The organism is Neisseria animalis (genome assembly GCF_900636515.1).
GTDB lineage: Bacteria > Pseudomonadota > Gammaproteobacteria > Burkholderiales > Neisseriaceae > Neisseria > Neisseria animalis.
Map to the genome: position 1 here is coordinate 1094768 of NZ_LR134287.1, position 57671 is coordinate 1152438.

Genomic DNA, 57671 nt, shown 5'->3' on the forward strand with positions numbered 1-57671 from the left:
GGCTTTTGCGCTGCTCAGAATATCCGGCACAACGCCGTAATGTTCGTAAGCAAACAGTTTTCCGGTGTGCCCCATACCGGTTTGCACTTCATCGAAAATCAGCAGTGCGTTGTGCTCGTCGCACAGGCGGCGGGCAGTTTCCAGATATTCCTGCGCGGCGGGCAGAATGCCGCTCTCGCCTTGAATCGGCTCGATGATGATGGCGCAGGTTTTGCTGCTGACGGCGGCTTCCAGCGCGGCACTATCGTTAAACGGTACATGGGTAATGCCTTGCGGCAGGGGGGCGTAGTCTTGGCTGTATTTGGGTTGGCCGCCCACGGATACGGTAAACAGGGTGCGGCCGTGGAAGCTGTTGGTGCAGGCGATGATTTCGTTTTTTTCACCGCCGAAATGGTCGCGGCCGTATTTGCGCGCCAATTTCAGCGCGGCTTCATTGGCTTCCGCGCCGGAATTGCAGAAAAAGACTTTGTCGCCGAAGCTGTGGTCAACCAGCTTTTTTGCCAATTCCTGCGCGGGTGCGGTGGTGTAGATATTGGAAATGTGCCACAGTTTTTGCGCCTGTTTGGCCAGGGCTTCAATCAGCGCAGGGTGGCTGTGGCCGAGCGCGTTAACGGCAATCCCGCCCGACAAGTCGATATACTCGCGCCCGTCCGCCCCCCAAACGCGGCTGCCGAGCGCGCGCTCGGGAATCATGGGAGCGAAAGAGAAATTGGGCGTGAGGTAGTTTTGCATGGTCGGGATTCCTGAAAATATGGTAGGAAATAAGGATAGTGATTATGCGCCGATTGGTACCGGTTTACAATCGGTGGTCAGGGGCAGCGGTTTAGAGATAAACGATTTCTCCGCTCCGCCCTTTGCTTTCATTGCCTGCCCACCAAACAAATTGAGGCACAACATCTTCATAGCCTTTGCGTTCGCTGGCGGCTTCGCCGGGGTGGGATTTAATCCGCTGCGGGGAGTTGATTGCTCCGGGGATAAGCACGTTGGCACGAAGATTGGGGAAGCGTTCCCATTCGTCGGCAACGACTTTGCACAAGTAGTTTAATGCGGCTTTGGAAGCGCCGAATCCGCCCCAATAGGCTTTGGGGGTTTCGCCGTGTGTTTCGCCGACAAAGATAACGGAAGCGTCGTCTGCTTCTTTCAAAAGCGGGAATAAGGCACGGGTCAGCCCCATCGGTGCGACAGTATTGATGCGGTACAATTTTACCCAATCGGCAACCGATTGGAAATCCAGCGGCGACAAGGCATTGAAATAGCTGGCACAATGGACGATGCCGTCCAGTTTGCCGCCGGTGGCTTCGGCAATGGTCGCGGCAAATTGCTCAAATTCTTTATCTTCGGCGGTTAAGAGGTCGAAGCAGATGGCAAACGGCTCGGGATAACCGGAGGCAACGATGTCGTCATAAACTTTTTCCATACGTTTCTGGCGGCGGGAAACCAAAATCACGGTTGCGCCGGCAGCGGCATAGGCTTTGGCAACCTGTTCGCCCAAACCTTGGGAAGCACCGGTAACCATGATGATTTTGTTTGCTAATGAAGACATAGTTTTTTCCTTTGGTATGTGCCGTTTGCAGACGGCTTTTCGGGTTGTTTGTATCGGTTTGTATCGGTTTGTATTGATGGGGGTGCGTATCGGTTTGCTTTTATTCGGTTTTGCAGACGGCCTTGAGATCTGCACAGCATAAATCTGCAGCCGTTATGCCTGATTGTACCGCTGCTTCCAGCGTGGCGGGGTAGCGCGGGTGGAGGTAATCGCCGGCCGGATAAATGCGGTGGTGTTGCAGCCATCTGACATCAGGCAGGGGGCGGCCGGTAATCGCGGCGGTTGTGGCGCGTTTTTCGGTAATGACTTTACTCTCGACTGGCTCTCCGATATTCGGGCAGATACGCAGGAGGTCGGAATGTACTTTGTTGACCCACTCATCGGTCTTTAATGTACCCAAGTTGTCGGACAGGCTGATGACGGCGGCCACTTCATTGTCGGGCAGGCCGATTGCTCCCCGGGAAACAAACCATTGTGCCGTCCCGTTTGCCAAGCCGGTCATGGCGGCGGGAAGCGGAACAGGGCAGGCATAGCGCAGATAAACGGTGGTAATGGCGTGGTACGACATCTGTTGGTATGCTGTCTGTAAATTGTGCGGTACTTCGGCGGGAAGCAGGGCAGCGGCGTGGTATGGGGCAACCGCCAGTATGGCAGCGTCGAATGTTTCGCCGTTGACTTTGACTCTGCCGCAGGGCAAATTTTCCAACGGCGGTACGCGGGTTTCCAAGCGGATGTTTGCACCTTGCCTTTGCAAATAAGCTAAGGCTGGCCGGGCAACAATGCTGCCCAAATCCCGCTTGGGCATCAGGTAGTCGCTGCCGGCTTTGTCTGCCCAAACACCGTCTTGCAGTACGTTGCAGAGCGTGTTCAGGCCGGCTTGCTCCAGCGGTGTGTTGAGCGCGCCCCAAACCAGCGGTTGCCAAAATTCAGCAACCAGTTTGCGCGGTGTCCGGCGGGCGTTCAGCCACGCGGCAATATTGGTATTTGCGGATGGTTGGTGGTGGTATTTTTTCAGCGCGTTCATGTCGCGCAACAAACGGATTTTATGGTTGAAAGAGATGTTGCGGGCAAACAATATGCCGAAAAGAATATGAAAAGGAGCAGGTAAAGAGGCCGTCTGCAAACGCATACCGTCGTGAAGATACCATTGCAGCGGCAGGCGGTGGAATGCTTCTTGCTCGGATACGCCGATGCGGGAAAGCAGGGACAATACGCCGCGGTAAGCACCGAGACAGATATGCTGACCGTTATCCAAAAAGCTGAAACCGCTGTTTCCGCCGGCAGTACGGGCTCGTCCGCCTGCCTGTTTTCCTGCTTCAAACAGGGTAACATCGGCACGTTGTACGAGGCTGACTGCTGCGGAAAGTCCTGCCCAACCTGCGCCGATAACGGCAATTTTGGGGCGGGAAGAATGCGGTTTCATGTTTGTATTCCGATTTTCAGACGGCTTGTTTCGGGAAAGTAGGCTGTTCGGTGGGTATATCCGGATATTGGTGCGGTTAAGGTTTGAATCCGAACAGCCATGTTTTCAATGCGATACGTTTTTTACGCGGCGAAGGAATGGCTATTTTGTATTTCAAAACGTTTTCCGCACCGTCGCGTTCGATTTCGTTTAATAAGGCATAATAAATGGCCGCCATAACCAAGCCGGCTTTCTGCGCTTTTTTGTCCGCTTGGGGCAGCAGGGCGGCTGCATGGCGGTAGGTTTCACGGGTGCGGTTAATCTGAAATGCCATCAACGAAGCAAATTCTTTATTCGGTTCGGCACGCATGATAACGGCAGCCGGTACGCCGAATTGCTGCAAATCTTCCAGCGGCAGGTAAATCCGCCCGTTGCGGGCATCTTCGCCGACATCGCGGATAATATTGGTCAGTTGCAGCGCCAAACCCATTTTATCGGCGTAATCCAGCGTTTGCGGATCGGTAAATCCCAAAATCCGTGCAATCAGGCAGCCTACTACGCCTGCCACGCACCGGCAGTAACGCTTCAAACTGTCGAAATCCTGATAACGGGCTTGGTCCAAATCCATCTGCATACCGTCTATCAATTCCGCCAGTTCTTCATGGGGAAGGGAAAAAGCGGCGGCGGTGTGCTTTAAGGCTTGGTTGACCGGATGTTCGGGTATGTCGCTGCCAAAAACTTTGCTTAAATCGTTGCGCCACCAGTTGAGCGTGATTTGAGCGATATTCGGGTCGGAGCAGTCGTCAACCACATCGTCCAATTCGCGGCAGTATGCGTACAATACCGTCATTGCGTCCCGCTGCGCCGGCGGCAGGAAACGGAAGCCGGAAAGAAAGTTGGATTTGCTTTCGGCTGCTTTTTGGCGGCAGTAGTCTAGCGGTTGCACGGCATATCCTTAATTGTCGTTCCGGTTGATTGTAACGGTAAACCGAAAAGATAACAAATGGTATGGTTGCGGGAAAGTCTGCTTGGCTTTCGGAGCAAGGTTTTATGATTTTGCAGACGGCCTGATGCCGTCTGCAAAATCAGCGGTGCCGGATTTCCCAGCACTGGTGGATTTTTTTGTTGCGGAAGTCTTCGGGAACGGAATGTTTCGACACGTCTTTGACATTGAATTTTTCAACCACGCCCTCATCCAGCGTAAAGCTGCGCAGGTTGTTGGAGAAGTACAGCAGGCCGTCTGAAGCCAAGAGCTTCATCGCACCGTCGATCAGCTTCATTTGGTCGCGCTGGATATCGAGAATGTCCAGCATTTTTTTGCTGTTGGAAAAGCTCGGCGGATCCATCACCATCAGGTCGAACTTTTTGCCTTCGGCGGCGGCATTTTGCAGATATTGGAATACGTCGGCGCGCACGATCCGGTGTTTGTCGGAATCCATGCCGTTGAGCTCGAAATTGCGCCGCGCCCAGTCGAGGTAAGTGTTGGACAAATCAACGGTTTCGCTGTATGCCGCGCCGCCTGTGGCCGCATAAACGGTGAAGCTGCCGGTGTAGGAAAACAGGTTTAAAAAACGCTTGCCCGCTGAGGTTTCGCCGACTTTTTTGCGCGTGTTGCGGTGGTCGAGAAAGAGGCCGGTGTCGAGATATTTGTCGAGGTTGACCCAGAATTTGCGGCCGTTTTCGACAATGACGAAATCTTCGCCCGTCCTGCCGGTTTTTTCATACTGCTGCACGCCTTTCTGGCGTTCGCGCCGCTTGAAGTGGATTTGTTCGGGCGTGAAACCGGTAACGAAGCAGACGGCTTCCAATACCCCGCCCAGCCAGGCTTCATATGCTTCGGGCTGCATCAGCCAGCCGGTGTCGTATTCCTGCAGGTGGATTTGGTCGCCGTAGATGTCGACGGCAAAAGGAAATTGCGGAACATCGCGGTCGTAAAGCCGCCACGCTTCAATATCGTTGCGGCGCGCCCATTTCATCAAGTGTTTGATATTTTTGCCCAAACGGTTGGCAAAAGCGGTAATGTCCATAGAGGTTCCAGCCAAAAAATAGGAAAAGCACCTTTATACCGCAGGGCGGCAGGTTTCGGTGCGGAGGATTTGTACGGAGGAGTTCAGACGGCCTGAACGGCGGATTGGGTATTTTACCGTAATTAACGCCTCGATACTTGACCTTTGACAGGGGAGGCTATACTATCCGCAATCCGCTTTTTATTTTATGAAGCCATCGTCTTCAAACCTAATTAACCGCCCTTAGTGCGCGTTTCCCGTATTGCTTTCGTTTGCCCGAAAGAATCTTTGCAGGTTGTCGTCGATGTTTAACCACAAGCCGGAGTGCTTGCGACAACCGTGTAACTTTCAGACGGCCTTTGCGCCGTATCTTGCGTTACCTTCCATTGCTTCTGGCCGTCTGAAGAGCATCAGGCGGATTGTGTTGTTGTCTGATCAGGATAGCCATGTCTATTAAATTTGCTGATTTCAATCTCGATAAAAACATTTTATCCGCCCTGCGCAGCGCCGGTTACGAATCGCCGACACCCGTTCAGGCGCAAGCCGTGCCATTGGCTTTGCAAGGCCGCGACATTATGGCTTCGGCGCAAACCGGTTCGGGCAAAACCGCCGCGTTTCTGCTGCCGACCCTGCAACGTCTGACCCGCCGCAGCGAAAAACCGGGCAAAGGCCCGCGCGCGCTGGTGTTGGCTCCGACCCGCGAACTTGCCGCGCAAGTGGAAAAAAACGCGCTGACTTACGCGCAAAACATGAAATGGTTCCGCACCGTCAGCATCGTCGGCGGCGCATCTTTCGGCTACCAAACCCGCGCTTTGAGCAAACCGGTTGACCTGATTGTGGCCACACCGGGCCGTCTGATGGATTTGATGCAGAGCGGCAAAGTCGATTTCGGCCGCTTGGAAGTGCTGATTCTCGACGAAGCCGACCGCATGTTGGACATGGGTTTTATCGACGACATCGAAACCATCGTGGCGGCTACCCCGCAAGACCGCCAAACCCTGCTGTTTTCAGCTACTTGGGACGGTGCGGTCGGCAAGCTGGCACGCAAGCTGACCAAAAATCCCGAAGTAGTGGAAGTCGAGCGTGTAGACGAACAGGGTAAAATCGAAGAGCAGCTTTTGTATTGCGACGACATGCGCCATAAAAACCGCCTGCTGGACTATATCCTGCGCGATGCCAATATCGACCAATGCGTGATTTTCACCTCCACCAAGGCCATGACCGAAGTATTGGCCGACGAGTTGTATGAAAAAGGCTTTGCCGCCAATTGCCTGCACGGCGATATGCCGCAGGGCTGGCGCAACCGCACGCTGATGGATTTGCGTAAAGGACGCTGCAAGATTTTGGTGGCGACCGATGTGGCCGCACGCGGTATCGATGTGCCGGCCATTACCCACGTCGTCAATTATGATTTGCCCAAGCAGGCAGAAGACTATGTCCACCGTATCGGCCGTACCGGCCGCGCCGGCCGCACGGGTATCGCGCTGACCTTTGCCGAAGTGAACGAATACGTCAAAGTGCACAAAATCGAAAAATACATCGGACGCAAATTAAACGAAGTTACCGTCGAGGGCATGGAGCCGACCCGCAAACGCAAAGCGGCCGCTGCCAAGCCGAAAGACAAGGGCGGTTGGGGCGGTCGGAAGTTTGGCGGTAAAAAGCCGGACGGGAAAAAATTCGGCGGCAAACGCAGCGAAGGCGGTTTTGCCAAAGCAAAAGAAGGCGGCTTTAAGAAAGCCAACGGCGCAGGAAGCAAAGCGAAAAAAGGTGGTTGGAACAAAGCCAAGCACAGCTGAGTTTGGTTGGGTATAAACTGATTTTTACCGCAAATCAAACGTATTTTTCAAATATTATATGCTGATGGAATTTATCCGGTTTGTTCCCATTGAAATAATGGAATAGATTGGGAGGCTCCATCAGCTTTTTTGATGATAGGCATACCCTTTACATTTCTCCATTTGCTACCATATCCCACATATTATTAATCCATACAACATAATGCCGTCTGCAAATGCAAGTTATCCAATACCCCGATTCCCCCTTCAAACTTCACCAACCTTTTCCCCCTGCAGGCGACCAGCCCGCCGCCATTGCCGGACTGCTCGAAGGGCTTTCAGACGGCCTGGCCTACCAAACCCTGCTCGGCGTAACCGGCTCGGGCAAAACCTACACCATGGCCAACGTCATCGCGCAGAGCGGCCGACCGGCCATCATCATGGCGCACAACAAAACGCTGGCCGCCCAGCTTTATGCCGAAATGCGCGAATTTTTCCCCGAAAACGCGGTGGAATATTTCGTGTCTTACTATGATTATTACCAGCCCGAGGCTTATGTGCCCAGCCGCGATCTGTTTATCGAAAAAGATTCCGCGATTAACGAACACATCGAGCAGATGCGCCTTTCCACCACCAAAAACCTGATGACGCGCAACGATGTCGTCATCGTCGCCACCGTCTCCGCGATTTACGGTATCGGCGACCCCACCGAATACCAGCAAATGGTGCTGTCCGTCAAAGAGGGCGACACCATCGACCAGCGCGACATCATCAAAATCCTCGTTTCCATGCAATACGACCGCGGCGAAATGGACTTCAAACGCGGCTCCTTCCGCGTGCGCGGCGACGTGATCGACGTGTATCCCGCCGAAAGCTCCGACAACGCCCTGCGCATCAGCCTGTTTGACGACGAAATCGACCGCCTCGACCTCTTCGACCCGCTCACCGGCGCAGTAGTGCAAAGGGTGGGGCGTTTTACCGTCTTCCCGTCCAGCCACTACGTTACCCCGCGCGACACCGTATTGCGCGCCTGCGAATCCATCAAAGCCGAGCTGCGCGAGCGCATCGGATTTTTCGCCCGAGAAAACCGCCCCGTCGAGCAGCAGCGCATCGAACAGCGCACCCGCTTCGACCTCGAAATGCTCTACGAAATGGGCTTCTGCAAAGGCATCGAAAACTATTCCCGCCACTTTTCCGGCAAAAAAGAAGGCGAACCGCCGCCCACGCTGATGGACTACCTGCCCGACAACGCCATCATGTTTATCGACGAAAGCCACGTTACCGTCAGCCAAATCGGCGGCATGTACAAAGGCGATGCCTCGCGCAAACAAAACCTCGTCGATTACGGCTTCAGGCTGCCTTCCGCCCGCGACAACCGCCCGCTCAAATTCCACGAATTTGAAAAAATCATGCCGCAAACCGTATTCGTGTCCGCCACCCCCGCCAAATACGAAGAAGAACACGCCGGCCAAGTGGTCGAACAAGTCGTGCGCCCCACCGGCCTCGTCGACCCCGAAATCATCATCCGCCCCGTCGCCACCCAAGTGGACGATTTATTAAGCGAAATCAACGAACGCATCGCCAAAAACGAGCGCGTGCTCGTCACCACCCTCACCAAACGCATGGCCGAACAGCTTACCGACTATTACAGCGAACTCGGCATCAAAGTACGCTACCTGCACAGCGATATTGATACGGTGGAACGCGTTGAAATTATTCGGGATTTGCGTTTGGGGCTATTTGATGTTTTAGTGGGCATCAACCTGTTGCGCGAGGGTTTGGACATTCCCGAAGTGTCATTGGTGGCAATTTTGGATGCCGACAAAGAAGGCTTCCTGCGCTCCCACCGCAGCCTCATCCAAACCATAGGCCGTGCCGCACGGAACGTGCACGGTGTGGCGATTCTGTATGCCGACAAAATCACCGACTCCATGCGTGCCGCCATCGACGAAACCGAACGCCGCCGCGAAAAACAAATCACATTCAACAAAGAACACGGCATTGTTCCCCAACAAATCAAAAAACAAGTCAAAGACATCATCGACGGCGTGTACCACGAAGAAGACGGCACCGGCGGCAAAGGCCGTCTGAAAAAAGGCAAAGGCGTGAAAATCAGAGAAATCCACACCGAAGAAGACGCCGTCAAAGAAATCGCACGGCTGGAGAAACAAATGCAGCAGGCGGCTAGGGATTTGCAGTTTGAAGAGGCTGCGGTATTAAGGGATAAAATTCGGGGGATTAAGGAAGGGTTGTTGTTTGGGGCGGAGTGAGTTAAGGGACGTTTGAAATTTTAAAGCAATGGACAGGATAAATTATGACAGTGAATGATGAAGAAAAAAAATGGTTAAACAATCTATTTAATTTTATTAAGAAGCTATTTAATTTTATCAAAGAATATAAATCTAGTTTGTACTTTTCTTTGTTTTTCGGTATGTTAATACCATTTTCGTATCTACACTATATTGAAGCATCCTATACAATAATAGATTATTTTCATGCCATATATTCTACATTTGCTATTACATTGATTTTTGTAATTTATTTATTGGTTTTCATGTATTTACCACTATTCCTTTTACAAGAATATGCTAAATCTATTAGGGTAGAAATAGAATCGTTTGGTAATATTTATAATGAATCAACAAAGCGACATTGGATTATTAGAAAAGCCAGAACACTCAATAGGAGCGTATTATATAGTTTTGGGGGTTGGATTTTTATCATAATCTTACTTGTTTTTCTGCCGGAGGATTTCATAAATAGTGCGGACAGAGATTATGGGATTATTTTAATAATCATGCCACTATTGTTTACACCTGTATATTTTTTATTGCAAGTATATTCTAGACACCCATGGCTTACCGTATTGTTTGGGTTTTCTTCGCTGATAGGTTTTATTTTTACCAATAAAGAAAATAGTTGGGGCTTTACGCTGGGTGTTATTTTAGGCACAGCATCAATTATCTCATTTGTTTACGAACCTAGCGTTTTAGGTAAAAATTTTAAGCTACAGCGGTGGAAATATGACAATAGGCGTAAAGCGCATTCTGTGCGGCCAACTTTGGGTAACAAGTCTTTATTGACCATGCTTTCAAAATATAAAATAACAAAAAAAGCAGACGGAAGAATTTTAAATCGCAGAAAGAAGGGTACGTTTTTTCTTTCCGCGAAGTTATTGTTATTTATAAATTTTCTTCTGTTGCTGTTTTTTATATTTTTTCTGATTGATGGGTTGCCAAGTCAAATTTCTACAGAACCATCAAATGGATTTTTAACTAGTATAAGCCCTTACCTTTATCGCATGTTAATTCTTATCTCTTTTTGCGCAGCTGTATTCAATAATGAAAATTTTTTTGATTTTTCTAAGCCGGTTGAGGAATTATCCAAAGTCATTATTTCAATGAATATGGTATTGTTTGGGTTAATATTTTTTGTTTTTATGCTTAGTTATATTTGGATTCAGAGTTACCCTACGTTTATGTTTAACTCCATGCGGGCAATTGGCTTGGTAGAATGGCCGAGAGAAGCTAATTTATATGTAATTGATGAGCGTTATATTCAGCGTAATAAATTAGAAAACCGATTTTTGGTATATAGACAAAAATTTGTTTTGCCTGAATTCAACGGAGATAAAATGAAGGAGGATAATATCCAAAATAATTCTGAATCTAGGGAGTATTTGGAATCTAAAAAATTATTTAAAGAGAAAAAGCAAGCGTTCACTGATAATGAACATGTTCTATATGGATACATAGCTTGGAATTCTACAGAAGTAAAAATATTTTGCCCTACTAATGAAGCTATTCAAAAAAACTTAAGTAGCAAGTGTTTGAAGATTCCATCTGAATATATTAATAGTTTTTTATGAGCAATGTTAACAAGCAAGTGTAGCCTGCATGGAACATAAATTCCTTGTGTAGGGTGCATGCCAAAGCATGCACGTGTTGGCTGGGCTTTGCACTTATGCCGTCTGAAACGTTTTCAGACGGCATGTTTGTTTTGGTTTCAAAGGTTTGTCTATTTAATTTGTCATCTTCGGTTTGAGCGTGTGCCGTTCCATCAAACAACGCGTGCATGCTTTGGCATGCACCCTACGCATGGTTTGAGTAATCCGCCGTAGGCTGGGCTTCAGCCCAGCAATGCCTGTCTGGAAACATTGGTGGAAACTGCTGGGCTGAAGCCCAGCCTGCGGGCTGTTTGGTTGCTATGGTATATTGGTTTGAACATGCAAGGGTGTGCGGCAAACCACGCACGCGTTTTTCCAAATGCAAGGCCGTCTGAAAACCAGGATTTTTCAGACGGCCTTTGTCGGCGGGTGGTTCGGCCGGCTTTTAAGCCCGATAAAGTGAAACGATGGTTTGTGCCGCTCGGACACAGGTTTCTACGTCGGCCACCAACGCGATGCGAACATAGCAAGCGTAGCCTGCATGGAACATAAATTGCTTGTGTAGGGTGCATGCCAGAGCATGCACGCGTTGGCTGGGCTTTGCACTTATGCCGTCTGAAACGTTTTCAGACGGCATGTTTGTTTTGGTTTCAAAGGTTTGTCTATTTAATTTGTCATCTTCGGTTTTGAAGTGTGCGCTGTTCCATCAAGCGACGCACGTGTTTACCCAACTGTAAGGCCGTCTGCAAAATGTGATGTATCAAGGGGTGATTCTTGATTTGACCCACCCTATGCCGTTGGATTCATGGAGCAGATGGAGCAGCGTACATGGTTCAGATGTTAGTAGGGGCAATGTTTATGCCGTAGGTTGCGGATTTCTTTTTCCGGAAAGCGGCGCTGCTTCGCCTTTTAATTTTATCGGTGTCGGCAATTCCAGCTCTGTGTATTTGGACTCCTGTTTCTTTGATTCGGGCAAAACTTATACCGAAGGGGCTTTTGCAAAAATCTATAATTCAGCGGTGTTGAGTTTTACCGTGGTCGGAGCAGGTAGAGCAGACGGCAAACCTGTTGCAAATAGTACGCTCGGGTATCATGCAACCAATCCTGCGGCGGACTGGGGACGTTTGATTCAGGGCTACCGAAGATATGAAAGCGGTAATGTGATGGCCAACACAGATATTGGTTTGTGAAAGGAGATTTGAGATGAGTGTTGTGGTGATTTCGGGTGGAGAATGCCCAGCGGAAAAGCCTGACGGTAATGTGGTATGGCAAGCCCCTGATTCTGATTGTCTGTATAAATGGTCGGATAAAAATGGGAAGTGGTACTTGTATTACGGAAACGGGATTTTCTATGATGAAGATTATGAGTACAACGGGCTTACTTGGTAAGCCGTAAAATTCTGACTGATGTTAAAGCCGTCCGAACTTGGGTTTTCAGACGGCCTTTTTGTGGGTGGAGATGTGTTTGCCGGGGTTATACCGAACAGGCCAACTCGTAACTGGATTGGGACAGTTTCCCTTGGCGGTACAACCATTGGGCGGCTTCTTTCCATGAGTAAAGCGGGGTATGTCCGGCTATGCCGTACAAGGGCTTGGGAAAGCCGCCGCTGCCGCGCTTGTTTTGTGCGTAAAGGGATACTGCCTGACGGCTCAATCCGGCACGGCCGGCGATTTCGGCAAGGGTGCATACGCCTGATTCTTGAATCACCAAATCGTGAAACCCTGCTTTGTTGATGTCGGCAAGAGCCGAGTAAACGGCTGCTTTGGCGTTGGCTGCTTCGCGGTCGAACTCAAGGTAAACCAAATCGTTTTCACGGCAAAGCAGAGCGTCGCTGCAACCGGCTTGGTAAAAGGCGGTTTCGAGGGTATCGAAGTTATCGGCGGCGGCATCACGCACGGCAATGGTAAAGTGGTAGTTATTCATGACTGTTTCCTTTGCATTGGTCGGCTTTGCGGATAATCTGCTTGGCGTGGTTTTCGGGGTTTTGGGGTGTGCTCCATACGCTCATTTGGTGTTCGCTGTGTTTGTAGATACATTTCAGACGGCAAAAGGCGTGTGAAGATGAACCGCTTTTGACAAGCTGCCAGCCGTGTTGAAGGGCGTATTCTATGGCGGCTTGTATGTGTTTGTCGGGGTGTTTCATGGTTATGGCCTGATTGGGCTGCGTGAGTTTATTTTATGTTTTGTGTTGACGTTTGTCAACGATGTTTGCCTTTCGGGGCTTTTTGTTTGGAGGTTGTAATGGGTCTGAATCTTTTGAGCGGTCGTAAGAATGTTGTTAAGAAATCGCAAGGCAATACGCCGGTGCGTGTTGATGATGCGACAAGCCGTGTGGCGTCGATGATGAATGCGCCTGATTCGTCGGGCGGTGTGGTACGCCGTAAATCCGGCTGTGCAAGCTGTGGCGGCAAGCGTTAGTTGCTGAAAACGGTAAAACGCCGTGAAGCGGGAACTTTACGGCGTTTCTTTATTCAGTCTTTGACAAACATTGATTTGAGCGGGTGGGTAGAAAAGATGCCGGATAAATTGGAAACATCGGTGCGGGCTCGGCGTTTTTTGTGGTTTGTGGCATGGAGCTTGTTTTTGTTTGCTGCTGCTGCGTTGGTTAATGCAATCAAGTGGTGGTGAGTATGGAAAAATGGCAGGCGATGTTTGCGCCCAAGGGGATTGAAGATGCGCTGGCGCAAGTGCGCTATGAGTTGAGTTTGTCCCCTAAGGCGCGTGAGGCTTTGGAGGATTTTCTGTATGTGCTTTGGGCGGGTATTCTGCACGAGGCACGGGGAAAGCCGAATGACGAGCGTATCGAACATGACCATGCTGCCGATGCGCTGGCCGAATTGGCGGGTATGCTGTTTTCGCCGATGAACGATAAGGGCGTTGGGAACTTTAATATTCCCAAGCTGTAAGGTTGCCTGATTGCCGTTTGGCGGCAGGTGGTATTGGTTTTGAATGCTTTGAGGTGAAGCTGTCTGTTTTTGCAGACGGCCTTTTTTTATCCAACGCCCTTAAATGGGCATATCGGGGTACTGCGAAAGCTCTACCTGTGGGGGTTTTGTGATGAGTTTTACGATTGCGGACAATTTACCGGCGCATGTGAAAGAGCGTTTGCTGGCGTTGAAAAACGGCAGCGGCGATGAGGCTGATCGTGAAGACGATTTTGAAGAGACGGCTGAAGAGACGGGCAATCTGCCTGATGATACGGCCGGCATGGCCGAACCTGAATCTGAATATGAAGACGCAACCGTCCATGAGGAAGATGTTGAGCCGGACGATAAAACGGCTAATGACATTAATGCTTGGAAAGGCCGTCTGAAAAAGGAGCAGGAGGAAAAGGAGCGTTACCGCATTGCGGCGGAAAACGGTTCTTTTGCGGCGGCAAAGCTCTTGGAAATGCAGGAGCGTGAAAAGCAGCGTGAGGCGGAGCTTGAGGAGCTGCGCCGTGAGCGTGAGGCTTGGCAGAAGTCGAAAATGCAGACGCCGGAAGATGACGGCGATGTGTTTTCTGAAACGGAAATGGAAGCCTTGAGCCTTGAGATGGGCGGCGAATCGGCGCGTATTTTGGCGGAAAAGCTGAAAGGTTTGCGCCGCAATGTTCCTGCTTCGGACGATGTGGCACAGCTTCGTGCGGAAATTGCCCAAGCGAAGGAGGCGGAACGCCGCCGCGTTTGGTTTGAGGCGATGGGGCGCGATATTCCTGAAATTCAAGGCTTGCTGACGGGCAATCAGGCTTTTGTGGATTTTCTGCAATCGGAAACGGATTTCTCCGGCAATTCGGCATTCGACATGGTGCGGGCTGCAGGGGAGACGATGGACGCGGGCAAAATCCCGATGATTCGTGCGTTGATTGACAAGTTCAACCAACGGGGAGAAGTGAAAGAAAAACGTGTTGCAACGGCCAAACCTGCGGGCGGTGGTACGCCAATGCGTGAATCCGGCGGTAAAAAACGTGCGGGTAAAAAAGAGTGGGCGGAGCGCGAACGGTTGATGAGGTCGGCAAGTCCGGACGATTTCCGCGCGTTCCTGAATAAGTATGATTGGAGTTGAAAGGTGTAAAGATGGCTAAGTATCAGCGTGCGGCCGATTTGAAGGGTGCGGAGGGTTTTTATATCCCCGATTCTGTTACGTATATCACCATTAATGAAATGGTGGCCTGTTCGACGTTGCAGCATATGGTCAACCAAGAATGGAATCCTGAAAAATTGGGCTTGGATTGTGCGCCGGTGGCGCATTACAACATTTTGGAGCCGATAGACGATATGGTGTTTACGCGCCATCAGTTTAACGGCGAGCGCGTGGGTATTCCCAATCCGTTCCGCAACGGGCAGATTCAGATGTGCCATAGCTACGCGATTAAGGAGAAGTTCAGCCGTGATGAGGCAATCCGCCAATGCCGCTACTGGGAAGAGCAGAGATGGGGCTATGAAAAGGCGATTGCACATATGCTGCGTAATATGACGGAATCTTACGGATACCGCCAGATTGCGGCTTCTGCGGCGGAGTACAACCAAGGCAATGATGCGGGCAAGTTGAGCGGTAATCTGAAATTGGGCGATACGGTAAATCCGTTGGTGGTTTCGCTGCCGAACAGCGACAATGTGTCCGATTTCGAGGTTTCTGCCTTGGAAGTGGTCAGCCGTATGGTGTTGGCTGCTTCGGAAGCGGGTGTAATGTGCGGTTCCGACCAAATGCGTATGGCAGCTTCTCCGCGCTTTGTGGCGAAGTTGATGAATGAACAGGCGGCGCATGTTCAGGGTTGCTGTGTGGAAAAAAATCCTGCGGTAAGCGGCGTATTGCTGCCGGCCTATGGTTTGAATGTGCTGCGTTCGCATTTCTTCCCGACCAAACGTCTGGCCGACGGACGCACGGTTGAGTATGTGATTATGGTGGACCCGAACCTGATTGTTGCGCCGGCCGTGTTGGATTATTTGGAATGGGAAAAACTGCTGAATGATATTTATCTGATCGGTAATTACCGTTTCGATGTGAGCGTGCTGTCCGGCCGCGGCGTGGTGGTGGCGGCGGTAACGTTTGACAAGTAACGGCTGAAAGCGAAAAACCGCAAGGGCGGAATCCTTGCGGTTTTTCTATTGCAACCCTTAACAGGACTAAGGATTGAATGAGGTGAAGTATAACCTGCTAAATCTGTTGGGTAAAGTAACGATGAGTATTCAGGGAAAAATGAGCGGGGCGGCTGCTGACCACGCGGCTATGGTGTTGGTATGGGCGGCGGTGTTGTCTATGGTTGTTTTGGCTGTAACTTTCGGTGTGGCTTTGCTTTTATGGGTGTTGAATTGATTTTTTGGAGATAAATATGGCTGTTTATAATCTGTTTGCCGGTGGCGATGACCGCTATTTCGGCAAGTCTTGCGGTTCCGATGTGGATTTGCCGTTGTTTTCGCAACCTGACCAACGTGTTGACGGCGGTTATGGTTATCGTGAAAAAACGGAGTGGAAGGAGTTTTTACACCGTCTGCAAAAATATTATGGTGTGAAACCGTCTGAATTGGCGGTGGGCGACAAGTTGCGTTTGTATCTTTCGCCGAACCATGCGACGTTGAGCAGTTTGTTTGTGGATTTCCGCTCGGCGGCGGGCGGCTTTGAGTTTAAGCTGCAAACGGTTGAGGGTTTGGATTTGTCGGCGGATAAGTATGAATCGACTTACGACAATGCAACCGGCGAAGTGCTGACTTCGGTAAAAGGCAGCGGTACGCCCGAAGGTTTGGGCGGTGCAACGGCGGCTTATACGCAATTTGCTTTTGTGTTTACCGAACGCCCGCATACGGCGAAAGTTGATGCGGTGGAATTGGAAATTACGGCTTTGCCGCAAGACTTTTCCGGTAATTTGGATTTGCTGTTTGTGCGCCGCTTTGAGATGGACGGTATTCAGCTTTAAGGCTGTGTGAAAGGCAAAACGCCGCAATGGGTGGAATCATTGCGGCGTTTCTGTATTTGACCTTATCCAGATTAAGGAAAAATCATAAGTGGATTATAGCGCATTTTTAAAAATCATCAAGGAGTTGGTGATGAGACTTCCTGCATGGCGGCTGATTTGGCTTTCATTGGTGTTTTTGGTGTTTGCCGGTATTTGGAAAGCCGCCGATATTTTGAATGCACTGGCAGCGTGGAAATAGTCGAAACGCCGACAGGCGGGAACTTGTCGGCGTTTCTGTTTGCAACCCTTTCCATACAAGGGATTGAACGTGAATGAAGTATAGTCATTTAAAATAAGAATGATACAGCGTTGCTTTGCCTTGCCGTACTATGTGTACTGTCTGCGGCTTCGCTGCCTTGTCTCATTCTGTGTTATTCGACTATATAACCCAAAAACGAGATTAAAGGAGTTTGGAAATGATGGGTATGGTAGCTTACCGAAGCAAGATTAACGGCGTGGAATTTGATGTGCCGGAAGACGATATTACGGTAGATTTTTTGAATACGCCTGAAAAGTTGCAATTTATCGAGCCGTTGGATACGCCGCAACTTGCCGATACGGGTAAAACGGCTGCGGGTGTGCCGAAAGCCAAGGGTAAGACGGCAAAGGCAGGTGTTGAGGCTAAGGTGGAGATGGAATAATGAAGCTGGCCGATTTGATTGCAAGGATACGCTTGGACGTGAACGATATTGACAGGGAGCGTTGGGAAGACGTGCATATTGTCGATATGGTGAATGAGGCGTATTGCGAAGTGTTCAATCTGCGGCCTGATTTGTTTGAAAAGCGGGTAATTGCCAAGCTGGACGAGGGGGAAATGCAGCAGGTTTGCTGTTGCAGCCAAATCAAGTCGGTGGAGGCGTTGACGGACGCAAACGGTGTGAAGATTGCGGATTGGCGCGAAGTCGATGATAGCGCGACAAAGGCTTTCGGACGTTCGCGTTGCGGCGTATTGCCCGATTTGCCTACCGGCTACAAACTGGAGCATGAAAGCAACCGCTTTACGGTATCGCCGCCTGTGAGGCCGGGGCAGACGGTGTTTGTGAGCTTGGTTTGTTCGGTACGGCCTGAAAAGCTGGGGTTTGATGTGAATCAGGCTTTGGATCATTTCGGCTGTGCGTATTACGGGGCGTTGGTGGATTATGTGTTGTTCCGGCTTTTCGGTACGGAAACGGAATCGGCGGTTTCGGCGCAACGTTCGGCAGGGCATTACCGTATGTTTTACGACAGATTGAGCCTGCATGAGAAGAAGCGCAAGCAGTATCGGCAGGAGGCGGATAAGGCCGTCTGAACGGGCGGCTTTTTATGGGGCAGAGCATGGCAAAACAGAATCCTTTGATGGCGCAAACGTATCAGGCGTTTTTGAATGCGGGGTTGTCGCCGCAGCAGGCGCGGGCATTTACGGCGGAAGTGGGGCGCGAAAATGATTTCAATGCAACTTATATTTTCGGCAGGCATACCGATGCGAACAAGAAGCGCGGGACGATAACCAATCTGGGCTTTATTTCGTGGAACGGCAGCCGCAAACGGCAGCTTGAAAACCGTCTGGCCGGTAAGGGTTTGCTGAATGCGGACGGTACGATTAAGCGCGGGCAGGCGGCTTTGGACGAGATGGCGAAGTTTGCCGTGCATGAAATCAATACCAATCCTTCTTATAAGCGGACGAAAACGCAGTTTCTGCAAAATCCCAATGTGGATTACCACACGGCAAAAGAGGTATTGGGCAATAATTTTATCCGCTGGGATTATGCCGGCAATACGCTGGGCAAGGCGGTAGGCAAACATCATGCCAAGCGCGATCGGTATTACGCGCAACTGGGCGGCGTGATTCCGCAGGGCGGGGCGGATTATTCTGCCGGTAAGGATATGGCGCAGGCGGCAAATTTTATTCCGCCGGATATGCAGACGGCCAAGGCCGCGCCGGTATCGTTGGAAAGTCCGGCAGCTCCGGCAGATGATGTTCAGGCGGCTGCTCCCCATCATGAAACGGTATTCGAGCGGACGGCCAAGCGGGAAAAAAGCCATGCGGATATGCTGGAAAATATGCGTATCAAGCCTTTGGAATTTGACCGCCGGCCAAGTTTGCAGGAAGAGTACAGTACGCAATTGGCGGCGGCATTCGGAGAGTATCCCGATATGCACAGTAAAATTCCCGATGAACTGGATATGTTGATTCAGGGTATTTACGACGAGGTATAGGCCGTCTGTAAAGGCGGGGTGTTATCAGGCTGTCTGAATTTCAGACGGCCTTGTTTTTTATGGATTGAACATGGCGAAAATGACTCTTGAGCAGGCGCGTGCCTTTATTGACAATTATTACCAAAATCCCCCTGAAACGCCCGAGAGCGTGCTGTCCGGCTTCGGGCAGGTTTTCGAGCAGGAGCGGCAGAAATACGGGGTGGTTGACCAAGCACGGCTGCTGGAACACATGAGCAGCAATCTCGAGCGTGAATACGGCAAGGAAATGGCGGATATGGCGCGCAGCCGTTTTAAGGTTGACCCGGGGCGCAATCTGTTTGCCTATGCCAATGACGGCATGATTGCGGCGGGCAATGCAGTAACCGGCATGGCCAAGAGTGCGGTGGATTTTGTGGCACCGGGCAGCAGCTTTGCCAATTATTTTCAGGAAAAAATCGACCAAGGTAACGAATCGCGTTCCGATGCGGCGAAGCTGGCGGATTACCGCTTGCAGCAGGGCTTGGCAGACGACCAATCTACGGGGGATAAAATCGGGGCGATTGCCGGATATGCGGCAAGCGATCCGGTAAGTGCTTTGGGAACGGTAGCAGGTTACGGCTTGGGCGCGGCTGCTTTGGCGCGTTTGGGCGGTGTGGGCTTGTCGGCGGCGGCCAACGCCGCAATGGGCAGCGGTGCAGTACGCGGCCAAATTTATGATGATACGGTGTCGGCAGATGACAAGGAATTGATGAGCCTGAATCCGGAATACCGACAGTTGCGCCAAACCATGAGCGAAGCGGACGCGAAGTATGAAATCGGTACGCGCTTTTGGCAGCATTTGCCGGAGATTGCAGCGGGCGGCGGTGTGGGCTTTGTTGCGGGGCGTTCGGGCTTGGAAGGCGCACTGGCGAAAACCGGGGCGGCCAAGCCTTTGATGACGGGTTTGAAGGAAGTTGGCGGCGAAGCACTCGAAGAGGGCGTACAAACGGCGGCGGCCAACTATGGTTACAGCCGTATCGACCCGCGCCGCGAGCTGACGGAAGGTGTGGAATCGGCGGCTTTGATGGGGGCGGCCTATGGTGTGCCGTTGGGTGGTTTGGCGTTGGCGTCGCCGCAGATGTCGGCAACGGTTCGGGCTGCCGATGAGATGCGTAATGCGGATTTGCTGGCATTGGAGCAGGAATATACTGCCCGCCGACGTGGAGAAACCCGCGAGGATTACGACAAGCGTGTAGCGGAGACGGCGGATAAGTTCGGGCAGGCGGTGGCAGAAACCAACCGCAAATACGATGATTTTACCGGCCGGCTGATGGCTGATGTCCGTTTGGGCAAAGGGGTATGGAGCGGCGATTCGGAATACGAGCAGTTTGCACGCATGGTAACGGCGGGGCAGTTTGTGCCGTCTGATACGGTGGCGCAGGGTGTGCCGCAGCGCAACCGTGATGGCGGATTGCCGGAGCTTTGGCAGGCGGCCAAGGCAAAAATCCGTGATTTGGCAGGCAGGGTGTCGGCTGACAAGTCGTTGCGCGAACAGGTGGACTTGGTGCCGGTATCGCCGCAGGAAGCGGAGCTTGCCAAACAACACGGATTGGATATTGCCGGTTTTACGCATATGATTGACAGCAGTGCCATTAATCATGTGCTGAAGAACCACGGTAATGAGAAAACGGAACGAAACCGCGGCAACGTGGCGGTAACGGCAGATGATTTTGAGACGGTTGCTGATGTGATTGCCAACCCCGATACGATGGTTTTCGGCGGCAGTACGCGTTTGAAACGTGATGCGGTTTTTTATGTGAAGAAAATGGACGACGGTTCTACCGCCGTGATTGAAGAAGTAAGAACGGGTAAGCGCAAAATGGCTGTAACCAGTATGCGGAAGTACCCGCCGACGACACATGCTTCTTCAATCCTGAAGACCCTTAGTCTGAACGCCCGAGACGGTTTCGGCGGGAGTAAGGTCAGTATAGTACAAAAACCCTACAGCAACAATCCGCTGAAAGCCAACACCGCCCCTACCGACCTGCCGACCGACCGTATCGCACCGACCGCCCGCGAGCGGGCAGCGGCGGCAAGCACGCAGACGGGGCGTGTGGTGGCAGGCAAAGCCGACAGCGTGGACGTATCGGGCAGATATGAGCCGGTAGTGTGGGAATTGCGCGAAGCTTCCGATATGGGGGCAACGGTAAGCAAAGCAGAGAACCAATACCGTGACCGTAACCGTGCAGCCAGCGAGCAGCAAATCAACCATATTGCGGCAAACTTGGATTTCCGCAAAATCAGCGAATCGCCGTTTATGGATTTCGGCGCACCGGTATTGGCCAAAGACGGAGAAACCGTTATCGGCGGCAACGGGCGCGTGGCGGCGGTGAAACAGGCGTATGCTCAAGGTACGGCAGAAAACTACCGGCAGCAGCTTGCCGAACATGCGGCGGATTTCGGCTTTACCCCCGAAACCGTGGCAGCATTCGAACAGCCGGTATTGGTACGCCGTCTGCAAAACGATGTGGACATCAAAAAAGCAGCAATTGCTTCCAACGAAGGCGCAGGCTTGGCCATGAGCAGTTTGGAACTGGCCAAAACCGATGCTTCGCGTCTGCCGCCGTTGCAGCTTTTTACGCATAACGAAAGCGGCAGTTTGAACACCCCTGCCAACCGCAGCGCGATTGCCCAATTTGTCGGCAATTTCCCGCAAAACCAACAGGCAGCCTTGCAGGACGCAAACGGTATGCTTTCGCGCGAAGGATTGCGCCGTTTGGAAAACGCCATGCTGTATCAGGCATACGGCGACAGCCCCGCTTTGCAGCGCATGGTGGAAAGCAACGACGTAGAAAGCCGCAATGTGGGCAACGCCTTGGCGCAATCGGCGGGCGTGGTGGCCGATGCGCGCAACGATATGGCTTATGGCGACTTGTACGATTTGGATATTGCGGCCGACTTGGTACAGGCGGCAGATTTGATTGAGTCGTTGCGTTCGCAGGGGCGCAGCGTGCAGGATTATTTGGCACAGCAGGACTTTGCCGATACCGTGGGCGATACGGCGAAAATGTTGCTGGCGTATCTGGACGGCAATATCCGCAGCGCGAAAAAAATCCGCGATTTGATACACGCCTATTACGGCGAAGTCCGCGCATTGGGCAATCCCAAAGAAGGGGATATGTTCGGCGGAAACGATACGGTAACACGACAACAGCTATTGAGAAAGGCTATTCATGAGCAATCGGGAGACTTTGGAACAGAAACGCAACCGGGAAATACGGGAGCGGATGCAGACGGCGAAACAGGCAACGGCCGGGCAGCAGAAGCAGGCTCTGATGAGGCTGATTTACAATCTGGAACACAATCCGCAGATGGCGCAGGCGATGGAAGCGGCGTTGAAACGGTTGGCGGGGCGGTAAGGCCGCAAGAGACGGACGAGGATTATCTTGCCGATGGTGCGGCAATGACGGATGCGGAGCAGGAGGCAAATGATGTGCTGTTCAGCTTGGACGAGTCGGCTGATTCGGTGTTTGCGCGCGCGGTGGATAAGGCGGCAGGCGGTTATCAAGGTGACCGTAAGCGTTATATCCGTATGGGCACCACGCCCGATGTACTGAAAATGCTGGGTTTACCTGATACGGCTATTTCCATGCGCGAAGATGTTTTCAATAAGGCGATGGGCGGAAAGCACAATTTGACTGCTGCTGATATGAAAGCATTGCCGCGTGAAATCAATAATCCTGTGGCAGTAGCAAAATCACGCAGTACGGATAATGGTTATGTGGTTTTTACCGAATTGACCGAACATGAAAACGGCAAAGAAAAGCCGATTATTGCTGCACTGCATTTAAAAACATCAGAGAAAGGTTTGGAAGTTATTGATGTTGCCAGTGCTTACGGGCGAAGCAAAAGGCAGATTGAAGCGGATTTGCAACATACGCTGTATTGGAATAAAGAAAAAGGTTATCCGTTTGTTGATAGAGCGCAGCTTCAATTGCCAGTTGTCATTCTCAACAAGGATAACCTTTCCAGCTCCAATATTAAAACAGAAACTGACTTGGCGCAATACCGAAGCGGTAAAACCCCAACGGACTTGACCGAAATCAACACCCGTTTGCGCCGTGCATTGGGCGGCGAACGGGCGGCTTTGGTGCAGGTGGTAGATTCCAAAACCGCTTTTCCCAAGGATTGGACGGCCATTAAATCGGGCGGTATCGAGGGCAGCTTTAACCGCAAGACGGGCGAACTGTATCTTTTTGCCGACAACCTGACCCCGGAGCGGGCGGTATGGGTGGCTTGGCATGAGCTGGGGCATAGGGGTTTTGCGGTAAAAGGCAGCCGCGAATACCTGAATACGCTGGATTTGCTGGGGCGCAATGAAACGGTGGCGAAGATGGCAGACAGAATCCAACGGTTGCGACGCGATACGGACGATGCGGCGGCAACGGTACGCAGCGTGGCGGTGGAAGAAGCGGTTGTGGAACTGTATGCGGCACAGCAAACAGGCAACTGGGCGGAAATCGAGACGCGCTACGGGGTGGAAATTTCAGACAGCCTGAAACGCCGTGCGGGTAATTGGTTGAAACGGATTGCCGAAACCTTGCGCCGTGTGTGGGCGATGGCAACGGGCAGACGAGAGGTTTCCGATCGCGAGGTGCTGGAAGCCTTGGCGGATATTCATCGGGATAATACGGCCGAATTGGACGGGGATTTGGGCGGAGATGTGCTGTTTTCCAAATACAGCGATGATGCGGATAAAGTGAATCGTGCGTTTGAAATCATGACAGAACCGTTTGGGGACAGGTTTATCGTAAGCAGAGATTCTTCGCGTATCAGCAATTCAGAATATGTTGAGATTTACGATGCGGAAAATGATGAAGGTTTTAAAGTACGCGTTTCCGACCATTCTTTGCCTGCTCATCATCGTAATCCTTATGAAGCGAAGTTTGAAGTATTTCCGCGCGGCGGCAAGGATACCAACAGTCGCGGTGAAGATGCGAAGTGGCATACCGACGGCAGTTGGGTGGAAGCGGTTGAAAAGGCGGCAGAAATGTTCGGATTGGAAATTCCGCCGCATGTGAAAGCGGTTAAAACCCGCATGGAGAGAAAGGCGGAGCAGGGGGAACAAAGCAAACCTGCAAGAAAAGCAGCCAAACGTAATCCGAACGCCAAGCGGATTAAGGAATTGAAGGCGCGTATTGCCCAATACGAGGAGATGATTTCGTGGAATCAGGGCGAATCGGAAGCGGCGGTAAGCAACCGTAAGTATTTTAGCGAACGCATTGCTGAATTTAAGGCTGAAATGGAATCGCTTCAGGATTCGGGCAGTCGGTTCAGCCGTTCGCATGATGCGGATTTTGCACGCAAGGCGGCGGTGTTGCAGGGAGAGCCGGTGGCAGTTATCAGCGAACGGAAAGCTCCACAAGGATTTAAGGCTTTAAGGGAATGGGCTGCAGGCCTGTTTAAACAGGCGGGTGGTGCGGCAGTTAATCCTGAAGTTGGAGAGATTGCATTAAATGAGCGGGCTGTTCGTGACTCCATTGCACACGGAATGAATCCGTTTAAGGCAGAAGCATTTGCTGTTGTTCCGGAAGTGATTGAACAAGGTGTAGTTATCCATCAGGGCAGAAATCCTGATAATGGTGCGGAGTATGTTTATATCAGCGCACCAGTGATGATAGAAGGGAAAGATGATGTGGTTACGCTGCTGGCAAGAAATACGGGCAGCGGCAGACAGATGTATCTGCATAGTGTGGTTACAAAAGAAAGTATCCTGAATGCCAGTGATACCGAGACGGCTGTAATCAGCCGCGAAACGGGGAAGGTCAATTCAGGATACATAGCCAATATACTCCGTAATTATCTGAATTACAAGCCTGAAACGGAAAACAGTCTTTCCGATATGCGTTTTTCCCGTGCTGACTTGATGACGGAAGAGCAGGTGCGGGAGTTTGCCGAAACGGGGGAAATGCCGCCGTCTGATTCGGTGTGGCAGGATATGCAGCAGGCTTATCGCGACGAGCAGGTGCGCGGGCGGTTGAAAGACGGAATCGTCAGCAAGAAAGACAAGCTGCTGGAAGCGGTGGAAGATGCGGCCATTCAATTGAAACGCTGGGCGGACGGTCTGCCTGATTTGGTGGCCGATGCGCCGATGCGCCAGCTTTTGGAACAGGCTTTCCGCCGCGCGCCGAATATGCGTAATGCGAAGAATCAGGAAATTCAGGTGCGTTTTGTAACGCCGCTGAATAAGGAATTGTCGCGTTTGCAGAAAAAGTACAAGGGCAAGAGCTTGGTTGAGCTGAAAAACCTTGTCGGCTATTGGATGAGCGCGAAGTATGCGCCGACAGCCAACAAGCGGCTGATTGAGCGGGCAGAAGCCAAGGTTGAAGAGGCGAAGGCGGCGTTGGCGAAAAAGGAAACGGCGGCGAATAAGGCGGCTTTGACCCGCGCGGAGAAGGAACTGGCGGAATACCGCGCGTCCATCAGCGGTAAGAAGCAGGGCAAGACGGCGGGCGGTTTCTCTAATCCTGTGGCGGCCAAGGTTAAGGCGGATATTGAGCAGCATATCGAGCTTGCGGACTTGGAGGCGGTGGCCGGCCATGTACGGGGTATGCTGGACTTTGCGCTGGACTTGGATTTGGAAAGCGGTATGATTTCCAAGGAGATGTATGATGAATTTAAGGTAAACGTGGATTATGTGCCGTTTACGGGCAATCCTTACGACCCGCTGAACGGCAGCGATGATGAACGCGATGTGTTGTTCGGCGGCGGCAGCGGGATTAATCAGGCGCGCGACAAGCAGATGAAAGGCCGTGTTTCGATGGCGCAAAACGGTATTGATGCGGCGTTCGGCAGGGTGGCGAAATCCACGGCCAACTACGGCTATGCGGATTTCAAGAACAAGCTGAATACGGTGTATGAGCGTGCGCTGCGCCATTATCTTGATATGGGGCTTGATGAGCATGAGGCCAAGAAGCGCGTGGCGGAGGAAATCGGCATTGCGCGCGCGGCGCGTTCGCCGTTTTCGCGCAATACGGACAATGTGATTTTTCATAAGGTAGACGGGCGTGATGTGGAGTTTTCGTTGCGCCCTGCGGTGATGGCGGGGATTGTGAATGCGAACCGCGAAGAAGTGCCGTCTTTTGTAAAACCGGTTCAGGGATTTACGCGGCTGTATGCGCGCGGGGTAACGCAATTTGCGCCGGCTTTTGCGCCGATGAATGCTTTCCGTGATATTTGGGAAAAAACGGAGATGATCCGGGTAATGGAAGGCTGGAACGAACAAGGCGGAAAGGTGGATATGGATAAGGTGGCGCGGCAGGCTTGGGCGAATTTTACGAAGTCTGCACCGACAACGTTTAATGCGGCGTGGAAGGGGGATTTTTCAGGGAAGGACGGCAAGCTGCTGAAGCAGTTTTTGGATTTGGGCGGGGTATCGACTTACGGGACGATGCTGGCGAAGACGGAAACGGATATGCTCAAGCATGTGGCAAGGGAAAGCGGTACGGCTTTGTCTGTGCTGAAAAAGGGTGTGGAAAGGGTTGAGCAGTACAATCAGATGTTTGATTTGATGCCGGGCTTTTCGCTGTTTAAGGCGTTGACCGACAACGGGGTATCGGCGGAGGCGGCGGCGGGATTGGTGTTGGGAACGGCCGACTTCAATAAGCGCGGCGCAAAAATGGGTATTGTGCGTGCGCTGTATATATTTTCGCAACCGACGGCCATGGGCGCGGCCAACTTGGGGCGTTTGCTGGCTACGGCAAAAGGCCAGCGGCGGTTTGTGGGGCAGGCTGCGGCGGCGATGGTGCTTTATTCGCTGCTGCGCGGCATGGAAGATGAAGACAATGGCGGCAACAAGCTGGATCAGGAAGGGGATATGACGCGCTATATTCCGATTCCGATGGGCGGTGAGTTGTTGAAAATCCCTGTGGGCTTCGGTTTGCCGCAACTGGTTTGGAATTTTGCGACCAACAGCGTGAAGGCGATGGAGGGGGATATTACGGCGGGGGAGGCGTTCGGCAATATGCTTGCCCATTGGTCTAAGACGGTGGCGCCGGTATCGCCGTCTGAAATTTCGGTGGCGAAGTATCCGGGGGCGAAGTTGGCGATGACGGTTACGCCGACGGTTTTTCAGCCGATTATGCAGAATGTATTAAACCGTAATGCGTTCGGCTCACAGATTACCAAGGGCTTTGTGCGCGAAGATGTGTTGAAGGCGGAGCAGTCTAAGACGACAACGGCACCGGAATGGAAATCGGCGGCTTTGTGGTTGCAGCGCAACTTCGGTATTGATTTGCACCCGGAGCAGATTCAGAATCTGGTAAACGGGTATGCGGTATCGGTATTGCGCGACGGGATTAATTTCTTTATTGAAAATCCGAACCGCGAGGCTTTGGGCAGGCAGCCGAAGACTTTGTTTTTCAATTCGATATATGGTCCGCGCAATGAGTTTGCGATTCAGAGCCGTTATTATGAGGCGGTAAGTGAGGCTTCGGAGGTGTTTAAGGAGTTTGAAAGCCGCAAGAGACACGGGGATTTGAGCGGTTGGCTGGACGATGAGAAGCGGGCGGTGATTGCTTGGTATAAGCGGGCGAAATCGGCGGAGTCCCGTGTATCGCGCCCAAAGGCAAGGGCTACGCGCTTGTTTAACAAGGGCGGCTTGTCGGAAGAGCGTATGCGTGAGGTAACGGTACGCACCATCGGAAGACGGGCGGATATGCAATCTGTTGCGCTTGGCCAATGGCGTAAATTGAAAGGGCTGAATACGGCTTTTGAATAGCGGCGTATCGGGAAAAGGCCGTCTGCAAAATACCAGACGGCCTTTTTTATTTAGGCGAACATATGCTTCAAGCAGGGAATGGCTCTGTCTTCAAACGGGAAGGTTGAGTAATGTACTTGATGCCGGTAGATTTTGCCGTCCCGAATGATGACGCGGTATTCTGCGTTTTCATTCAGATTGAATGGGATATTTGCCTGATTGCGGTATAGCTTGGGCACGGTTTCCAAGGTGGCGGCGGTTTTTTTCTCGGCTTCTTCGCGGTATTGCGCGCCTTTTGCGACGGCTACGCGCGCCATCAGGCTTAATATTTCGGGAAATTGTTCGGGCGGTATGTCTTTGTAGCCGCTTTTGAATTTGGCTTTGATTGCCGACCAGAGGGTAATGGCCAAGGCTTTTTGTTTTTCAAAGGGTACGGATTGTACCAGCAGGTTGTGCATGGCTTTGACTTCGGCCTGCTGCTCGCGGGTCAGTCCGTTTGGCAGGGCTTTTTGGGGCTGGGTTTGCAGACGGCCTGAAACAACTGCATCGAACGTACGGATAACTTGTAAAAAGAATTTTGCAGAAATCCAAGTAGCGTAGGCGTAAACCAGTTCTTTGCAGGCGTATGTACCGCGATTTGCACCACCCCTTATAACCTGAATAACTTGTTTCGGTTTTTCCAAACCTGAAATTTCAGGTTTGGAAATTTCATCAATCAATTCATTTGTTTGCTGAAGTTTTAGCCAATTTGTCAGTTCATGGCGCTTTTCGCCACCACTGGCTTTATGTAAGTCGTTCAGATTGTAAAGTCTGTTTGAGGTTTGGCGGATTGCCACACTTGAAATTTGAATTGCGTTCATGATGAACTCCTAGTTGATTAGTAGAAGCCCACAATTGAGGTGGGCGGGTCTCAACTACCGCAACTAGACGGCTGCCGCTATTCCCCTTCGGGTATTGTATTTACGGCTATCGACCCGCCATAGAAAAGGCGTTTGTGCAAATTCTTTTCAAGGAGCGAACAAGAAAACGAACAGGCACAAAAAAAACGCGCTATCGGGGCGAATGATTCCGCTAGTTGTTTAGTAGTAAGGCAATCATACAAAATAAAACCCGCTTTGTAAAGCGGGTTGTGTCAATCAATATTGGTTATGCCTGCTGCTCCAGCCATTCGGCAAGGGCTTTGTCCATACGCGCCTGCCAGCCTTTGCCGGTTGCTCTGAATGCGGCCAGTACGTCGGGAGACAGGCGGATGGATACCAGCTCTTTTACGGGGGCTTTCTGCCTGCCGCGCGTTCTTTTTGCTTCATGGGCCATAACCATTTGTACAAATTCGGGCGACATGACTTCGTGAACGGGCTTGAATTGCGCCATTTCTTCAGCCGATACTTCGCGTATGTTGCCTGCTTTGTCAATCAGCGGTTTGTTGCTCATATCGTTTGACCTCCCTTTTGTTGGCTTTGCGGAAACTGATGATGCGGATGCCGTCGGCAAGCGGTGTAAAACAAAGAAAATGCAATCTGCCTCTAATCATGCCGTAGGCGGCATAGCGTGGCTCGGGGTAGTCGTGTCGGATGTCGGGCAGTATTTTTGCTCCGCTCCATTCAAAGTCCTCTGCCGCTGAAAACGGTAATCCGCGCTCTTCTTCGTTGTGCTTGGATTTGACGGGGTCAAATTCAATCCGCATTTCAATAGCCTGTTTGAAAGATTTAGTAAATTGTAAATACAATTTGCTGTTGAGGCAAGCGGTTTGATTGGCGGGTAGGCTGCAATTTTTTCCTAATCGGGGATTAGGCCGGTTTTTTTGCGGTATAGTGGGTTTGTCTGCTCCTTTTTGTGCCTGTGTGCTTTTGCATACGGGCATTTTTTTATGCGAAACGCCGTGATGGGTGGAATCATCACGGCGTTTCTGTGCATTAACTTAGACGGATTAAGTCAATGAATGGAAAAGATTATATCGAATTTTGGGATAAGGTGCTAGAAAAAATGGAAAAATTATCAACGTGGCGTTTTTGGGCTTTATGGCTGCTGGCTGCTGTGATTGCGTTTATTTGGCGGCTACCGGAAATTCTGACGGCTTTGAAGTGAAAAAAGTGAAACGCCGTGAAGCGGGAACTTCACGGCGTTTCTGTATTTAACCCTTTGTGCAGTAAGGATTGAATTGAATGAATGATAAACGATTTACCTTTAAATTGCTAGGAGTTTTGATGGAAACGGTCAATTTTACCCCTAAGGAATTGCGTAAAACCATGTGGACTGCCGCTGTGATTTTATTTGCTGCTATTTTGCTTTGGCGACTACCGGAAATTCTGACGGCTTTGAAGTGAAATGGATTTTAACGTAAAAGTAAAGGGTGGGAAAGTGATTGAAGCATTGGATAAGGCCAAATCGGTTCGGCGGTTGCTGTGGGGGTGTGTTTGGGCTGTTCCGTTGACGGTTTTGGTTTGGAAAGCTGCTGATATTTTGAATGTGTTGGCGGCTTTGAAGTGAAAAGTGCAATGCTGACGGGCGGCAGGTTTTTTTGAATGATGTTGTGAGGTGTGGTTATGGCCAATCGGAAGATTTCGACGCATATCAGGGTGTCGGATAATACGGCGGTGGCGACTGCGGCGGGGTTTGAGTTGAATCCGCTGCGGCCGCAATCGGCGAATTTTAATGTAACGGATAAGCCGGTATCGCTTTATGTGTGGGGCTTGCAGGCGGGGGAAAGGGTAACGGTTCATCGTGCGCGTGTGGCTTCGCTGGGGGTGTCGGGCTGGCGTAAAGAGGGTGTTTGCTGCCCGGCTGCGCTTGAGCCTGATGATAACGGTAATGTCGATCATGCGCCGTATGTGCGCTGTGGGGAGGCGGCTGTGCTGACTGCGGAGCACCCGCATTTTATTGTTGATGATGTGGGGACGTTTTTCTGCTTGTATGATGGGGATAATGATGTGGTTATCGAGAAGCGGGAAGACGGGATTGTCCGCAAGCAATGTATCTACCAGACTTGCTAGGGGGTGTTATGGGCTGTGGGTGTGCGAGTAAGTGTGCGACGGTAACGACGCGTATCGGCGGCGGGGATTGTGGTTTTTCGGTATGTGATAACCGCGGGCGTGATGTGGATTTTGTGCCGCTTGCTGAATTTCTGCCGCGTGTGCGTTTGATTGCTAAGGGTGTGCCTGATGATGTGGCGTTGGATTATATCGGGCAGGCGGCTTTTGAGTTTGCGGTAAAGACGCGGTTGTTGAAGCGTGAGTTGGTGTTTGATGTGCAGGCTGATGTGCAGGATTACTACCTTGAGGCGGGGGAGTGTGAGCAGGTGCATTTGATTCGCAAGATTGATTTGGATTGTGATGTTTGCGGTACGGCTTCTTGTGCGGTAGATGCGGGGTATTGTGCTAATCAAAATCTGTTGTTTGATTTTGAGCCGCCGGAGAAAATTTGGCTGAAAAAACGCCCTGATGCGGACGCGGAGAATGCTTTTCGGGTGGAGTATGTGGCTGCGCCGACGCAAACGGCCTGCGAGGTTGACCGCTTGTTGTTTGACCGGTATCAGGACGCGGTGGTGTCGGGGGCGTTGGCTTATCTTTTGCTGATGCGGCAATATGATTTTGCCGCCCCGCAACTGGCGGATAGGTATGAATCGCGTTTCAGGCGTGAAATCAATCGGGCAAAGATTGAGGTGGCGCGTGAGGTTAAGACGAACGACCGGCATTTTATTGTTTGGGGGAAGGTGTGAGATGGGTTGTTGTAAGGTGTTGGAATCTTGTTGCGAATGCAGTCGGGGCGTGGGTTTGAGTGATGTTTTGCCTGTGCCTGATGTGATGGAACGGGTGGAGGTGCGCCCGATTGTGCAATCAGATGACGGCTGCGATATGCGGCCGTGTTGTGGAAATGATAAGGCTGTTGAATAGGAGATTTGATATGAGTGATAAGTTGAAGGAATGGTTGTGCGAAGAGGATAAGCCTTTGGGCAGGTTTACGCATTGGCTGGCACGCTTGGGCGTGAGTTCCAAGGTTGTGATTGATGTTCGGGATTTTGATGAGTTTGAGACGTATTGTTGGTGTTGCTGTGTGTGGCGCGGGCTGATTGCAGGTGGTCTGATCGGATTGCTTGCGGGCTGGCTTGCTTGTAAGTTTTTGCTTTGAATAAAACCCCCGAATAGGGAGTTATTTGTTTGGCAGCTCCCGCAATTTTTGCTTCACCCAACCTGAAAAATCGGGCAGGGAGTTTGCAAGTTCGATTAGCTCTTTATCGGTATTGCGGTTGAACGATACGGTTTTTTTCAAGCGGGCGGTGCTTTGTTTACCCGATGCAAAGTCAAATATTATTTCAAAAAATTTCTATTAATTCTGCATAAAAACCGTTCCGCAAAAAATTTTCGCTTATTGATTTAAAAGGGAAAAAATCAAACCCCGCAAACCAGTTTGCGGAACATAAATTAGTTTGCAGGGCTTGATTTACTTGGGTTTTACCGCAAAATGTGATTTTGCAGACGGCCTTTTGCTGCATTTCCCACCTTGGGTAATCCGCGTACAATACGCGTTTGATAAATATTTAATTTATTAATGAAAGGAAGGGCAATGTCGGCTGTTTTGAAAATCGACAGGTCGTGGCTCAGCGTGATGGCGCTGGCGGTGGGGGCGTTTATTTTCAATACCACCGAATATATTCCGATTGCGCTTCTGAGCGGTATCGGCACAACATTTGATATGCCGCCCACACAGGTGGGGGTGATGATTACGGTATATGCGTGGATTGTTGCGCTGCTGTCGCTGCCCTTGATGCTGCTGACCAAGAATTTTGAGCGGCGGAAATTGCTGCTGGTGTTGTTCGCGCTGTTTGCGGCAGGGCATGTTTTGTCGTTTTTCGCTTGGAATTTCAATATCTTGCTGGCCAGCCGCGCGCTGATTGCGCTGGCGCATGCGGTGTTTTGGTCGATTACGGCGGCATTGGTGATACGGGTGGCGCCGAAGGGTAAGGGTAATCAGGCTTTGGGACTGCTGAGTACGGGTACGGTAATGGCGATGGTGGCGGGTATTCCGCTGGGGCGCATTATCGGGCAATATTTCAGCTGGCAGGCCAGCTTTTTGCTGATTGGTTTGTGTGCGGCGGCGGTGATGCTGGTTTTGGCGAAAAACCTGCCGCTGCTGCCGAGCGTAAACAGCGGTTCGCTGGCCAGCCTGCCGCTTTTGGTGAGGCGCAAAAATCTGATGCTGCTGTATGCGTTTACCGTGTTCGTGATTACCGCGCACTTTACGGTATACAGCTATATCGAGCCTTTTGTATTGCAGGAGGGTGGTTTTGGGCCGGATCAGGTAACGCTGGTGTTGGGCTTTTACGGTTTGGCGGGGTTCGCGGCATCGTATCTGTTCGGGAAATGGTTTGCCAAATTTCCGCGCCGGTTTTTGGTGGGCGCAACGGCGGTGATCGTGGCGGTTACGCTGCTGCTCCTGCCTGCGGCGGCTTCGGCTTGGGTGGTATATGCGTTGTGTTTTATATGGGGAATCGCGATTTCCGTGGTCAGCTTGGCGATGATTGCCAAAGTGTTGGATTTCGCTTCGGATGCGACCGATGTCGCTACCTCAATCTATTCGGGTTTGTATAATGTCGGCATCGGCGGCGGCGCGCTGCTGGGGCATTATGTCACGCTGTGGTTCGGCTTGGATGCAGTCGGGTTTGCAGGTGCTTTGCTGGCTGCGTCGGCAGCGGTACTGGCATGGCAGATTGTCCGCCGGAATGATTTTTTGGCGGCAGATAAGGCTTGAGACCTTTGCAAAATTCAACGCAACTGTCCGTAGGGGCGGATTCCGCATCCATCTGAAAGTCAATGTATTGAAAAATATAGTTATTTGATACGGAATGATACGGCGTTGTTTTGCTCAAAAAAAAGGGGCTTAACCAAGCTGCCGAAGCAGCAGGCCGACCGTTCCTTACAGTCTGCGGCTTTGCTGCCTTGTCTCATTCTGCGTTATCCGATTATAAAATTTTCTAAAGTCCAAGCAAGCGGGCGGGTGTCAAACCAGCCCCCGCAGCCGGTTTTCGTTTATTTTCTGTTTTTGTAAAGGTCTCGGGCGGATACGGCGGCATAATCAAGGCCGTCTGAAAAGATGCGGCAACCGGATGTCGGGATTTCCGCAGGTCATTTTCAGACGGCCTTGGTACGTTCGGACGTTTATTTCGCTTTCAAACCGGCAACACAGCGGCGGTCGCGATCTTCAAACGCTGCCGAACCGCCGAGCAAATCGACTTGCTCTTGCGCGCTGAGTTTGCCGAAGTTTTCAACCTGCTGATAGCTTAATTTTTCCAGCGGCTCGTCCCACATGCAGACGCAATAGTCGGCAATTACCTTGTTGCCTTGTCCTTCCAAGCCTTGCGCTTTCAAATCAGCCTGCCATTTTTCGGAAAACGGAATGTTTTTCACGCAGGAATCAATCACGCTTTGTTTGAATTCCGGCTTGGTCATGGCGCATTTCGACAGGAAGAAAAAGCTGATTAAAAGCGACATGACAATCCATGTCCAAATGCGGACGGTACGGATTTTGGCTTTGGCTTTTTTGGTTTTTGCGGCCTGCTCTTCCGGCGTTTGCGGGTTGGTTTGTCGGTCAGTCATGCAGGCTTTCCATCCGGATCATCACAATCGGTTTTTCCACGCATTCGAGCTCTTCGATGGCAAAGATGGCGGAAACGATGTTTTTTTCAACGGTACTGTGGGTGAGAATCACGATTTCGGCGGTGGTTTTGTCGATAACGCCTTTTTGGATGAGCGCTTCGATGGACACACCCTCGTGCGCCAGCAAATTCGCAATTTTACCCAAAGTTCCCGGCTCGTCTTTGGCTTGGACGCGCAGGTAGTAGCTGCTGGTGATTTCGCTCATCGGCAGGAGGTTTTGCTCGCGAACCTGTTCGGGTTGGAATGCCAGATGCGGTATGCGGTTGCTGCGTTCCGCGCCGATCAGGCGGGCGATGTCGATAATGTCGGCAACCACTGCGCTGGCAGTCGGCAATGCGCCCGCACCCGCACCGTAGTAAAGCGTTTCGCCGACCATATCGGCATTGACGCGGACGGCGTTCATCACACCGTTGACGTTTGCCAACAGACGGCTTTCCGGAATCAGGGTAGGATGCACGCGCAATTCGATGCCTTTGGCGGTTTTGCGGGTAATGCCCAACAATTTGATGCGGTAGCCCAATTCCTCCGCATATTGGATGTCGCGGCTGTCGAGTTTGCTGATGCCTTCCAGATAGCAGGCATTGAAATTAATCGGCGTACCGAATGCCAGCGCACTCATAATGGTGATTTTATGGCCGGCATCGTGGCCTTCGATGTCGAAGGTGGGATCGGCTTCGGCATAGCCCAGTGCCTGCGCTTCTTTCAAAACATCGGCAAACGCGCTGCCTTTTTCGCGCATTTCGGACAGGATGAAATTGCTGGTACCGTTGATGATGCCGGCGATGGATTTGATGTTGTTGGCCGCCAAGCCCTCGCGCAGGGCTTTGATAATCGGGATACCGCCCGCAACCGCCGCTTCAAACTGAACCATCACGTTTTTTTCTTCGGCCAGCCGGAAGATTTCGTTGCCGTATTCGGCCAAGAGTTTTTTGTTGGCGGTAACGATGTGTTTGCCGTGTCCGATGGCTGCCAACACGGCATCTTTGGCGGCGGTGGTGCCGCCGAACAGTTCGACGACGACATCAACGTCTTCACGAGCAACCAGCGTGAGCGGATCGCGCTCGAAAGCGGCATTCGGGCAGATTTGTTTGGCTTTTGCTTCTTCGCGGGCGCAGACGGCGGTAATCACAACGTCGCGACCCAAGCGGCGGCTGATTTCCGTTGCATTTTCCTGCAAAACGGCAGCGGTGCCGCCGCCGACGGTGCCGAGTCCTAAAATACCGATATTTACTGGCTTCATTGTGTCTCCTTGTCAGCCGTATTTTCTAATCAAACTGTTTTGCTGATGCGTTGCGGCGTTGGCCGGCGTGCAGGCGCGGATAACGCGGCGGGCATCTTATCCGCCTTTACCGTGTTTGTTGTCGGATAACTTGTCAAGCGGGCAAGTGGGTAGTAAAGTTTCCAATCCTACCTGAAATTACCTGTTTTTGCACCTTTTTTACGGATAGATTTGATATGTTGATTCAAGAAAATACTGCTGCCGGTGCCGATGAAGCGGCGGTTTACCGTCCGGGCCGCATTGAAATCGGCAGACAGCTTTATACGCAGGCCGTGGCTTTGTGTCATGGCAAAACCGTGAAGATTACGCAGCAGAAGCCGTCTGATTTGGTTGCTGCTGATTTTTTGCAGACGGCAGAAGGGCAGGAAAAACCGGAGCTGATTATTGTCGGCACGGGGGAAAAGCAGCAGTTTTTGCATCCGAAAGTCGCGGCGGACTTGGCGGCGCAAGGCATAGGTTTGGAATGCATGAATACGGCAGCCGCCTGCCGAACCCTGCTGCTGCTGAAAGGCGAAGGCCGCAGCGTGTGGGCTTGGCTCTGGCCTTGAAGGCCGTCTGCAAACGGCGGCAATATAACCAAATCGGCTAAAGTAAGCAAAAACCATTCTTTCCGCTTTTTGCAGACGGCATTTAAGATGGCGCTTATTCAGAATATCAAGTGAGAATACCTTATGAGCCATTATCCGATGTTTGCCAATCTGCGGGGGCGTGCCGTTTTGCTGGTTGGCGCGGGGCAGGTTGCCGAGCGTAAGGCTGCCGCACTTTTGCAGGTAGGAGCCGTGTTGCGCGTGGTGGCGGAAACGCTCAATCCGCAATTTCAAAGTTGGTCGGATTCGGGCAGGATTGAATGGCTCGGCGGTGTGTTTCGAGAAGATTGTTTGAACGGGGTTTTCTTGGCGGTTGCCGCAACGGATGACCGTGATTTGAACCAACGTGTTTTTCAAAGTGCCGAAGCGCGCGGGACGTTTTGCAATGTCGTCGATACGACTGATTTGTGTTCTTTTATCGTTCCTGCGGTGGTTGACCGCAGCCCGGTTCAAATCGCAGTTTCCAGCGGCGGCACTTCTCCGGTATTGGCGCGCAAATGGCGGCAGATTATCGAAATGCTGGTGCCGCTGCATACCGGAAAAATGGCGCAACTGGCAGGAAAATGGCGCGATCGTGTGAAAGAGGCAACCCGTAATGCCGAAGAGCGCCGCCATTTTTGGGAGAAGCTGTTTGACAGCCGATTCAGCTCATTGGCAGCGCAAGGCGATATGGCCGCTGCCGAGAGCGAATTGGCAGCGCAGTTGGCAGGCTATGCGCCGCATAAAGGCGAAGTGGTGCTGGTGGGCGCGGGGCCGGGAGATGCCGGATTGCTGACAGTACACGCTTTACAGGCGATACAGGCGGCAGATGTGGTGTTTTATGATGCGCTGGTATCAGACGAAATCATGGCAACGGTGCGTAAAGATGCTGAAAAAATCAGTGTGGGAAAACGCGCAGGCTGCCATCATGTCCAGCAGGAAGAAACCAACCGCCTGTTGGTGGAACACGCGCAGGCAGGCAGACGCGTGGTGCGTTTGAAAGGCGGCGATCCGTTTGTGTTCGGACGGGGCGGCGAAGAAGCGCAAGTATTGCGTCAGGCGGGCATTCCCTACCGTATCGTGCCGGGGGTAACGGCTGCGTTGGGGGCAACCGCTTATGCGGGTATTCCACTGACACACCGCGATTGCGCGCAAAGTGCGTTGTTTGTTACCGGACACAGCAAACACGATGGAGAGCAGCCGGACTGGCGGACGCTGGCTTTAAGCAATCAGACGCTGGTGGTGTACATGGGTACGCTGCGTGCTTCGGTGATTGCGGAGAAGCTGGTCGAATACGGCAGAAGCGCAGATACGCCGGTAGCAGTGATTTCCAACGGTACGCTGCCGAACCAGAGCGTGCAGACAGGCCGTCTGCAAAATTTGCCGGAACTTGCCGAAGATGCGCCTCGGCCGGCATTGATGGTGATTGGTGAAGTGGCGGCGCTGCGCGATGAATTAAAATGGTTTGGTGAGGCGGCATAAGGCCGTTTTGCCGGAAATACCGTTATTGACAATATGACCGCATTACACGGAATACGGCAAGGCAGTAAAGCGACAGGCTGTACGGATAATCGGCCTGCCGCTTGGCTGCCTTATTTCATTTTGTGTGAATCGTCTATAAAGACCAAAAGGCCGTCTGCAAAAACGCTCCGATAGGCAAATCGGTATTTTGCAGACGGCCTTTTGCTGTTTTTCGGCCAAATTGAGCAACCGGCGGCTTGAAAAGTTTGCGTGTTTTATCAGGAAATGTCGATAAACTTCCATTCACCGGCTGCAAGATTTTGCGTATCCCAATCGCCGAAACGGTCGCGGTGGAGGTGTTCCACGCGGTTTCCGGCAGCGGCCACCATACGCTTGACTTGATGGTATTTGCCTTCGGTAATCGTCATTAGCAGCGTGTGCGGGTTTTCCAAAACGGCTTCGGTGGCGCGGACGGTTTCATTGTCGTCGTGCAGCAATACGCCGTTTTTCAAGGTGTCGCACAGGCTTTGTTCGGCAGCGTGTTTCAGGGTTACGTGGTAGAGCTTGGCGACTTTGTGCTTGGGCGAGGTTACGCGGTGGTTGAACTGCCCGTCGTTGGTAATCAGCAAAACACCAGTGGTATCCGCATCCAAGCGGCCGACTGCCTGCATTTCAATGTTACGCATATGGTCGGGAAACAGGCTGAATACGCTGGGATAATGCTGCGGCTTGTGTGAGGTTTCGTAATCGGCAGGTTTGTTGAGCAGAATATAGAAATAGGGCATGGGAACGGCGACAACGGCTTCCCCGTCCACAACCAGCGAAGAGACTTCGGCAGGGTTGATGTCGTCTTTGGCGCGGTTGCGGATTTCGCCGTTGATTTCGATGCAGTCGTTGTCAATCAGCCATTGGCATTGCTTGCGGCTGCCGAAACCTTGTGCTTGGATATATTTGAGTAATTGCATATTGATGGAAAATGCGGTTTTGCAGACGGCCTATTGTACTGGAAACCATGAAATGCCGTCTGAAAATCTTAACGGGGTAGAATCAATCAGGTAAAAAACCGACGGTTTTGCGGTATGCGGTTTGTGCAGACGGCAAATATCGGATTTTGCCGACAACTGAAAAAAGGCAGCCGAAACAAGGCCGTCTGCATTTTGAATGGCGGAAAAGCATAAAAAAAATGCCCCTTGGGAAAGGGGCGCAAAAGGAACACAAACCACTACCAAAACTGTTACAAAGCAAATTCTCCCAACTTGTGACTCGCCGGATAAAGGGCTTTGAGCAAATCATGCGGAGACAGCGGAAAATCCTTATCTGCCGTTGTCAAACGGCCTTGTCGGGGCGTAAGCTCCAACAAATGGCTGTCGGCCGCTTGATGAAACTTTTCTTTGGCGCGCAGCATACGGCGTTGCAATGCCGAACTGATGCGCCGGTACAGATTGTCTTGCCGGTGAATCCGGCGGGTGTCGGCAATCCAGCTTAAACGGGTATGCGAAGTTTCATCTTCAATCAGCAAAATACCGGCTCGGGATAAATGTGCAGACGGCATATCAGGCAGCCAAACATAATAAAGCCCGTTTAAAGTAATATATACCGCATGATGTATTTCGCAATCCCTGCAACCTTGGGTCGCCAACAGTGAATGAAGCGTTTGCCGGTGCAGGCGGAGAATTTCCGGGGAAATTTGCTTGAAAATGTTTTCCGGCATGATTTCTCCTTTCTTTCCGTTGCGCTTGCTGCGTTTCGATGAATGGGATTATACAGACATTTTGATATATTGCAAATGATAATTGTTACTATTTTATATTAATTAGGTAAATATTTGTTTTCTATTGGAAAGTTTATTCGATTTGGTTTTGTGCGACAAAAGATTATCTGTTTTGACTTTAATCATGGTATCGTTCTTCAAGGGAAACCGGAAAAGCGATGAATCTCCCTATCGCAGCCTGCCCGAAAGGGGGCGTGTGCAGGTGTGCGGAGCCCTGCCTAGTTTCCTTTTCTTTATTTTCTTTTTCAGTTCTTCGGTTTTCATCACCCTGAAAGAGTCTAAGAATATCTCTTGTTTGCTTTCGAGATATTTTAAGGCAATCAAATACAAGCGTCCGTCAATTTCCCCAACCAACTCATAACTGTCTCTTCACCGGTTGTCGTCGGCAGCAAAATAAACAGGATTGGCAATCAAACCCGGAAGGCGGGCATACTCTTTGACTAAGTTGAATCGGCAGGGGAACAATATGATTGATGACGGAACATACGATATGGCTATTCCCGTAGGGGCTTTACTGTTTGCGGCTTTGTTTTATTGTGTGTGATTCAATAATATCGGCGGAATGTGGCCATATCGTTTGATAGGTGCTGCGGATATGGCGGAAAAGAAATGATATAGTCGAATAAAATAAGAATGAGACAAGGCAGCGAAGCCGCAGACAGTACACATAGTACGGCAAGGCAAAGCAACGCTGTATCATTCTTATTTTAAATGACTATAAAAAGAAATGATAAAAGGCGGGGATAAGTCGAAAAGCCGTCTGCAAAATGCTCTGATATGCAAATCGGGCATTTTGCAGACGGCTTTTAACGGTTGTCAAACCTTAGCGGATAAGGCGGATTACTCCGCTGGCTTATCCGCTGTGGAACTGCTTGCACTTAGTGGGTACGGGGCAGCTCCTGTTCGGTCAGCGGCTTGATGTACCAGATGTCGCGGCAGTAATCGGCAATCGAGCGGTCGGACGAGAAGAAGCCCATATTGGCGATGTTGATTAATGCGGATTGTCTCCACGCGGCTTGATCGGCGTAGTGGACATCGACTTTGGCTTGGGTATCGATGTAGCTGCGGAAATCTGCCATCAGTTGGTAGAAGTCGCCGTAAGGTTGCAGGACATCGCTGTAACGGCCGGGCTCTTCAGGTGAGAAGGTGCCTTGGCTGATTTGGTTGACAACGCGGCGCAGGTCGCTGTCGCGCTCCATGTAACCCAGCGGGTCGTAGCCGTTGCGGCGGATTTCTTCTACCTGCTCGACGGTGTTGCCGAAGATGTAGCAGTGTTCCGAACCGACTTTTTCGAGAATCTCGACATTCGCACCGTCCAACGTGCCGATACATATCGCGCCGTTTAGGGCGAATTTCATGTTGCTGGTACCTGATGCTTCCGTACCGGCCAATGAAATCTGCTCGTGCAAGTCTGCGGCAGGGATAATGATTTGGGCAAGGCTGACGCTGTAATTCGGAATGTACACGACTTTAATCAAATCGCGGATACGGGTGTCGTTATTGATGGTTTTGGCGACATCGTTAATCAGGCGGATGATTTTCTTCGCCATGTAGTAGGCGGAGGCGGCTTTGCCGGCGAAGATGAATACGCGCGGCTGCCAGTCGGCATTAGGGTTTTCCAGAATTTTGTTGTAACGGTCCACGATGTGCATCACGTTCAGTGCTTGGCGTTTGTATTCGTGGATACGTTTGATTTGTACGTCAAACAAGGCTTCGGTGTTGACTTTGATGCCCAGTTCGGTTTCGATGTATTTGGCCAAACGCTCTTTGGCGGTTTTTTTGACTTCGGCAAATTCGGCCTGTACTTTGGCATTGCCTGCCAGTTTGTTGAGTTTGGTCAGGTTGTCCAAATGCAGACGCCAGTCTTGTTCGCCCAAATGTTTGTCCAAGAAGCGGGTCAGGGCGGGGTTGGCAATGTTAATCCAGCGGCGCGGGGTAACGCCGTTGGTTACGTTGGTAAAACGTTCGGGGAAGATTTTGGCGAAGTCGGCAAAAATGGTGTTTACCATCAAATCGGAGTGGATTTTGGCCACGCCGTTGATTTTGTGCGAACCGATAACCGCCAGCCAGCCCATGCGGACGCGGCGGCCGTGGCTTTCGTCGATGATGGAAACGCGGCTGACAAATTCGTCGTCGAAATGCCCGATGGCGCGCAGGGCGTTCAGGAAATAAGCGTTGATTTCGTAGATGATGTCCAAGTGGCGCGGCAGCAGACGGCACATCAATTCGACAGGCCAAGTTTCCAAGGCTTCGCTCATCAGGGTGTGGTTGGTGTAGGAGAAGATTTTGCAACACATGTTCCACGCTTCGGTCCATGCCAAGCCTTCTTCATCAATCAGGATACGCATCAGCTCGGGAATGGCCAGCACGGGGTGGGTGTCGTTCAGGTGAATGGCGACTTCGTCCGCCAGCGTGCGGATATTCGGGAAGCGGCATTTGTGGCGTGCGATGATGTCTTGTACGGAAGCGGAGACGAGGAAATATTCCTGTTTCAGGCGCAGTTCTTTGCCGCTTTCGGTGGAGTCGTTCGGGTACAGTACGCGCGAGATGTTTTCGTCGCTGTTTTGGGCGCGGACGGCGGAATGGTAGTCGCCTTTGTTGAACTCGTCCAAGTTGAACAGGTTGCCGGCGTGCGCGGTCCACAGGCGTAGCGGATTGGCAACTTCGCCGCCGTAGCCGGGAATGATTTCATCATAAGCCCAAGCGGATACTTCTTCGTTGGGGTGCCATTCTTTTTTGTCCCCGATATTCAGTACGCTGCCGCCGAATTTGATGGAGTATTGTTTGTTCGGACGCGGAAACTGCCATGCCAAATCTTGATCGAGCCACAAATCGGGTTTCTCTACCTGCTGGCCGTCTGCAATTTCCTGCTTGAACATACCGTATTGGTAGCGGATGCCGTAGCCCATTGCAGGAATACGCAGGGTGGCGAGGGAGTCGAGGAAACAGGCAGCCAGACGGCCCAAGCCGCCGTTGCCCAAGCCGGGATCTTGTTCTTCTTCGCAGATGTCGGCAAATTCTTTGCCCAGTTGTTTGAAGGCTTCTTCAAATTCGGCATAGACACCTTCGTTAATCAGCGCGTTGACGAAGGCACGGCCGAGCAGGAATTCCATGGAGAGATAGTAAACCATGCGCTTGCCGTGGTTGATGTGGGCGCGGCGGGTTTTGAGGAAGTCTTCGGCAATCAGGTCGCGTGCCGCCAGCATGGCAGCGTTGAGCCATTGGTGTTCGGTTGCATCTTTGGGATCGACGCCTAAAATGAAAATCAGTTTGTAAACAATCGCCTTGCGAATGGTTTCAGCATCCGGCTTCGGCATAACATAATCGTAGCCGGAGATGGGTTGTTTCGGAGCCATGATAGCCTTTCTTGATTTGGAAATGACTTCGGTACGCGAAGTTTTTTGTTTGTTGAAGCGCTTCGGCCGTCTGTAAAATACAGCCGAAATTAAATAACTTGTTTAAGTATATTTTGTTTGTAAAACAATTACAACCGTATCTGTGGGTTTGTGGCCGAAAGTTGCCCGAGCGGTGGATTTTGCAGACGGCATGGTAAGGGGCAAGATGGATTTTTACGGTCGGGTATCGTGTTTTTGCAACACCCAGATGCCCATGTGTTCTACGCTAAACAGCCCGTTTTTCGTGTAATCAAACTTCTCGGAGGGAGTGCTGGCAAGCTGCCAATTCCCTTGGGGCAGTTTGAAGGATTGGGGTTGGCGTTTGGCGTTGACCAACAGCAGCCAACCGCCGCTGATTGCAACCTGCATGGCTTTACTGTGGCGGTTGTGCCAATCTTCTTCTGTCATTTCGCTGCCGAAGCTGTCCAGCCAGCGGACATCGTCTGCCTGCCACCAGCGGTTGAGGCCGATCAGCGGGATTTGCGCGCGCAGGTTGATTAGTTGTTGCGTATAGTTTTGCAAGGGGTGTTTTGCAGACGGCCAGTCCAGCCATGTTAAGGTGTTGTCTTGGCAATAGCCGTTGTTGTTGCCCTGTTGGCTGTTGCCGAATTCATCGCCACCGAGCAGCATGGGGGTGCCGGCGGATAAAAACAGCGAGGCGAGCAGTGCTTTGGCGGTATATTCGCGGGCGGTCAGGATTTCCGTATCGTCGGTTGCGCCTTCTGCACCGTGGTTGTAGCTGATGTTGTCGTTGTGTCCGTCGCGGTTGTGTTCGCCGTTGGCATGGTTGTGTTTTTCGTTGTAGCTGACCAAGTCGTTAAGGGTGAAACCATCGTGCGCGGTGATGAAGTTGACGGAGGCTGAAGGGGGCCTGCCGTTGTGTCCGAAGATGTCGGCAGAGCCGGAAAGCCTTTCGGCAAACGCGCCCAGATTGCCGCTTTCCCAAACCCAGAATGCACGCATATCGTCGCGGAAACGTCCGTTCCATTCGCTGAATGGGGCAGGGAAACTGCCGACGTGATAGCCGTCTGCACCGATGTCCCATGCTTCGGCAATCAGTTTGCATGAGGCAAGTTGGGGATCTTGATAAAGCAGGTTGAGGAAACGCCCGTGTGCTTGGAATTGGGGTTCGCGTCCGAGTATGGTGCCCAAATCGAAGCGGAAGCCGTCGATGTGGAAGGTTTCTGCCCAATAGCGCAGGCTGTCGGCCACCCAGCGGGCAACATCGCGCTGTGCGACATTAAGCGTGTTGCCGCAACCGGACCAGTTTTCGTAACGGCCGTCCTGCTGCGTCCAATACCATGAGGCATTATCGATGCCGCGCTGGCACAACATCGGCCCGTGTTCGTCCTGATCGGCGGTGTGGTTGTACACGACATCCAGAATGACTTCCAATCCTGCACGGTGTAAGGCTTTGACGGCTGTTTTCAGTTCTTCGTCGGCGTGCTCTGCCTGCGCGGCGTAATCAGGTTCGACGGCAAAGTGTGAGTAGGTGTTGTAACCCCAATAGTTTGACAAGCCGCTGTATTGTAAGTGGTATTCGTCCAGATGCTGATGCAGGGGCAGCAGTTCGACAGCGGTAATGCCGAGGTTTTTCAGGTAGGAGATAACGCGTTCGTCCGCCAATGCGCGGTAAGTGCCGGCGTGCTGTAAGTCGGGGAACTGTTTGGTCAGACCTTTGATGTGGGCTTCGTAGATAACGGTTTTGTGCCACGGCGTATTCGGGCGGCGGTCGTCTTCCCAATCGAATATGCTTGCGCCGACCACAATACTTTTGGGCGCAAGGGCTGCATTGTCCCTGCCGTCTGCAAAATGAAACCATGCCATTTCCTCAGGGGTGCGGTAGTGCGGTTTGCCGTCTATTTTTTTTGAGTAAGGGTCGATGAGCAGTTTTTGCGGATTGAAGCGGTTGCCGGGTTTGCCGTTATCGCCGTATACGCGGAAACCGTAGCGTTGTCCCGCTTTGACGCCGGGTACGAATCCGTGAAAGACCGAACCGCTGCGGGCCGGCATTTGCAGACGGCTTTCGTTTGCTCCGTCAAACAGGCACAGCTCTACTTTTTCGGCATGGTGGGAAAACAGGGTAAAGTTTGCACCGCGTTCCGTGAGCGTGGCGCCCATCGGGTAAGGGCTGCCGGTTTCGATGTACCATGTTAGGGCAGTCGTCATCATGTTTTGGCTTTCTTATCAGTATTGCCGTCTGCAAATGGTTTGAACCGCTGCTTCAGACGGCTTCTGAAACAGCGGTTATTCTGGATGGGCGGATACGCCCGACAATAACGGCAATCAGCGTGCTTTGTTGGCCGGAGTGATTTTGCCGGAGGCCGGTTTCGCCGGGGTTTCGGTTTTGACTTCGGCTTTGCTGTCGGCTTTTTTATACAGGTAAACGGTGGCCAGCGGTGGAATTTTTACGGCTAAGGATTGTGCTTTGCCGTGCGATTCGACGGCTTCGGTTTGGATAACCTTACCGGCCGATACGCCGCTGCCTTTGTACTGCTCTTGGTCGGAGTTCATGATTTCGGTATAAACGCCGGCTTCTTTTACGCCGAAACGGTAACTGTCGTGTACAACCGGTGTGAAGTTGCTGATGACAATGATGCTGTTTCCTTCGCGGTCGCGGCGTTCAAAGACGAAAATCGAATTGTTGCCGTCATCCGCAACCAACCACTCAAATCCTTCCTGCCATTGGTCGAGCTGGTACAGCGGCGCATTGTTTTTGTAGAGGTGGTTCAAGTCGCGCACATAATCCTGCATACCTTTGTGCCAGCCGCCTTCCTGCTCCAGCAGATGCCATTCCAAACCTTCTTGGAAGTTCCATTCGCGGCCTTGGGCAAATTCTGCACCCATGAACAGCAGTTTTTTGCCGGGGAAGCCGTACATAAAGCCGTAGTAGGCGCGCAGGTTGGCAAACTGCTGCCAGCAATCTCCCGGCATACGGCCTAACAGCGAGCGTTTGCCGTGTACCACTTCATCGTGCGACAACGGTAATACGAAGTTTTCGCTGTATTGGTACATCATGCCGAAAGTCATTTTGTTATGGTGGTATTTGCGGTTGATCGGATCTTCCTGCATATAACGCAGGGTGTCGTTCATCCAGCCCATATTCCATTTGAAATTGAAGTTCAGACCTTCGGCGCGGGTAACATTGGCAAACGAGGTGGATTCTTCGGCAATGGCGTTGACACCGTGTATTTCGTTTTTCAACATGGTGTTGGTATCGCGGAGGAAGGAAATGGCCTCCAGATTTTCATTGCCGCCGTATTGGTTGGGAATCCATTCGCCGTCTTTGCGCGAATAGTCGCGGTAAATCATCGAAGCTACGGCATCCACGCGGATACCATCGAAGCCGAAGCGTTCAATCCAGTACAGCGCGTTGCCTTGCAGGAAGTTTTTCACTTCGTTGCGGCCGAAATTGTAAATCAGCGTGTTCCAATCCTGATGATAGCCTTCGCGCGGGTCGGCGTGTTCGTACAATGCGGTGCCGTCGAATTTGTTCAGGCCGTGGTCGTCGGTCGGAAAATGGCCGACAACCCAGTCGAGAATAACGCTGATACCGGCTTCGTGCGCGGCATTAATCAGTGCTTTCAATTCTTCGGGAGAGCCGAAGCGGCTGGTTGGTGCGTACAGGCCGGTAGCCTGATAGCCCCAAGATCCGTCAAACGGATATTCGGATACCGGCAGCAGCTCGATATGGGTAAAGCCCATGTCTTTAACATACGATACCAGTTCGGTTGCCAACTGCTCGTAGGTAAGCCAGTAATTGTTTTCCGGATTGCGTTTCCAAGAGCCGAGGTGTACTTCGTAAATGCTGATGGGGGCATCGACGGCATTGGCGCGTTCGCGGAATGCGGGGGCTTCTGCTTTCTCGGGCAAACCCCGCACCACTGAGGCAGTTGTCGGGCGCAGTTCCGCACCGAAGGCATACGGGTCGGATTTGGTTCGAAGCTTGCCGTTGGCATCCAGTATTTCAAATTTGTACAACGCGTTCAGTTTGACGTCCGGCACAAACATTTCCCAAATACCGGTATCGCGGTGGAAGCGCATCACATGGCGGCGGCCGTCCCAATGGTTAAATTCGCCGACAACCGATACGCGCTGTGCATTGGGTGCCCATACGGCAAAACGTACGCCTTTGACACCGTCTGATTCGGTAAAGTGTGCGCCGAAAGTTTCGTAAGGACGCAGGTGTTTGCCTTCTCCCAGCAGCCACGAATCCATATCCTGCAACGAGCTGCCGAAGCGGTAAGGGTCTTCTTCGCGAACCGGAGCAGAGTCGGCATGGTATTTGACGTTCAGTGCGTAGTCGGGCGCATGTTCAGGCAACATGGCGACAAAGAAACCGCGTTCGTCGATTTTTGCAGACGGCATGATGGTTTCGCCGGTCTTGCGGTTGACAATATCGACGCAGAAGGCATCGGGAATCAGTACGCGCACAACCTCACCGCCCTCGGCCATGCGGTGTCTGCCGAGATAGGCGAATAAATCGTTGTGGGCGGCAGCAAACAGGCGGTCGATGGTGGCACGCTCTTTCATATCGATTTCGTGATATGGTTCGGCAGTACTGTTTCTATTCATGCGAATCTCCTCAATCAGCGCAAGTTGTTCGTCCATCAGGCGGTTGTCGGGAAAACTTTCCAGCGTTTGCGGCATTTTGCACGCCCAGTTCGGATAGCCGTCTGCAACGCCGGGTACGTTCAGATTATCATGCATACCCAACAGATTTTCCAGTTGGACGGCATAAAGTTTGCTGTTGCTTGATGCGCCGTAACGGTGCAGAGCGGTAAGCAGTTCGTTGTTCATTTCGGACGGCATGGCAAAATCCTGCGGCAGGCAGCCAGTTTGTCGGAGCGTATCCAACCATTTGGCCTTGTCTTGTTCGCGCTGTGCCAAGGCCGTCTGCAAAACGTCGTTGCCGGCAAGGGTGCCCAAACGGTGCATGATTTTCAAATCGCTCCCCGGCCAGTAACCCGATAAAGGGGCGACATCGTGGGTACTGGTTACGGTAATAGATTGTGCCGGATATTGGTCAGGCAGCTCGAAGCCGTTTTCGTTTTTGCTGAAATACAAAACTTTATAAGAAAATATCTGATAGCGGTTCAGCAGGTGGCGCGCTTCGTCGGGAACGGTGCCCAAATCTTCTCCGATAACGACACAGCGGTTGCGGCGGCTTTCCAAAGCGATGATGGCAAACAGGGCTTCGGCGTGATAATGGACATAGGCGCCGTTGTCTGCGGTTTGGCTGCCGACTATCCACCAAAGGCGGCAGAGCGCCATGACATGATCGATACGCAAAATGCCGTATTGGCGCATATTGGCGCGTATCAGCCGGATAAACGGTTCATAGCCGCTGCGTTCCAGTGCCGTGGGGTTAAGGGGCGGCAGATTCCAGTTTTGTCCGGACGGGCCGAGCGGATCGGGCGGTGCGCCGACTGACATATCCATGCAGTAGCCGCTGCGGTTGAGCCATGTATCCGCACTGCCGCGTGCCGCGCCGACTGCCAAATCTCCGTAGATACCCAGCGATACGCCGTGTCGGGCGGCGGCTTGTTTGACGGTTTCGAGCTGCTTGGCGCATAACCATTGCAGCCACATATAAAAGCGGATTTCGTGTGCGTGGGTTTGGGCGAAGTTTTTTACGGCTTCGCTGTCAGGCTGCTGAAATTCAAACGGCCATGCCGTCCAGCCATAGACACCGGGACGGCTGTAATATTGGTCCAGTGCTTCAAACAAGCCGTAGCCGGATAAATTGCCGGAATGTTCGGCAACAAAACGGACAAATTCGGCACGCTCTTGAGCGGCTTCTTCGCACTGTTCGCCGGCAAACTCGGCAAAGGCAAGTTGCAGCGCATCGCGTTTGAATGCCCATACTGCCGTATAGGCAACAGTTTCGGGAATGCGAAGCGCGGCAATGCGTTGCTGTACTTTTCGGCTTTCCAGCCAGCTTTTGGCGCGTTCGCTGTAACGGAACACGCCGATGGCGGCAACATCGAGATAAATCGGATTGAGCCATTCGCGTGAAGAAGGACTGTACGGGCTGGCCAGAGCCGGTTGTGCGGTAAACAGGGCGTGCAGGGGGTTGATGCCGATAAAGTCCAGTTTTCGGCTGCCTGCATATGCCATCAGATTGGCCAAGTCGGTAAAGTCGCCGATACCCCAGTTGCGTTCGGAACGGAGGCTGTAAAGTTGGACGGTCATGCCGTTCATGCGGCGGCCGTTTGACAGGGTACGGGGTTGATATGCGGTATTGGGGGCGACAATCAGGCGGACGCGGCACAGACCATCGCTGCCGTTTGCCGTCAGGGTGTAGTAGCCGGCATCCAGAGGGGGTAATGCTGCCCAACAGCCGCCTTGTTCGTCCGGATAAACGGTAATGCGGTGTCGTTCTGCTCCGTTTTCGTCGGATAATTCCGCCTCTGAAGCTCCTTTTAAAGCAGGAATGTTGACGGAGCTTTCCTGCTGCTCGCGGGCAACGGCAACCGATGCAAACATGCCGTCTGCAAATTCATCGGAAAGTGCTGATAAAACCGCTTGCAGAACCTCCGGTTTGGAACGGTGATAGATACCGTCGATATCGTGAAAGCCCAAAGCGATGCCTGCCTGTTCGGCCTGTTGCTCCAAAGAAACGTGTTCGGATGGTCCGTTCATGGGAAATTGCCTGTGTGTTTCCGTTTGTGTGGAAAGTCTGACGGGATAATAATAGGGGTATCAAATAAGTGCTGAAACCGTTTGCAGACGGCATAGTGCACGACGGTAATGTGCAAAGTCACAAAACGCAGCAAGTTATCCGGATTGTGGGATTTGTTTCATGCTTTATTGGCGGCACGCATTCACAAAAGCCGTCTGAAAATACGCCAAGCGGATTTTCAGACGGCTTGTTGTCAAATTTAGTGGTGGTGTCCGTGCGGGCCGTGCACATGGCCGTGGGCGATTTCTTCGGCAGAAGCATCGCGTACTGCGGCTACGGTAGCTTTAAACAGAATTTTCATGCCGGCAAGCGGGTGGTTTCCGTCTACAACCGCTTTGCCGTCTGCAACATCGGTTACACGGTAGATGATGACTTCTCCGGTTTCGGGGTCGTCTGCCTCAAACATCATGCCTGCTTCAACTTCCACAGGGAATACGCCGACATCTTCGATACGCACCAATTCGGGATCTTGTTCGCCGAACGCATCATCGGGAGACATCGCTACTTCTACGGTGTCGCCGATTTCTTTGCCGTGCAGGGCTTCTTCTACCAGCGGGAAAATGCCGTCGTAGCCGCCGTGGAGGTATTCGATGGGCGTTTCGGTTTTATCCAGCAGTTGGTTGTTGGCATCGAACATTTCATAATGCAGCGATACAACAGAGTTTTTAGCAATGGCCATATTTTGTCCTTTGAGAAAGGGAAACTTGAAAACATCTGTATTCTACCACAGCAAGGCTTTGCCTCGCGTTTTATCTTGACGGCATTAGAAAAGCAGCAGTCAGTTTGTTAAATAAGGTTAAATTTTGGCGTTTTGTTGTTTTTTTACAACCTTAATCAAGGCGGATTTTATTAAATAACAAGCGGTGTTGTCAGCTTTGAATACGGTTTCTTTACAAAAGTTTAAAATATTAACTGTTTGAAATATATTGGATTTGTCTGAATTTTTTAGGGAGGTCGGTAGGGTTTTGGTGTTTTGTGCCGAAAGCCGGTCAAATTTCCGATGGAGATAATTCTATATAAGTAATTGATTTTTTCTTACTCCGGCAACAGATGTCGTTGCATCTGCCTATCCACTAAGGCATAATAGCGAAAATTCAGCAATGAATTTTCTACTGTAGAGGCCGTTTACGGCCATTTTTTAGTTATTTAAATCGATTTAAAGGTATCATAAAATGAAAAAATCTCTGTTGGCTGCTGCTTTGTTGTCTCTGACTCTGGCCGCTTGTGGCGATGCTGAAAAAGCTCAAGAAGCTGCTGCTTCTGCCGCTTCTGCTGCTACCGAAGCCGCTGCTTCTGCTGTTGAAATGACTACTGAAGCTGCTGAAGCTGCTGCTTCTGCTGCAGAAGGTGCTGTTGAAGCCGCTGCTTCTTCTGTTGAAGCTGCTGCTACCGAAGCTGCCAGCGCTGCTGCTTCTGCTGTTGAAGCCGTTACTGAAGAAGCTGCTTCTGAAGCTGCAAAATAATATTCCAAACGGAATAGCAGAAAGCAGGATACAAAACGTATCCTGCTTTTTATTTTTGCAGACGGCCTTTTGCTGATACGGCAAAATATCTTGCCGGTGTGCAGATTTGGTCGGCATAAGAAACGAATGCCGTCTGCAAAATCAAGGCGGTCGGCATTGCGGCAGGGGCTGCATGATGTCCGGTTTGCCGTTTGGTTTCGTTTTATTGCGTTTCCTTTATATGCCTGATGTGCGTATTATTTTAAAATTGATGAGATTTTGTCGGTTGCTGCCCTGCGCCGTTTTCCCTGATTTTACTGATCCGGTTTGCCATGAATGCTGATTTATCCGCCCAATTTGCTGCTTTTCTAGATAACGATGAAGTTGTTGCAGCAACGCCTGATTTGCTTATCGACCAGCGGCGGCGTTTTACCGCTGCGCCCGATGTCGTATTGAAACCTAAGACCGTCGATAGCGTGCAGCGCATCATGCGGTATTGTTTTGAACGGAAAATTTCCGTGACCCCGCAAGGCGGCAATACGGGTTTGTGCGGCGCGGCGGTCGCGCAGGGCGGCGTGCTGTTGAATCTGTCCCGCCTTAACCGTTTGCGGGAGATTAATCTTGCGGATAACAGTATTACGGTTGAAGCCGGTATGGTGTTGCAGCAGGTTCAGGAGGAAGCTGCGAAAGCAGGAAGGTTGTTTCCGCTGAGTTTGGCCAGTGAGGGATCTTGCCAAATCGGTGGCAATATTGCCTGCAATGCCGGCGGATTGAATGTGTTGCGCTACGGCACGACACGGGACTTGGTGCTGGGGCTGGAAGTGGTGCTGCCTGATGGTGAATTGGTGTCACACCTGCAGCCTTTGCATAAAAATACGACCGGTTATGATGTGCGCCATTTGTTTATTGGCAGCGAGGGTACGCTCGGTGTGATAACGGCGGCTACATTGAAGCTGTTTGCCCAACCGAAAAGTACGGCAACGGCATGGGTAGGACTGCCTGACATCGATTCGGCGGTCGGTTTGCTGAGTTTGGTTCAGGGACATTTTGCCGAACGCTTGGAAAGTTTTGAGCTGGTCAGCCGTTTTGCATTGGAGCTTTCTGCCGGTTACAGTAGCCTGCCAAAACCGGTAGACGCGGAATGGCATATTTTGATGGAGTTGACCGACTCTCTGCCTAATGACAGCTTGCCGGACTATCTTGCCGAGTTTTTATACCAACATGGTTTTGAAAACAGCGTATTGGCGCAGTCAGAGCAGGAGCGCCGCGATTTATGGCAGTTGCGTGAAAATATTTCTGCATCGCAACGCAGTTTGGGGACAAGCATCAAGCATGATATTGCCGTACCGATTGCGGAGGTTGCCGGATTTGTGCGGGAGTGCGAACCTGCTTTGCAAGCGGCATTTCCCGAAATACGCGTGGTCTGTTTCGGGCATCTGGGCGACGGCAGTCTGCATTACAATACTTTCCTGCCTGATGTGATGAGCAATGAAGTATATGAGTATGAAGACAGAATCAATACCATTGTTTACGAACATATTTTAAGCCACAAAGGTACGATAGCGGCGGAACACGGTATCGGAACCATTAAAAAACATTGGATTCCGCGTGTGCGTACTGCTGCCGAAATCGCCTTGATGCGGGCAGTTAAGGCGCAGCTCGATCCGCATAATATTATGAATCCGGGTAAATTGTTGCCCGATGCGTAACCGTTCGGGTATTCAATAGGTTCATTATCATCATTTGAATGGAAAAAGCCGTCTGCAAAATGACGTATCGCAAAGAAAACATGGGGCGATACGGTTTTGCAGACGGCTTGTTTGCCGTTAAGCAGGCGGAAACGGATTAAAAGCGGTGATGCAGCCCTAATGATGCGGCGGTCTGCTCGATTTTTCCTTTATGGGTACGGTTGGCAGCATCGGTGTAGAGCAGGGTGTTGCCGCCGACACGCAAATAGGCAAGCTGCCCGCGCAGGGAGGTACGTTTGCTCAAGCGGTAATCGCCGCCGACAATAAGCTGATCGAATTTGTCCACCAACGTTTTACCGCTGTGCATGCCTTTAGCCGCCCGGCCGTGGGCATAGGAAATGCGCGGACGGAAATTGCCGGAGTTGTAACCTGCGGTCAGCGCGGCATCAAAGGACTCAACCGCTTCGTTTTTACGGCTGTCGGCTGTTATGTCATGATGGTTGTAGCGGTTGAAGCCGTCTGTAAAATAGCCTAAATAGGTATTGGCGTTTTCATTGGCGCGGGAGTAGGAAAGTCCCAATCCTAAGAATACTTTATCAGCATGGTAGGCGGTTTCCAAACGGGCCACTTGACCGTCTTCACTGCCGACGCGGTTTTTCCGCAGGGTATAGGCAAGTTTGGCATAATGATTCGGACGGGTATAGGTCAAGCCGGCGGTGTATTGGTCGCGGCCGGCTTTTTCATGGGTGTATCGGTCGGTCGGATTTTGGTTGTCGCGCGGGGCATATTGTAAATCGGCATGAATACCGGCAAATTTAGGACTTTCGTAGCGTACCGATATGCTGCGGGAACCGCCACGGTAGGCACTCAAACCCAATTCGGCGGCACTCGGCGTACCCATCCACGGGTTGAAACCGTCCATTTCATGCAAAATATTATTGAGATTGCCGGCGCGCAAGGTGCCGAATTTGCCCTGCAGACCGATAAACGAATCACGCGTTCCCCAGCCTTGTCGGTCGCCCAAGACGGAAACACGCTGCTCAAGCTGCCAAATCAGTTTCGTGTCGCCGCCAAGCGTTTCGCTGCCTTTAACGCCGATACGCGAAGTATTGTCGTTGATACGGGTTGCGGCCGCGCTTTTTGCCATGCCGTCTGTACTTTTGATTTTTACCTGTGAGGCAGAAATACTGCTTTTGATTTGCCCGTACAGGGTTGTGTCCGCTGCGGCTGCCAAAGGCAGACAGGCCAGCGCCATCGCAATGATGGTTTTTTTCATGGTAAATGTCCTTATTGAAAAATGAAAAAGCCCAAAGACACCGGCGCAATGACGGTGGCTCGGGCAGGGCGATAATATAGTCATTTAAAATAAGAATGATACAGCGTTGCTTTGCCTTGCCGTACTATGTGTACTGTCTGCGGCTTCGCTGCCTTGTCTCATTCTTATTTTATTCGACTATAATCAAATTCCAATTTAAAGACAAATATTTTTTTAGTGATAAAGGTTATTATTTTTTATTTTTCAAGTAAAGCCGTATCAGTTGCCAAAACAGCGGCAGCAGCAGCGAGGCAGGTGTGCGGCGTTTGGTACGATGGCGGCGTTTTAGGGCAAAGGAGAGCAGTTCGGTAGGCAAATTATTGTACGGCCGGTGCAGTTTGGAGTGCCGGTAACGGGTGTGGGCGGCGGTAATGTGCAGGCGCGCCAGTTTGATTTCCAATTCGAGCAGTTCGCGCTCATTGTTGCGTTGTGCGGACATTTGATTTTCCTTCGGTGTTGTCGGCTGTTTTGCCACGCAGACAGGCAATGTCGGTTTGAATGTCGCGTAAGGTGGCGGCGATGCGGTTGTTTTGCTTGCGCCACAGGCTCGACGCACGATAGAGCAATAAGAAAATAATGAGCAGTGCGGCTGCGGCAATGCTGAAAAATGTCCAGATTGCTGCGGTTTCGCTCAGAAGGCGGTTGAGACCGAAAAACAGGCTGATGAGTGCGGCCAGCAGCAATACGGACGATACGGCCAATGCGATGAGTATGCGGAAAATATTGGCGGCTTGGTCGGCTAAATCCAGATTGAGTATCTGCATTCTCAGCAGTAATAAATTGATGCCTTGACTGAGCAGCGTTTGGGCATGGTCGATTTTTTCACGAATGTTCATAAAGTATCGGTTGTGATGGTTGTCTGGATAAAAGCCGTCTGAAAAGTGCGTTTCAGACGGCATAAAGGCATCGCATTTGATGAGGAGGGTGAAAGCCGTTGTTGTTGGTTTAGCGGCGGTTCAGCAGAATGCCGACAATTAAGCCGGCTAATGCGGCCAAGCCGATGGCATGGTAGGGTTTCTCCCGTACTGCTTGATCGGCGCGGCAGCTTTGTTCCCGAATATGGCGGTCGGCTTCTTGTTTGAACTCGGCAAATTGTTTTTTTCCGGCTTGCCAGTATGCATCTGCTTGTTCTTCCAAGTCTTCATAATGGCGGCGTGCCTGCTCGGTGAGGTGCTGCTGTTTGGCGCGGATGTCGCTTTCAAATTGCGACAGTCGTTCTTTTGCGGCATCGAGTTTTTGCTGCAAATCGGCTTTAACCTGCTCCGCTTGTTCCGAACCGGCTTCGCTGCTGCGGCTGTATAGTTCTTCGATATCGTCCATCACGGCACGGATGTCTTTCAGCAGTGCTTCACGGCGTGCGTCAAAGTGGTGTTTGCCCATGATTTTCTCCTTATGGTTGGCGGATGGGTAAAAGCTCCGGCAGGAAAGCGATAAATGCTGTGGCTTGTTTCGACAGAATTTTTCGAAAGCTGCCGTATATTTCGACTATAAGTAATTTGATGTTGTGCGGACAAGCGTTCTTGCAGGAATTTACAAGGCTTTGCGGTTTGGATAGGTAACCGGCATAAAAAGGCCGTCTGCAAAACGGCCGGTGGGTATTTCCGGTATTTGCAGACGGCCTTTGGGCGGCAATATGCGGATTATTTGCCTAATACGCCGCGCTGGGTGAGGACTTGGTCGATTAAGCCGTATTCTTGGGCTTCTTCGGCAGTCATGTAGTTGTCGCGATCGGTGTCGCGTTCGACTTTTGCCAAATCCTGACCGGTATGTTCGGCAATCAAACGGTTTAATTTGGCTTTGGTTTTCAACAGCTCTTTGGCATGGATTTCAATATCGGATGCCTGACCGGACAGTCCGCCGCTGATCAGCGGCTGGTGAATCATCACGCGGCTGTTTGGCAGGGAGAAGTGTTTTCCTTTTGCACCGGCGGAGAGCAGGAATGCGCCCATGCTGGCGGCCATGCCCATACACAGGGTGGAGACATCGGGCTTGATGAAGTTCATGGTGTCATAAATCGACATGCCTGCGCTGACTGAACCGCCGGGGGAGTTGATGTAGAGGAAGATGTCTTTATCCGGATTTTCGCTTTCCAAAAACAGCAGTTGCGCCACCACCAGATTGGCAGACTGGTCGTTTACCGGGCCGACTAAAAAGATGATGCGCTCTTTGAGCAGGCGGGAATAAATATCGAAAGCGCGCTCGCCGCGTCCGCTTTGTTCGACAACGGTTGGCACGAGATAGTTTTGAAAGTCTGGAGTCATTTCTGTTTTCCTTAAATGGCTGAAAAGCACCAAAGCACGCTTGACGCTGCTTCGGTGCTTTTGATTTCATGCCGTCTGCAAATTGGGATTGCAGACGGCTTCGGGTTGTCCGAAGGTTAGACTTGACCCATTACCTCATCAAAAGACAGGGCTTTTTCAGTTACTTTGGCTTTGCCCAGTACGAAGTCGACCACATTGGCTTCTACGGCTAGAGAAGTCGGGCCTTGCAGACGTTGTGCATCGGCATAGTACCAATCGATGACTTCTTGAGGATCTTCGTAGCTGTCGGCAAAGTTGGTGATGACGGCTTTGATTTGTTCTTCGGTCGGCTCGAGTTTGTTTTCTTCAACTACTTTTGCCAAAATCAGACCCAATGACACGCGGCGTTCTGCTTGCTCTTTGAACATATCCAGCGGCAAATCCAAGTTGGCGGCATCGGCCATGCCTTGGTTGACGAAATTCTGTTTCATTTCGTTGGCCAGACGGCCGGCTTCTTCGTTAACCAAAACAACCGGTACTTGGATTTCGGTTGATTTCAGCAAGGCGTCCATAACGGATTCTTTGGTTTGGTCGGCAACGCGGCGTTCAACTTCGCGACCGACGTTTTTCTTCACTTCTTCACGCATTTTGGCCACATCGCCGTCTTCGATGCCCAAGGCTTTGGCAAAGTCGGCATCCACTTCCGGCAGGGCAGCTTCGGATACGTTGTTCAGGGTAATGGTGAATACGGCGGTTTTACCGGCTACGTCTTTACCGTGGTAGTCTTCAGGGAAGTTGACTTCGACGTCTTTGCTTTCTCCGGCTTTCATGCCGACTACGCCTGCTTCAAATTCAGGCAGCATCTGACCTGCACCCAAGGCGAAGGCATAGTTTTTGGAAGAGCCGCCGGCAAACGGTTCGCCGTCGATTTTGCCTTCAAAGTCGATGATGACGCGGTCGCTGTTTTGCGCTTCGCGCTCGACGTGGTTGTAGCGGGTACGCTGTTTGCGCAGGATTTCTACGGTTTTGTCCACTTCGGCATCGCCTACGCTGGCGGTAACTTTGGTTACTTCTTGTGCGGAAAGGTCGCCTACGGTTACTTCCGGGAAGACTTCAAAAATGGCGGCAACTTTCAGGGTGTTTTCATCGTCTTGTTCTTCAACGCTGTCGAAGCGCGGGAAACCGGCGATGCGGAGGTTTTGCTCGGTTACGATGTCGTAGAACGCGCGCGGCAGCAGTTCGTTCAATACTTCGTTTTGTACGGAGGCACCGTACATGGAAGCAACGATTTTCAATGGTGCTTTGCCCGGACGGAAGCCGTCGATTTTAACGCGGCGTTGGGTTTGTTTCAGGCGTTTGTCGGTTTCTGCATTGATGTCGGCCCAAGCCAGAGACACAATGATTTTGCGTTCCAAGTTTTCTAAAGTTTCTACGTTTACGCTCATCGTAAGCCCTTAAAGGTTGTTGGTTGTTGGGAAATCCTGTTGCGGGGGAGATAGGGACAGACTGCCGAAAATCAAGTGCCGCCCGCAAGGGATAAATTTTAGCCGTTTAGTATAGCACATTGTTGTGCGGATAGGCGAAAGGCCGTCTGAAAATTTATATGTCCTGCGGTTGCGGTACGTTGTGGTTGACGGCGTAAACCGCTGCCTGTACGCGGCTGCCGAGGTTGAGCTTTCTCAGGATATTTTGGACGTGTACTTTGATGGTGGATTCTGCAAG

General features: G+C 51.5%; 53 protein-coding genes (2 of these 53 running past the window's edge). 28 read left to right on the forward strand and 25 right to left on the reverse strand.

Translation table 11 applies throughout. From position 1 onward, the window contains the following. The 5 genes from EL111_RS05195 to EL111_RS05215 form a co-directional block, all read right to left on the reverse strand. On the reverse strand, positions 1–732 hold the 5' portion of the coding sequence (locus tag EL111_RS05195; protein WP_123796307.1) for an acetylornithine/succinyldiaminopimelate transaminase. 456 nt of this gene lie to the left of the window's left edge; only the first 732 of its 1188 coding nucleotides appear in the window; it begins with the start codon at positions 730–732; its stop codon lies beyond the left edge, outside the window. 91 nt (positions 733–823) lie between these two features. Beyond that, complete coding sequence (locus EL111_RS05200) at positions 824–1543, reverse strand: SDR family oxidoreductase (RefSeq protein WP_123796308.1); 720 nt, start codon at positions 1541–1543, stop codon at positions 824–826. A 100-nt stretch (positions 1544–1643) separates the two neighbouring features. Continuing rightward, positions 1644–2966 (reverse strand): hydroxysqualene dehydroxylase HpnE, encoded by a 1323-nt coding sequence (gene hpnE, locus EL111_RS05205; RefSeq protein WP_123796309.1) that lies wholly within the window; start codon positions 2964–2966, stop codon positions 1644–1646. A 76-nt stretch (positions 2967–3042) separates the two neighbouring features. Further along, positions 3043–3891: a presqualene diphosphate synthase HpnD gene (gene hpnD / locus EL111_RS05210; RefSeq protein ID WP_123796310.1), complete on the reverse strand. Its 849-nt coding sequence runs from the start codon at positions 3889–3891 to the stop codon at positions 3043–3045. A gap of 139 nt (positions 3892–4030) precedes the next feature. After that, entirely contained in the window at positions 4031–4972 is a 942-nt protein-coding gene (locus EL111_RS05215; RefSeq protein ID WP_123796311.1) for a class I SAM-dependent methyltransferase, read from the reverse strand. Positions 4973–5397: 425 nt separating this feature from the next. On the opposite strand from EL111_RS05215, the gene EL111_RS05220 reads away from it, so the two are divergent. The 5 genes from EL111_RS05220 to EL111_RS05245 all read left to right on the forward strand — a co-directional run bounded on the left by EL111_RS05220 (position 5398) and on the right by EL111_RS05245 (position 12001). Then, on the forward strand, positions 5398–6747 hold the full coding sequence (locus EL111_RS05220; RefSeq protein WP_123796312.1) for a DEAD/DEAH box helicase: 1350 nt from the start codon (positions 5398–5400) through the stop codon (positions 6745–6747). Positions 6748–6962: 215 nt separating this feature from the next. Further along, complete coding sequence (gene uvrB / locus EL111_RS05225; RefSeq protein WP_123796313.1) at positions 6963–8996, forward strand: excinuclease ABC subunit UvrB; 2034 nt, start codon at positions 6963–6965, stop codon at positions 8994–8996. A gap of 44 nt (positions 8997–9040) precedes the next feature. Continuing rightward, positions 9041–10594 (forward strand): hypothetical protein, encoded by a 1554-nt coding sequence (locus EL111_RS05230; protein WP_123796314.1) that lies wholly within the window; start codon positions 9041–9043, stop codon positions 10592–10594. Positions 10595–11364: 770 nt separating this feature from the next. Then, positions 11365–11802 (forward strand): hypothetical protein, encoded by a 438-nt coding sequence (locus EL111_RS05240; protein WP_123796316.1) that lies wholly within the window; start codon positions 11365–11367, stop codon positions 11800–11802. Positions 11803–11815: 13 nt separating this feature from the next. Then, positions 11816–12001, forward strand: a complete 186-nt coding sequence (locus EL111_RS05245; RefSeq protein WP_123796317.1) for a hypothetical protein — start codon at positions 11816–11818, stop codon at positions 11999–12001. 85 nt (positions 12002–12086) lie between these two features. Here the strand turns inward: EL111_RS05245 and EL111_RS05250 are convergent, their stop codons facing one another. Both EL111_RS05250 and EL111_RS05255 read right to left on the reverse strand, forming a co-directional pair. Beyond that, positions 12087–12536, reverse strand: a complete 450-nt coding sequence (locus EL111_RS05250; protein ID WP_123796318.1) for an XRE family transcriptional regulator — start codon at positions 12534–12536, stop codon at positions 12087–12089. Continuing rightward, a complete protein-coding gene (locus EL111_RS05255) occupies positions 12529–12756 on the reverse strand; it encodes a hypothetical protein (protein ID WP_123796319.1) in 228 nt (75 codons plus the stop codon). The genes EL111_RS05250 and EL111_RS05255 overlap by 8 nt, the downstream gene beginning before the upstream one ends. Before the next feature lie 98 nt (positions 12757–12854). Between EL111_RS05255 and EL111_RS10515 the strand changes: the two genes are divergently transcribed. From EL111_RS10515 to EL111_RS05295, 11 genes are all read left to right on the forward strand, one after another. After that, positions 12855–13031 (forward strand): hypothetical protein, encoded by a 177-nt coding sequence (locus tag EL111_RS10515; RefSeq protein WP_162843010.1) that lies wholly within the window; start codon positions 12855–12857, stop codon positions 13029–13031. A gap of 212 nt (positions 13032–13243) precedes the next feature. Next, complete coding sequence (locus tag EL111_RS05260) at positions 13244–13519, forward strand: hypothetical protein (protein WP_126325840.1); 276 nt, start codon at positions 13244–13246, stop codon at positions 13517–13519. A gap of 151 nt (positions 13520–13670) precedes the next feature. Next, positions 13671–14657, forward strand: coding sequence for a hypothetical protein (locus EL111_RS05265; protein WP_123796321.1), 987 nt, complete (start codon positions 13671–13673; stop codon positions 14655–14657). A gap of 11 nt (positions 14658–14668) precedes the next feature. Continuing rightward, positions 14669–15652 (forward strand): hypothetical protein, encoded by a 984-nt coding sequence (locus EL111_RS05270; RefSeq protein ID WP_123796322.1) that lies wholly within the window; start codon positions 14669–14671, stop codon positions 15650–15652. An 82-nt stretch (positions 15653–15734) separates the two neighbouring features. Then, on the forward strand, positions 15735–15908 hold the full coding sequence (locus EL111_RS10520; protein ID WP_162843011.1) for a hypothetical protein: 174 nt from the start codon (positions 15735–15737) through the stop codon (positions 15906–15908). Between the two features lie 16 nt (positions 15909–15924). Beyond that, complete coding sequence (locus EL111_RS05275) at positions 15925–16506, forward strand: hypothetical protein (protein ID WP_123796323.1); 582 nt, start codon at positions 15925–15927, stop codon at positions 16504–16506. An 88-nt stretch (positions 16507–16594) separates the two neighbouring features. Further along, on the forward strand, positions 16595–16744 hold the full coding sequence (locus EL111_RS10525) for a hypothetical protein (RefSeq protein WP_162843012.1): 150 nt from the start codon (positions 16595–16597) through the stop codon (positions 16742–16744). Positions 16745–16961: 217 nt separating this feature from the next. Then, a complete protein-coding gene (locus tag EL111_RS05280; RefSeq protein WP_123796324.1) occupies positions 16962–17186 on the forward strand; it encodes a hypothetical protein in 225 nt (74 codons plus the stop codon). After that, complete coding sequence (locus tag EL111_RS05285) at positions 17186–17833, forward strand: phage adaptor protein (protein ID WP_123796325.1); 648 nt, start codon at positions 17186–17188, stop codon at positions 17831–17833. Before EL111_RS05280 ends, EL111_RS05285 begins: the two co-directional genes overlap by 1 nt. A 26-nt stretch (positions 17834–17859) precedes the next feature. After that, positions 17860–18741 (forward strand): phage tail tip lysozyme, encoded by an 882-nt coding sequence (locus tag EL111_RS05290; protein WP_123796326.1) that lies wholly within the window; start codon positions 17860–17862, stop codon positions 18739–18741. Between the two features lie 70 nt (positions 18742–18811). Beyond that, the gene (locus EL111_RS05295) at positions 18812–27478 is read left to right on the forward strand and encodes a MuF-C-terminal domain-containing protein (protein ID WP_126325841.1); all 8667 of its coding nucleotides are present in this window, start codon (positions 18812–18814) and stop codon (positions 27476–27478) included. Positions 27479–27528: 50 nt separating this feature from the next. Here the strand turns inward: EL111_RS05295 and EL111_RS05300 are convergent, their stop codons facing one another. The 3 genes from EL111_RS05300 to EL111_RS05310 form a co-directional block, all read right to left on the reverse strand. Then, positions 27529–28317, reverse strand: coding sequence for a KilA-N domain-containing protein (locus tag EL111_RS05300; RefSeq protein WP_123795993.1), 789 nt, complete (start codon positions 28315–28317; stop codon positions 27529–27531). 286 nt (positions 28318–28603) lie between these two features. Then, positions 28604–28888: a BrnA antitoxin family protein gene (locus EL111_RS05305; RefSeq protein ID WP_123795994.1), complete on the reverse strand. Its 285-nt coding sequence runs from the start codon at positions 28886–28888 to the stop codon at positions 28604–28606. Then, positions 28866–29141 (reverse strand): BrnT family toxin, encoded by a 276-nt coding sequence (locus EL111_RS05310; RefSeq protein WP_123795995.1) that lies wholly within the window; start codon positions 29139–29141, stop codon positions 28866–28868. Before EL111_RS05310 ends, EL111_RS05305 begins: the two co-directional genes overlap by 23 nt. 251 nt (positions 29142–29392) lie before the next feature. On the opposite strand from EL111_RS05310, the gene EL111_RS10530 reads away from it, so the two are divergent. The 8 genes from EL111_RS10530 to EL111_RS05330 all read left to right on the forward strand — a co-directional run bounded on the left by EL111_RS10530 (position 29393) and on the right by EL111_RS05330 (position 33202). Then, on the forward strand, positions 29393–29542 hold the full coding sequence (locus EL111_RS10530; RefSeq protein WP_162842997.1) for a hypothetical protein: 150 nt from the start codon (positions 29393–29395) through the stop codon (positions 29540–29542). A gap of 77 nt (positions 29543–29619) precedes the next feature. Beyond that, the gene (locus tag EL111_RS10535) at positions 29620–29781 is read left to right on the forward strand and encodes a hypothetical protein (protein ID WP_162842994.1); all 162 of its coding nucleotides are present in this window, start codon (positions 29620–29622) and stop codon (positions 29779–29781) included. Position 29782: 1 nt separating this feature from the next. Beyond that, the gene (locus EL111_RS10540) at positions 29783–29944 is read left to right on the forward strand and encodes a hypothetical protein (RefSeq protein WP_162842995.1); all 162 of its coding nucleotides are present in this window, start codon (positions 29783–29785) and stop codon (positions 29942–29944) included. Between the two features lie 56 nt (positions 29945–30000). Further along, positions 30001–30447, forward strand: a complete 447-nt coding sequence (locus EL111_RS05315) for a hypothetical protein (protein WP_123795996.1) — start codon at positions 30001–30003, stop codon at positions 30445–30447. Between the two features lie 8 nt (positions 30448–30455). Then, positions 30456–31172, forward strand: coding sequence for a phage adaptor protein (locus EL111_RS05320; protein WP_123795997.1), 717 nt, complete (start codon positions 30456–30458; stop codon positions 31170–31172). A 1-nt stretch (position 31173) separates the two neighbouring features. Beyond that, entirely contained in the window at positions 31174–31347 is a 174-nt protein-coding gene (locus EL111_RS10545) for a hypothetical protein (protein WP_162842998.1), read from the forward strand. A 10-nt stretch (positions 31348–31357) separates the two neighbouring features. Next, complete coding sequence (locus EL111_RS05325) at positions 31358–31582, forward strand: hypothetical protein (RefSeq protein WP_123795998.1); 225 nt, start codon at positions 31358–31360, stop codon at positions 31580–31582. A 435-nt stretch (positions 31583–32017) separates the two neighbouring features. Beyond that, positions 32018–33202 (forward strand): sugar transporter, encoded by a 1185-nt coding sequence (locus EL111_RS05330; RefSeq protein ID WP_123795999.1) that lies wholly within the window; start codon positions 32018–32020, stop codon positions 33200–33202. A gap of 407 nt (positions 33203–33609) precedes the next feature. Here EL111_RS05330 and EL111_RS05335 read toward each other — a convergent pair whose 3' ends face one another. Beyond that, the gene (locus tag EL111_RS05335) at positions 33610–34047 is read right to left on the reverse strand and encodes a hypothetical protein (protein WP_123796000.1); all 438 of its coding nucleotides are present in this window, start codon (positions 34045–34047) and stop codon (positions 33610–33612) included. Beyond that, the gene (locus EL111_RS05340; RefSeq protein WP_123796001.1) at positions 34040–35347 is read right to left on the reverse strand and encodes a homoserine dehydrogenase; all 1308 of its coding nucleotides are present in this window, start codon (positions 35345–35347) and stop codon (positions 34040–34042) included. Before EL111_RS05340 ends, EL111_RS05335 begins: the two co-directional genes overlap by 8 nt. 215 nt (positions 35348–35562) lie before the next feature. On the opposite strand from EL111_RS05340, the gene EL111_RS05345 reads away from it, so the two are divergent. Both EL111_RS05345 and cysG read left to right on the forward strand, forming a co-directional pair. Beyond that, positions 35563–35934 (forward strand): Mth938-like domain-containing protein, encoded by a 372-nt coding sequence (locus EL111_RS05345; RefSeq protein WP_123796002.1) that lies wholly within the window; start codon positions 35563–35565, stop codon positions 35932–35934. Positions 35935–36057: 123 nt separating this feature from the next. Next, entirely contained in the window at positions 36058–37434 is a 1377-nt protein-coding gene (gene cysG, locus EL111_RS05350; RefSeq protein WP_123796003.1) for a siroheme synthase CysG, read from the forward strand. A 257-nt stretch (positions 37435–37691) separates the two neighbouring features. Here the strand turns inward: cysG and EL111_RS05355 are convergent, their stop codons facing one another. The 6 genes from EL111_RS05355 to EL111_RS05380 form a co-directional block, all read right to left on the reverse strand. Beyond that, the gene (locus tag EL111_RS05355) at positions 37692–38378 is read right to left on the reverse strand and encodes a 16S rRNA pseudouridine(516) synthase (RefSeq protein ID WP_123796004.1); all 687 of its coding nucleotides are present in this window, start codon (positions 38376–38378) and stop codon (positions 37692–37694) included. A gap of 269 nt (positions 38379–38647) precedes the next feature. After that, positions 38648–39124 carry an NGO0322 family iron-responsive protein gene (locus tag EL111_RS05360; RefSeq protein WP_123796005.1) on the reverse strand — a complete coding sequence of 159 codons (477 nt, stop codon included), beginning with the start codon at positions 39122–39124 and terminating at the stop codon, positions 38648–38650. Between the two features lie 938 nt (positions 39125–40062). Continuing rightward, positions 40063–42540 (reverse strand): glycogen/starch/alpha-glucan phosphorylase, encoded by a 2478-nt coding sequence (locus EL111_RS05365; protein WP_415064960.1) that lies wholly within the window; start codon positions 42538–42540, stop codon positions 40063–40065. 213 nt (positions 42541–42753) lie between these two features. Next, positions 42754–44751, reverse strand: coding sequence for a glycogen debranching protein GlgX (gene glgX, locus EL111_RS05370; protein WP_123796007.1), 1998 nt, complete (start codon positions 44749–44751; stop codon positions 42754–42756). Between the two features lie 114 nt (positions 44752–44865). Beyond that, positions 44866–49224, reverse strand: coding sequence for a 1,4-alpha-glucan branching protein GlgB (gene glgB, locus EL111_RS05375; protein WP_123796008.1), 4359 nt, complete (start codon positions 49222–49224; stop codon positions 44866–44868). Positions 49225–49463: 239 nt separating this feature from the next. After that, positions 49464–49943, reverse strand: a complete 480-nt coding sequence (locus EL111_RS05380; RefSeq protein ID WP_123796009.1) for an FKBP-type peptidyl-prolyl cis-trans isomerase — start codon at positions 49941–49943, stop codon at positions 49464–49466. A 493-nt stretch (positions 49944–50436) separates the two neighbouring features. On the opposite strand from EL111_RS05380, the gene EL111_RS05385 reads away from it, so the two are divergent. Next, complete coding sequence (locus tag EL111_RS05385) at positions 50437–50727, forward strand: hypothetical protein (RefSeq protein WP_123796010.1); 291 nt, start codon at positions 50437–50439, stop codon at positions 50725–50727. 311 nt (positions 50728–51038) lie between these two features. After that, complete coding sequence (locus EL111_RS05390) at positions 51039–52415, forward strand: FAD-binding oxidoreductase (protein WP_123796011.1); 1377 nt, start codon at positions 51039–51041, stop codon at positions 52413–52415. Positions 52416–52551: 136 nt separating this feature from the next. Here the strand turns inward: EL111_RS05390 and EL111_RS05395 are convergent, their stop codons facing one another. The 7 genes from EL111_RS05395 to EL111_RS05425 form a co-directional block, all read right to left on the reverse strand. Then, positions 52552–53670: a porin gene (locus EL111_RS05395; RefSeq protein WP_123796012.1), complete on the reverse strand. Its 1119-nt coding sequence runs from the start codon at positions 53668–53670 to the stop codon at positions 52552–52554. Positions 53671–53899: 229 nt separating this feature from the next. Beyond that, positions 53900–54148, reverse strand: a complete 249-nt coding sequence (locus tag EL111_RS05400) for a hypothetical protein (RefSeq protein WP_123796013.1) — start codon at positions 54146–54148, stop codon at positions 53900–53902. Then, complete coding sequence (locus tag EL111_RS05405; protein ID WP_123796014.1) at positions 54126–54545, reverse strand: phage holin family protein; 420 nt, start codon at positions 54543–54545, stop codon at positions 54126–54128. The genes EL111_RS05400 and EL111_RS05405 overlap by 23 nt, the downstream gene beginning before the upstream one ends. Positions 54546–54654: 109 nt before the next feature. After that, positions 54655–55089 carry an ElaB/YgaM/YqjD family protein gene (locus EL111_RS05410; RefSeq protein ID WP_123796015.1) on the reverse strand — a complete coding sequence of 145 codons (435 nt, stop codon included), beginning with the start codon at positions 55087–55089 and terminating at the stop codon, positions 54655–54657. Positions 55090–55349: 260 nt separating this feature from the next. After that, positions 55350–55970, reverse strand: coding sequence for an ATP-dependent Clp endopeptidase proteolytic subunit ClpP (gene clpP, locus EL111_RS05415; protein ID WP_126325842.1), 621 nt, complete (start codon positions 55968–55970; stop codon positions 55350–55352). 116 nt (positions 55971–56086) lie between these two features. Then, positions 56087–57394 carry a trigger factor gene (tig, locus tag EL111_RS05420; RefSeq protein WP_123796017.1) on the reverse strand — a complete coding sequence of 436 codons (1308 nt, stop codon included), beginning with the start codon at positions 57392–57394 and terminating at the stop codon, positions 56087–56089. A 154-nt stretch (positions 57395–57548) separates the two neighbouring features. Then, positions 57549–57671: the 3' end of a response regulator gene (locus EL111_RS05425; RefSeq protein WP_123796018.1), read on the reverse strand. It continues 534 nt past the right edge of the window; 123 of the gene's 657 nt are visible here — the last part of the coding sequence; its start codon lies off the right edge, out of view — the gene reads right to left on this strand; the stop codon is at positions 57549–57551.

What these genes read in the sequence shown, in the direction of transcription:
- EL111_RS05310 (WP_123795995.1), bottom strand. Translation starts at nt 29,141, where the DNA reads ATGCGGATTGAATTTGACCCCGTCAAATCCAAGCACAACGAAGAAGAG.
- EL111_RS05200 (WP_123796308.1), bottom strand. Translation starts at nt 1,543, where the DNA reads ATGTCTTCATTAGCAAACAAAATCATCATGGTTACCGGTGCTTCCCAA.
- EL111_RS05230 (WP_123796314.1), top strand. Translation starts at nt 9,041, where the DNA reads ATGACAGTGAATGATGAAGAAAAAAAATGGTTAAACAATCTATTTAAT.
- EL111_RS10540 (WP_162842995.1), top strand. Translation starts at nt 29,783, where the DNA reads ATGGATTTTAACGTAAAAGTAAAGGGTGGGAAAGTGATTGAAGCATTG.
- EL111_RS05390 (WP_123796011.1), top strand. Translation starts at nt 51,039, where the DNA reads ATGAATGCTGATTTATCCGCCCAATTTGCTGCTTTTCTAGATAACGAT.
- EL111_RS05395 (WP_123796012.1), bottom strand. Translation starts at nt 53,670, where the DNA reads ATGAAAAAAACCATCATTGCGATGGCGCTGGCCTGTCTGCCTTTGGCA.
- hpnE (WP_123796309.1), bottom strand. Translation starts at nt 2,966, where the DNA reads ATGAAACCGCATTCTTCCCGCCCCAAAATTGCCGTTATCGGCGCAGGT.
- EL111_RS05355 (WP_123796004.1), bottom strand. Translation starts at nt 38,378, where the DNA reads ATGCAATTACTCAAATATATCCAAGCACAAGGTTTCGGCAGCCGCAAG.
- EL111_RS10530 (WP_162842997.1), top strand. Translation starts at nt 29,393, where the DNA reads ATGAATGGAAAAGATTATATCGAATTTTGGGATAAGGTGCTAGAAAAA.
- EL111_RS05400 (WP_123796013.1), bottom strand. Translation starts at nt 54,148, where the DNA reads ATGTCCGCACAACGCAACAATGAGCGCGAACTGCTCGAATTGGAAATC.
- EL111_RS05410 (WP_123796015.1), bottom strand. Translation starts at nt 55,089, where the DNA reads ATGGGCAAACACCACTTTGACGCACGCCGTGAAGCACTGCTGAAAGAC.
- EL111_RS05255 (WP_123796319.1), bottom strand. Translation starts at nt 12,756, where the DNA reads ATGAAACACCCCGACAAACACATACAAGCCGCCATAGAATACGCCCTT.
- glgX (WP_123796007.1), bottom strand. Translation starts at nt 44,751, where the DNA reads ATGATGACGACTGCCCTAACATGGTACATCGAAACCGGCAGCCCTTAC.
- EL111_RS05245 (WP_123796317.1), top strand. Translation starts at nt 11,816, where the DNA reads ATGAGTGTTGTGGTGATTTCGGGTGGAGAATGCCCAGCGGAAAAGCCT.
- EL111_RS10545 (WP_162842998.1), top strand. Translation starts at nt 31,174, where the DNA reads ATGGGTTGTTGTAAGGTGTTGGAATCTTGTTGCGAATGCAGTCGGGGC.
- EL111_RS05250 (WP_123796318.1), bottom strand. Translation starts at nt 12,536, where the DNA reads ATGAATAACTACCACTTTACCATTGCCGTGCGTGATGCCGCCGCCGAT.
- EL111_RS05320 (WP_123795997.1), top strand. Translation starts at nt 30,456, where the DNA reads ATGGGCTGTGGGTGTGCGAGTAAGTGTGCGACGGTAACGACGCGTATC.
- EL111_RS05325 (WP_123795998.1), top strand. Translation starts at nt 31,358, where the DNA reads ATGAGTGATAAGTTGAAGGAATGGTTGTGCGAAGAGGATAAGCCTTTG.
- cysG (WP_123796003.1), top strand. Translation starts at nt 36,058, where the DNA reads ATGAGCCATTATCCGATGTTTGCCAATCTGCGGGGGCGTGCCGTTTTG.
- EL111_RS05260 (WP_126325840.1), top strand. Translation starts at nt 13,244, where the DNA reads ATGGAAAAATGGCAGGCGATGTTTGCGCCCAAGGGGATTGAAGATGCG.
- EL111_RS05220 (WP_123796312.1), top strand. Translation starts at nt 5,398, where the DNA reads ATGTCTATTAAATTTGCTGATTTCAATCTCGATAAAAACATTTTATCC.
- glgB (WP_123796008.1), bottom strand. Translation starts at nt 49,224, where the DNA reads ATGAACGGACCATCCGAACACGTTTCTTTGGAGCAACAGGCCGAACAG.
- EL111_RS05380 (WP_123796009.1), bottom strand. Translation starts at nt 49,943, where the DNA reads ATGGCCATTGCTAAAAACTCTGTTGTATCGCTGCATTATGAAATGTTC.
- EL111_RS05270 (WP_123796322.1), top strand. Translation starts at nt 14,669, where the DNA reads ATGGCTAAGTATCAGCGTGCGGCCGATTTGAAGGGTGCGGAGGGTTTT.
- EL111_RS05365 (WP_415064960.1), bottom strand. Translation starts at nt 42,540, where the DNA reads ATGGCTCCGAAACAACCCATCTCCGGCTACGATTATGTTATGCCGAAG.
- EL111_RS05405 (WP_123796014.1), bottom strand. Translation starts at nt 54,545, where the DNA reads ATGAACATTCGTGAAAAAATCGACCATGCCCAAACGCTGCTCAGTCAA.
- uvrB (WP_123796313.1), top strand. Translation starts at nt 6,963, where the DNA reads ATGCAAGTTATCCAATACCCCGATTCCCCCTTCAAACTTCACCAACCT.
- EL111_RS05385 (WP_123796010.1), top strand. Translation starts at nt 50,437, where the DNA reads ATGAAAAAATCTCTGTTGGCTGCTGCTTTGTTGTCTCTGACTCTGGCC.
- clpP (WP_126325842.1), bottom strand. Translation starts at nt 55,970, where the DNA reads ATGACTCCAGACTTTCAAAACTATCTCGTGCCAACCGTTGTCGAACAA.
- EL111_RS05300 (WP_123795993.1), bottom strand. Translation starts at nt 28,317, where the DNA reads ATGAACGCAATTCAAATTTCAAGTGTGGCAATCCGCCAAACCTCAAAC.
- EL111_RS05360 (WP_123796005.1), bottom strand. Translation starts at nt 39,124, where the DNA reads ATGCCGGAAAACATTTTCAAGCAAATTTCCCCGGAAATTCTCCGCCTG.
- EL111_RS05285 (WP_123796325.1), top strand. Translation starts at nt 17,186, where the DNA reads ATGAAGCTGGCCGATTTGATTGCAAGGATACGCTTGGACGTGAACGAT.
- EL111_RS05335 (WP_123796000.1), bottom strand. Translation starts at nt 34,047, where the DNA reads ATGACTGACCGACAAACCAACCCGCAAACGCCGGAAGAGCAGGCCGCA.
- tig (WP_123796017.1), bottom strand. Translation starts at nt 57,394, where the DNA reads ATGAGCGTAAACGTAGAAACTTTAGAAAACTTGGAACGCAAAATCATT.
- EL111_RS05305 (WP_123795994.1), bottom strand. Translation starts at nt 28,888, where the DNA reads ATGAGCAACAAACCGCTGATTGACAAAGCAGGCAACATACGCGAAGTA.
- EL111_RS10535 (WP_162842994.1), top strand. Translation starts at nt 29,620, where the DNA reads ATGAATGATAAACGATTTACCTTTAAATTGCTAGGAGTTTTGATGGAA.
- EL111_RS05315 (WP_123795996.1), top strand. Translation starts at nt 30,001, where the DNA reads ATGGCCAATCGGAAGATTTCGACGCATATCAGGGTGTCGGATAATACG.
- EL111_RS05345 (WP_123796002.1), top strand. Translation starts at nt 35,563, where the DNA reads ATGTTGATTCAAGAAAATACTGCTGCCGGTGCCGATGAAGCGGCGGTT.
- EL111_RS05280 (WP_123796324.1), top strand. Translation starts at nt 16,962, where the DNA reads ATGATGGGTATGGTAGCTTACCGAAGCAAGATTAACGGCGTGGAATTT.
- EL111_RS05290 (WP_123796326.1), top strand. Translation starts at nt 17,860, where the DNA reads ATGGCAAAACAGAATCCTTTGATGGCGCAAACGTATCAGGCGTTTTTG.
- EL111_RS05330 (WP_123795999.1), top strand. Translation starts at nt 32,018, where the DNA reads ATGTCGGCTGTTTTGAAAATCGACAGGTCGTGGCTCAGCGTGATGGCG.
- EL111_RS05215 (WP_123796311.1), bottom strand. Translation starts at nt 4,972, where the DNA reads ATGGACATTACCGCTTTTGCCAACCGTTTGGGCAAAAATATCAAACAC.
- EL111_RS05275 (WP_123796323.1), top strand. Translation starts at nt 15,925, where the DNA reads ATGGCTGTTTATAATCTGTTTGCCGGTGGCGATGACCGCTATTTCGGC.
- EL111_RS05265 (WP_123796321.1), top strand. Translation starts at nt 13,671, where the DNA reads ATGAGTTTTACGATTGCGGACAATTTACCGGCGCATGTGAAAGAGCGT.
- EL111_RS05340 (WP_123796001.1), bottom strand. Translation starts at nt 35,347, where the DNA reads ATGAAGCCAGTAAATATCGGTATTTTAGGACTCGGCACCGTCGGCGGC.
- EL111_RS10515 (WP_162843010.1), top strand. Translation starts at nt 12,855, where the DNA reads ATGGGTCTGAATCTTTTGAGCGGTCGTAAGAATGTTGTTAAGAAATCG.
- EL111_RS05295 (WP_126325841.1), top strand. Translation starts at nt 18,812, where the DNA reads ATGGCGAAAATGACTCTTGAGCAGGCGCGTGCCTTTATTGACAATTAT.